Origin of the sequence: Kordia jejudonensis (genome assembly GCF_001005315.1) — a bacterium.
GTDB classification, from domain to species: domain Bacteria; phylum Bacteroidota; class Bacteroidia; order Flavobacteriales; family Flavobacteriaceae; genus Kordia; species Kordia jejudonensis.
In genome coordinates, this window is record NZ_LBMG01000009.1 from 1 (window position 1) to 57671 (window position 57671).

49 protein-coding genes are annotated in these 57671 nt (G+C 34.8%); 27 read left to right on the top strand and 22 right to left on the bottom strand.

The window, feature by feature from the left end:
- Nucleotides 1–78: 78 nt before the first annotated feature.
- Nucleotides 79–1962, bottom strand: a complete 1884-nt coding sequence (locus tag AA089_RS06435; protein ID WP_156168925.1) for a putative porin — start codon at nt 1960–1962, stop codon at nt 79–81.
- Nucleotides 1963–2261: 299 nt separating this feature from the next.
- Here AA089_RS06435 and AA089_RS06440 point away from each other — a divergent pair, with 299 nt between their 5' ends.
- The 4 genes from AA089_RS06440 to AA089_RS06455 all read left to right on the top strand — a co-directional run bounded on the left by AA089_RS06440 (nt 2262) and on the right by AA089_RS06455 (nt 5359).
- Complete coding sequence (locus AA089_RS06440) at nt 2262–2858, top strand: ribonuclease HII (protein WP_046756115.1); 597 nt, start codon at nt 2262–2264, stop codon at nt 2856–2858.
- Nucleotides 2859–2936: 78 nt separating this feature from the next.
- Nucleotides 2937–3326, top strand: a complete 390-nt coding sequence (locus tag AA089_RS06445) for a hypothetical protein (RefSeq protein WP_046756116.1) — start codon at nt 2937–2939, stop codon at nt 3324–3326.
- A gap of 70 nt (nt 3327–3396) precedes the next feature.
- A complete protein-coding gene (locus AA089_RS06450) occupies nt 3397–3777 on the top strand; it encodes a hypothetical protein (protein ID WP_046756117.1) in 381 nt (126 codons plus the stop codon).
- Nucleotides 3778–3832: 55 nt separating this feature from the next.
- The gene (locus AA089_RS06455) at nt 3833–5359 is read left to right on the top strand and encodes a prolyl oligopeptidase family serine peptidase (RefSeq protein WP_053002240.1); all 1527 of its coding nucleotides are present in this window, start codon (nt 3833–3835) and stop codon (nt 5357–5359) included.
- A 65-nt stretch (nt 5360–5424) separates the two neighbouring features.
- Here the strand turns inward: AA089_RS06455 and AA089_RS06460 are convergent, their stop codons facing one another.
- Nucleotides 5425–5625 carry a hypothetical protein gene (locus AA089_RS06460; protein WP_046756118.1) on the bottom strand — a complete coding sequence of 67 codons (201 nt, stop codon included), beginning with the start codon at nt 5623–5625 and terminating at the stop codon, nt 5425–5427.
- A 212-nt stretch (nt 5626–5837) separates the two neighbouring features.
- Here AA089_RS06460 and AA089_RS06465 point away from each other — a divergent pair, with 212 nt between their 5' ends.
- Nucleotides 5838–8288 (top strand): hypothetical protein, encoded by a 2451-nt coding sequence (locus AA089_RS06465; RefSeq protein WP_046756119.1) that lies wholly within the window; start codon nt 5838–5840, stop codon nt 8286–8288.
- A gap of 89 nt (nt 8289–8377) precedes the next feature.
- Here the strand turns inward: AA089_RS06465 and AA089_RS06470 are convergent, their stop codons facing one another.
- The 7 genes from AA089_RS06470 to AA089_RS24200 form a co-directional block, all read right to left on the bottom strand.
- The gene (locus AA089_RS06470) at nt 8378–8851 is read right to left on the bottom strand and encodes a hypothetical protein (protein ID WP_046756120.1); all 474 of its coding nucleotides are present in this window, start codon (nt 8849–8851) and stop codon (nt 8378–8380) included.
- Between the two features lie 11 nt (nt 8852–8862).
- The gene (locus AA089_RS06475) at nt 8863–9348 is read right to left on the bottom strand and encodes a hypothetical protein (protein ID WP_046756121.1); all 486 of its coding nucleotides are present in this window, start codon (nt 9346–9348) and stop codon (nt 8863–8865) included.
- Between the two features lie 30 nt (nt 9349–9378).
- Nucleotides 9379–9777, bottom strand: a complete 399-nt coding sequence (locus AA089_RS06480) for a hypothetical protein (RefSeq protein WP_046756122.1) — start codon at nt 9775–9777, stop codon at nt 9379–9381.
- 44 nt (nt 9778–9821) lie between these two features.
- Nucleotides 9822–10178 (bottom strand): hypothetical protein, encoded by a 357-nt coding sequence (locus AA089_RS06485; protein ID WP_162200416.1) that lies wholly within the window; start codon nt 10176–10178, stop codon nt 9822–9824.
- Nucleotides 10179–10310: 132 nt separating this feature from the next.
- Entirely contained in the window at nt 10311–10784 is a 474-nt protein-coding gene (locus tag AA089_RS06490; protein ID WP_046756124.1) for a hypothetical protein, read from the bottom strand.
- Nucleotides 10785–10786: 2 nt separating this feature from the next.
- A complete protein-coding gene (gene lipB, locus AA089_RS06495; RefSeq protein ID WP_046756238.1) occupies nt 10787–11494 on the bottom strand; it encodes a lipoyl(octanoyl) transferase LipB in 708 nt (235 codons plus the stop codon).
- Between the two features lie 137 nt (nt 11495–11631).
- A complete protein-coding gene (locus AA089_RS24200; RefSeq protein WP_082113219.1) occupies nt 11632–11790 on the bottom strand; it encodes a YqaE/Pmp3 family membrane protein in 159 nt (52 codons plus the stop codon).
- A gap of 172 nt (nt 11791–11962) precedes the next feature.
- On the opposite strand from AA089_RS24200, the gene lysS reads away from it, so the two are divergent.
- Together lysS and AA089_RS06510 are read left to right on the top strand one after the other, a co-directional pair.
- Nucleotides 11963–13648, top strand: coding sequence for a lysine--tRNA ligase (gene lysS, locus AA089_RS06505; RefSeq protein WP_046756125.1), 1686 nt, complete (start codon nt 11963–11965; stop codon nt 13646–13648).
- 488 nt (nt 13649–14136) lie between these two features.
- Nucleotides 14137–15204, top strand: a complete 1068-nt coding sequence (locus tag AA089_RS06510) for a hypothetical protein (RefSeq protein ID WP_046756126.1) — start codon at nt 14137–14139, stop codon at nt 15202–15204.
- A 10-nt stretch (nt 15205–15214) separates the two neighbouring features.
- Here the strand turns inward: AA089_RS06510 and AA089_RS06515 are convergent, their stop codons facing one another.
- A complete protein-coding gene (locus tag AA089_RS06515) occupies nt 15215–16717 on the bottom strand; it encodes a tetratricopeptide repeat protein (RefSeq protein WP_046756127.1) in 1503 nt (500 codons plus the stop codon).
- A 181-nt stretch (nt 16718–16898) separates the two neighbouring features.
- Here AA089_RS06515 and yiaA point away from each other — a divergent pair, with 181 nt between their 5' ends.
- The 12 genes from yiaA (at nt 16899) to AA089_RS06575 (ending at nt 29442) form a co-directional block, all read left to right on the top strand.
- Nucleotides 16899–17372: an inner membrane protein YiaA gene (gene yiaA / locus AA089_RS06520; RefSeq protein WP_046756128.1), complete on the top strand. Its 474-nt coding sequence runs from the start codon at nt 16899–16901 to the stop codon at nt 17370–17372.
- 75 nt (nt 17373–17447) lie between these two features.
- Entirely contained in the window at nt 17448–17714 is a 267-nt protein-coding gene (locus AA089_RS06525; RefSeq protein WP_046756129.1) for a hypothetical protein, read from the top strand.
- Between the two features lie 24 nt (nt 17715–17738).
- The gene (locus AA089_RS23570) at nt 17739–19028 is read left to right on the top strand and encodes a DUF2157 domain-containing protein (protein ID WP_053002241.1); all 1290 of its coding nucleotides are present in this window, start codon (nt 17739–17741) and stop codon (nt 19026–19028) included.
- Complete coding sequence (locus tag AA089_RS06535) at nt 19025–19579, top strand: GDYXXLXY domain-containing protein (protein ID WP_046756130.1); 555 nt, start codon at nt 19025–19027, stop codon at nt 19577–19579. Before AA089_RS23570 ends, AA089_RS06535 begins: the two co-directional genes overlap by 4 nt.
- A gap of 336 nt (nt 19580–19915) precedes the next feature.
- Nucleotides 19916–23896: a hypothetical protein gene (locus AA089_RS23575; protein ID WP_053002243.1), complete on the top strand. Its 3981-nt coding sequence runs from the start codon at nt 19916–19918 to the stop codon at nt 23894–23896.
- Nucleotides 23896–24285, top strand: a complete 390-nt coding sequence (locus AA089_RS06545; protein WP_046756131.1) for a hypothetical protein — start codon at nt 23896–23898, stop codon at nt 24283–24285. The genes AA089_RS23575 and AA089_RS06545 overlap by 1 nt, the downstream gene beginning before the upstream one ends.
- Complete coding sequence (locus AA089_RS06550; protein WP_046756132.1) at nt 24278–27106, top strand: hypothetical protein; 2829 nt, start codon at nt 24278–24280, stop codon at nt 27104–27106. The genes AA089_RS06545 and AA089_RS06550 overlap by 8 nt, the downstream gene beginning before the upstream one ends.
- Nucleotides 27107–27118: 12 nt before the next feature.
- Nucleotides 27119–27553 carry a hypothetical protein gene (locus AA089_RS06555; protein WP_046756133.1) on the top strand — a complete coding sequence of 145 codons (435 nt, stop codon included), beginning with the start codon at nt 27119–27121 and terminating at the stop codon, nt 27551–27553.
- A gap of 80 nt (nt 27554–27633) precedes the next feature.
- On the top strand, nt 27634–28197 hold the full coding sequence (locus tag AA089_RS06560) for an REP-associated tyrosine transposase (protein WP_046756134.1): 564 nt from the start codon (nt 27634–27636) through the stop codon (nt 28195–28197).
- A gap of 22 nt (nt 28198–28219) precedes the next feature.
- Nucleotides 28220–28411, top strand: a complete 192-nt coding sequence (locus AA089_RS06565) for a hypothetical protein (protein ID WP_046756135.1) — start codon at nt 28220–28222, stop codon at nt 28409–28411.
- Nucleotides 28412–28525: 114 nt separating this feature from the next.
- Complete coding sequence (locus AA089_RS06570) at nt 28526–28999, top strand: hypothetical protein (RefSeq protein WP_046756136.1); 474 nt, start codon at nt 28526–28528, stop codon at nt 28997–28999.
- A 104-nt stretch (nt 29000–29103) separates the two neighbouring features.
- Complete coding sequence (locus tag AA089_RS06575; RefSeq protein ID WP_156168927.1) at nt 29104–29442, top strand: hypothetical protein; 339 nt, start codon at nt 29104–29106, stop codon at nt 29440–29442.
- Between the two features lie 69 nt (nt 29443–29511).
- On the opposite strand, the gene hemL is transcribed toward AA089_RS06575, so the two are convergent.
- The 4 genes from hemL to AA089_RS23580 form a co-directional block, all read right to left on the bottom strand.
- Nucleotides 29512–30795: a glutamate-1-semialdehyde 2,1-aminomutase gene (gene hemL / locus AA089_RS06580; protein ID WP_046756138.1), complete on the bottom strand. Its 1284-nt coding sequence runs from the start codon at nt 30793–30795 to the stop codon at nt 29512–29514.
- Between the two features lie 23 nt (nt 30796–30818).
- Nucleotides 30819–31658 carry a glucosaminidase domain-containing protein gene (locus AA089_RS06585; protein ID WP_046756139.1) on the bottom strand — a complete coding sequence of 280 codons (840 nt, stop codon included), beginning with the start codon at nt 31656–31658 and terminating at the stop codon, nt 30819–30821.
- Between the two features lie 4 nt (nt 31659–31662).
- Nucleotides 31663–32574, bottom strand: a complete 912-nt coding sequence (locus tag AA089_RS06590) for a 1-aminocyclopropane-1-carboxylate deaminase/D-cysteine desulfhydrase (RefSeq protein ID WP_046756140.1) — start codon at nt 32572–32574, stop codon at nt 31663–31665.
- A 127-nt stretch (nt 32575–32701) separates the two neighbouring features.
- Nucleotides 32702–36124, bottom strand: a complete 3423-nt coding sequence (locus AA089_RS23580) for a VIT domain-containing protein (RefSeq protein ID WP_162200417.1) — start codon at nt 36122–36124, stop codon at nt 32702–32704.
- 612 nt (nt 36125–36736) lie between these two features.
- Here AA089_RS23580 and AA089_RS06600 point away from each other — a divergent pair.
- The 6 genes from AA089_RS06600 to AA089_RS06625 all read left to right on the top strand — a co-directional run bounded on the left by AA089_RS06600 (nt 36737) and on the right by AA089_RS06625 (nt 42702).
- Nucleotides 36737–37720, top strand: coding sequence for a mechanosensitive ion channel family protein (locus AA089_RS06600; protein WP_046756141.1), 984 nt, complete (start codon nt 36737–36739; stop codon nt 37718–37720).
- A 373-nt stretch (nt 37721–38093) separates the two neighbouring features.
- Entirely contained in the window at nt 38094–38246 is a 153-nt protein-coding gene (locus AA089_RS25150) for a DUF5522 domain-containing protein (RefSeq protein WP_162200418.1), read from the top strand.
- 138 nt (nt 38247–38384) lie between these two features.
- On the top strand, nt 38385–40373 hold the full coding sequence (locus AA089_RS06610; RefSeq protein ID WP_046756143.1) for a urocanate hydratase: 1989 nt from the start codon (nt 38385–38387) through the stop codon (nt 40371–40373).
- Between the two features lie 44 nt (nt 40374–40417).
- On the top strand, nt 40418–40981 hold the full coding sequence (locus AA089_RS06615) for a DUF4136 domain-containing protein (protein WP_046756144.1): 564 nt from the start codon (nt 40418–40420) through the stop codon (nt 40979–40981).
- A gap of 286 nt (nt 40982–41267) precedes the next feature.
- Nucleotides 41268–42092 carry a toxin-antitoxin system YwqK family antitoxin gene (locus tag AA089_RS06620; RefSeq protein WP_046756145.1) on the top strand — a complete coding sequence of 275 codons (825 nt, stop codon included), beginning with the start codon at nt 41268–41270 and terminating at the stop codon, nt 42090–42092.
- A gap of 301 nt (nt 42093–42393) precedes the next feature.
- Nucleotides 42394–42702: a hypothetical protein gene (locus tag AA089_RS06625; RefSeq protein WP_046756146.1), complete on the top strand. Its 309-nt coding sequence runs from the start codon at nt 42394–42396 to the stop codon at nt 42700–42702.
- A gap of 193 nt (nt 42703–42895) precedes the next feature.
- Here AA089_RS06625 and AA089_RS06630 read toward each other — a convergent pair whose 3' ends face one another.
- From AA089_RS06630 to AA089_RS06640, 3 genes are all read right to left on the bottom strand, one after another.
- A complete protein-coding gene (locus AA089_RS06630) occupies nt 42896–44968 on the bottom strand; it encodes an alpha-ketoacid dehydrogenase subunit alpha/beta (protein ID WP_046756147.1) in 2073 nt (690 codons plus the stop codon).
- 451 nt (nt 44969–45419) lie between these two features.
- Nucleotides 45420–46484 carry a branched-chain amino acid aminotransferase gene (locus AA089_RS06635; RefSeq protein ID WP_046756148.1) on the bottom strand — a complete coding sequence of 355 codons (1065 nt, stop codon included), beginning with the start codon at nt 46482–46484 and terminating at the stop codon, nt 45420–45422.
- 172 nt (nt 46485–46656) lie between these two features.
- Nucleotides 46657–47955, bottom strand: a complete 1299-nt coding sequence (locus AA089_RS06640; protein ID WP_046756243.1) for a dihydrolipoamide acetyltransferase family protein — start codon at nt 47953–47955, stop codon at nt 46657–46659.
- 197 nt (nt 47956–48152) lie between these two features.
- On the opposite strand from AA089_RS06640, the gene AA089_RS06645 reads away from it, so the two are divergent.
- Both AA089_RS06645 and AA089_RS06650 read left to right on the top strand, forming a co-directional pair.
- A complete protein-coding gene (locus AA089_RS06645) occupies nt 48153–48620 on the top strand; it encodes an Lrp/AsnC family transcriptional regulator (protein ID WP_046756149.1) in 468 nt (155 codons plus the stop codon).
- A gap of 542 nt (nt 48621–49162) precedes the next feature.
- Nucleotides 49163–51412, top strand: a complete 2250-nt coding sequence (locus tag AA089_RS06650) for a TrkA-related ion transporter (protein ID WP_156168928.1) — start codon at nt 49163–49165, stop codon at nt 51410–51412.
- Nucleotides 51413–51414: 2 nt separating this feature from the next.
- Here AA089_RS06650 and AA089_RS06655 read toward each other — a convergent pair whose 3' ends face one another.
- The 5 genes from AA089_RS06655 to pcaF all read right to left on the bottom strand — a co-directional run bounded on the left by AA089_RS06655 (nt 51415) and on the right by pcaF (nt 57657).
- Entirely contained in the window at nt 51415–52011 is a 597-nt protein-coding gene (locus AA089_RS06655) for an acyltransferase (protein WP_046756151.1), read from the bottom strand.
- A gap of 168 nt (nt 52012–52179) precedes the next feature.
- Nucleotides 52180–52932 carry an enoyl-CoA hydratase/isomerase family protein gene (locus AA089_RS06660; RefSeq protein ID WP_046756152.1) on the bottom strand — a complete coding sequence of 251 codons (753 nt, stop codon included), beginning with the start codon at nt 52930–52932 and terminating at the stop codon, nt 52180–52182.
- A 210-nt stretch (nt 52933–53142) separates the two neighbouring features.
- The gene (locus AA089_RS06665; RefSeq protein WP_046756153.1) at nt 53143–53433 is read right to left on the bottom strand and encodes a GIY-YIG nuclease family protein; all 291 of its coding nucleotides are present in this window, start codon (nt 53431–53433) and stop codon (nt 53143–53145) included.
- A 149-nt stretch (nt 53434–53582) separates the two neighbouring features.
- Nucleotides 53583–56075: a phenylacetic acid degradation bifunctional protein PaaZ gene (gene paaZ / locus AA089_RS06670; RefSeq protein WP_046756154.1), complete on the bottom strand. Its 2493-nt coding sequence runs from the start codon at nt 56073–56075 to the stop codon at nt 53583–53585.
- A 370-nt stretch (nt 56076–56445) separates the two neighbouring features.
- Nucleotides 56446–57657, bottom strand: a complete 1212-nt coding sequence (gene pcaF, locus AA089_RS06675) for a 3-oxoadipyl-CoA thiolase (protein WP_046756155.1) — start codon at nt 57655–57657, stop codon at nt 56446–56448.
- Nucleotides 57658–57671 lie beyond the last annotated feature (14 nt).

A 57671-nucleotide genomic window follows, 5' to 3' on the forward strand; every position in this document is an offset into this window, starting at 1 on the left:
ACGAAAGGAAAGATGGGAACCCCATTATTATTAAACTGATATTTTACAGAAATTACAATGTTAGAAACGTTTCCTATATTATGAAAAGAAGTTCCAAACGAGACCGAAACGTACTACGAAATCGCGATATGGATAGTTTGGCGCTGAGAAAAAGTCGTAACCTGTGAGCGAAGAGTTTAGATGTTCTGCTTTTAGATAGATACGTGTGCGCCTTACTTTGGCGTTGATGAATACGTCAATTCGAGGGAAGTTTCCAATTTTTTGCTGGTTTTGACTGAAGAATTCTCCAATTAAAGGATTGTATCCATCTGCATTGTATTCCGTAAAGTAACTGAATGTAACTCCTGTTTGAATGAATAAGGCTTTTTTGAACCAATTGTCTGTGTAATATAGCGTGTTTCGCGTTACCAGTTCGGGTACATTGAATATGTCTCCCGTTTGAGTTACGTTTTGATACATTATGGTATTGTTGAGCGCAAATTTACCATAACGGAATTCTTTTCCGACTTTTACTTTTAGATATGTTATGGCATCAGGCGATTGCAAAGGCGTTATTTGCTGGCTTGCGTCTAACCCAGAAAAGTATGCGTAATTGTCCATGGATGTAAAACTTACATCAGCATTTACCCATTTTTTCGATTTGAAGCTAAAGTTTAGACTTTGTGTACGTTCTTTTTCAAAATCGGTACGCCAGTTATAGTCTATGTAATCGCTTTGATTGATAATGAAGTTAAAGTTTGGCGCTTTTGAGTTGATCACTATGGAAGCTTCCGCACTGGCATCTTCATTAAATTTGTATTTCGCTTGTCCTTTAAAGTAGTTTCCTCCTAGTTCGCCTGATAGATTTGCTAGTAAGTCTGCTCGAAGATCAATTCCTGCTATGGTATGTCGCCATTCCCCTCCAACAGCAACTACATCGCCTTCTATTTTATTGGGAAGCACATTATTATTTGTGGTATTGAATAGTATGGAGTTAAAAAAGTAGTTGTATTTTGTATGATTGGCTTTGAATTTGACATCACCAAAGGTTTTGGTGGTGTAACTTACGCTTCCTTGATTGAATAGTTTTCGAAGTTGCGACCTGTCTCGTATTCCTGTCGTTATGAAACTATCGCCTAAGAAATCATTTTGCGCTAATTGGTCAAAGATGTAATATTTTGTTTCGTAATTAAAGGTGTGTCCTATTCTTAGGTTTGAATCGCGTAGTGAGTCTTTTTGCTTGAATATTTTGTAATCGTGTTCTATATAGTATCGTTTTCCTACGAGGATGTTTTGTGCATTTTGTGAAAATTGCACCGAAAGTCGTGATCGATCTGTAAATTCTTCTACTCCATTTTGAAAATCAGCCAGTCCAGTTTCCGTTAAACCACCATTTTCATTATTCAACACATCTTGCGAGTAAAAATGAGCACGCAGCGCATACCGATCATTTTTTGTGCGGTAATTTGTCGTAAATCTGAAGTTTCCTGTACTACTTAAGATGTTTTGATATTTTCCAAGCGACCGCATTCCTTTGTAGGAAATGGACAGATTCATACGTTTGGAGGTATTCATTGTAATGAACGCATCAATTAATTGTCCTTGCTCCATTGCCGTTTTGAAAAATAACTCGGTTGTTGGTGTTGGCACATTAAAGTAGCGCACATCTTCTACTTCTTCGTAGTTAAAATGTTTTGCGCGCATTCCGATACTTGGAAACGCGGAAGGTATATCGAACGAATAGCCTAAACGATTGTACGTTTGTCCTAAGTTTGAAAACGGCAGCAATTCAAATTCGTCTTTGCGTAAGTAATTGTACTTGTATTCTTTTTCAATGGTTAGTGTAGTATCAACAACTGTTGTGTCGCGTTGGTGCGAAATGATTTTGTACAGATTGATATCATAGTCTTTTCCTTTAGTTGTTTTGTCTTTTTGAGAAGATCGATCAACATTATTAATATCGCCTTCGCCTTGTTGGCTCATTTTCTCTTTTTTCCCTTGTACAGGCTCTAACTTGGTCTGCGCATGTATTGAAAAAACAGAAATACATAGAAATATAACGAAAAGAATATGCTTCACTTGTTTTGCTTTTTAACGTGTAAATGATTTATATACATCTATCTTTTACAGGTATTGTTGACAAAAGTATACTTTTTGAACGAAATAAAAAGCCTAGAATTGTTATTGAAATCATAAATTGTGATTTTTAGCCACAACTGTTCCTGTTTTCTATTTTGATTTGAATCGTAGATAGAATAGTTTTGTTTGATACGAATGTACTTATGTTAGCACTACAATTACTTGAAGGATTAGAAGCTGGAACCGACGAAGCTGGTCGCGGATGTCTTGCAGGACCTGTCACGGCTGCGGCTGTGATTTTGCCAGCGAATTTTAAAAATGAAATTCTTACCGATTCGAAGCAGTTGAGCGAGAAGAAACGTGAAATCCTTCGTCCCGTGATTGAATTGGAAGCGACAGCTTTTGGTGTTGCGCATATTTTTCCAACTGAAATTGATACAATTAATATTTTGAATGCTTCAATTTTAGGAATGCACAAAGCGTTGGATCAACTTTCCGCAATTCCTATACATATTATAGTAGACGGAAATAAATTTAAACCGTATAAAGATATTCCGCATCAAACGGTTATTAAAGGAGATGGAAAGTATATGAATATTGCCGCCGCTTCTATATTAGCAAAAACGTACAGAGATGCGTATATGGAAAAAATTCATGAAGAGTTTCCGATGTATAATTGGAAAAAAAATAAAGGTTATCCAACAGTAGAACATCGCGAAGCTATTAAGAAATATGGCACTACAAAGTATCATCGTATGTCGTTTCGTTTACTTCCAGAGCAATATACCCTAGATTTATAATGAATTTTCGTTTTTTTTATTTGTGAACGCAACCTTTTTATACTTGCGGCATCTTTTTAATAATTAAAACCGATTATTATGAAATTTAAGCTGCTTCTTGTAATTGTATGTACCGCATTATTTTTTTCATGCAGTTCGGATGATGATACTACTACTGCTACCACAGTGAATGAACATCCAATTGCAGGAGTTTGGAAAATGGTTACAGTTTCGTGCTTTTGCGCACCGCCAAATTTTCAAGCAGATCATATTTGGAATTTTGATCTTGCCCTCAATGAACTTACTGTAGAAAACGAGCAAGACGAATATTTGCAAATTTTTGAAAATGGTAGTTATGATTTTGTATTGAACACAGAAACAATTATATTACAAGACCTTGAATATGATTATTACTTTCAAGAAAATCGATTGTTTATTGGACACAATGCGGATGCAGATGGTCCTTTGATGATTTTTGAAAGAGAATAACAAAGTCATTTTTTACAACTGTAACTTTTTCGTGTGCATGACGTCTTGTTAGTACTTAAAACCGATTATTATGAAGTTAAAACTGTTTCTTATAATTGTATCCATCGCACTATTTTCTTCTTGTTCTAGTGATGACAATACTACCAATGTTGCACAACATCCAATCGCTGGCGTTTGGAAAATGGTTAATGTTACCTGCGAATGTGCACCGCCAAATTTTCAAGCAGACCATATTTGGGATTTCGATCTTATTCAAAATAAATTAACCGTTACCAACGAACAGGATGAAATTTTACAAGTATTTGAAACTGGTGTATATGATTTTGTATTGAATACAGAAACTATCATATTAAAAGATCTTCCGTATGAATACTTTTTTGAGAATGGTCAATTATTTATTGGTTATCTATATCATAGTGACGGACCTTTGATGTCTTTTGAAAGACAATAGTAAATAAACTGTAACATTTTTTAAAACGCATACTCTTTTATGGTAAATACCAACCATGAAAGCATTTTTTGCAGTTTTTATCAGTATCTTTTTTTCCATTTCAGCATTTGGACAGGTTTTCCCAAAAGATTTCAAACTACAACATGGCAGCTATACTGTAGGTTTTCAACAGTATCAAAAAGTAGATTCTACAAGAACGTATAATAAGGTATTGCAATGGACTCGCAAAAGTATTCCACGTCCAATTCCTATTAGCATTTGGTATCCGTCACAAGAAACATCTTCAGCAAAAACAACAATTCTCTCCTATTTAGAGATTTTTAAAGCAGAACGTGAATGGGAACATTTGCCAAATGAATATTTGTTAAACTGGTTTCCGTATCCTGTTAATAATGAGCATAACAATGCTATTTTAAACAATACAACAAAGGCTTTTAAAAATAGTACGGTGGCAAATGGAATATTTCCTGTTGTAATTTATGCGCCAAGTTATGAAGCATCGTCAATTGAAAATTTTGTATTGTGCGAATATTTGGCAAGTCACGGGTATGTTGTCATTTCAAGTCCAAGTCGTGGTGCCGAAACTAAATATTTTACAGGCGGAACGGCAAAAGATGCAGAAGCACAAGCGCGCGATATTGAGTTTTTACTAAAAGAAGTACTATCGCTTTCGTATGCAGATACTGAAAAGATTGCTACTATGGGATTTAGTTTTGGCGGATTGTCTAATGTGTTAGCACAAATGCGAAACGGTTATATAAAAGCAATTGTAAGTTTGGATGGAAGCATTCGTTATAATTATAAAACACTAAAAAAGTCTGCTTTTCACGATCTTACAAACGTGAATGTTCCCTTTATTCATATGGCGCAAAAAGATATTCCAGAAGCTGTTTTAAAGGCTGATAAGATTGATCCGAAATTGAATTATGAGTTTGAATTTTATGATAGTTTGACATATAGTGACGCGTATAAATTAAAATTTCACGATTTAACACATTCAAATTTTAGTTCGTTTGGGATTTTATTTTATCCAAGAGACAAACGACAAGACAAAAGTGACGCGAAGATTCTGGCTTCATACAAATTAGTTTCAACCTACACCTTGCATTTTTTGAACGCGCATTTAAAAAATGATCAAACTTCAGTACGTTTTTTAGAAAATACTCCTGAAGAAAACGGAATTTCCTCTAATTTACTATCAAAAACTTCCAAAAAAGCACTTTCAAAACCGTTTACGATTCATGATTTTAATGATGTAGCTGCACAACAACAGTATCTAAACTTGGAAGATATTTACCAAAAATTAGTACAAAAACATCCTACTTTTGAACTTCCTGAGTGGAAACTTAATAAATTAGGATTGCAACTCGGTTTTAATCCAATAACTTCACAACAAGGAATTCGACTCTTTCAGTTTGCTACTTACTTATATCCAAAATCTGGGAATTTATACGATAGTTTAGCAGAAGTGTATTTATATGCAAAAGACACAAAGAATGCAATTCTCAACTTTGAAAAATCTTTAGCGTTAGATCCTCAAAATCAAAACGCAATTAATCGGTTGCGACAATTAAGAAAATAAGTAGTTGACATAAAAAAAGCGCTTCCATATTACATGAAAGCGCTTTTCAGCATGTAGCTAAACTTTTATCCGTTACGGAAACAACCAGCACTTCCGTGACAAATTACAGGAAGTGTAAATGGCGCACAGCCTATTGTTGCAGGAATGGTAACTCCACCAGAAGGTTGACAAGCGCCACCACTGATTCCTCCAACAATAGCATCAGCTCCTAATCCAGAAACTGTATGCTTACTCAATTTCAACTTTTTTAATTTTGCTTTTTTCATAATATAAAATTTTGATGTTATACTAGTATGGGTGTATTTCAAGAATTCATTACCCAAAAAAATTAAAATTTATAATTAGCATGTATTTGATTGTTAATAACAACTGTAATTCTATCCGTGCGACAATAAATTACAATCGTATAAGTTTTATATTTTTGTACTATTCATCAACAAAGGGCAATACATCACTGCTATTTTTAAATACATTTTACATGAAAAGAATTCTGCTGTTAATTCTTAGCATTTTTATCATTGGTTGTACAACCGAAGAAACGCCAAAGGAATACGCATTATTAAAGTTTGCGCCGCAAAATGCAGCTGCCATTTTACAGATTAATGATTTTGAAGGTTTTAAAAGTGAGCTAAAAAACAATCAATTGTTACAATCATTTAAGAAGCCGAAGTTCAAACAAGATTTTAATTCTTTTGTTGACTATTTGCAGTACATCAATCCAAATTCAAAATCGTTATTGTGTTTTAATGAATTGGGAAAAGATAGTTTTGAATATACATTTATTACCAAATCGCATCCAGATTTGATTGTGTTAGATTCGCTTCAAAAAGCAACTACAAAGAGCATTACGTACAATAATACATCCATTATAGAAACGACTATTGGCAAAAACGTGAATTATTCATTTTACACCGATAGTGTTTTTGTCAACTCATCTTCAAAGTTGTTGATTGAAAATTGTATCCGATCGCACAAAAAAGCAATCATTTCTGAACCATTACAAGCCGTATACGCTACTATTGACGAAAGTAAATCGGCAACTTTATTGGCAACTCCAAAAGATTTTTCGCCTTTACTTCAAAAATTGTTTCCAAATGCTGACACCAATGTCGTTGCAAATTTTGGAGAACAAATGGCGCTCGATATTGATATTTTACAAGATGAAATCAGCTTTACAGGAATCATTACCGAAAACGATTCGCTGTCACATACATTGAGTTCGTTAAAAAATACATCGCCACGCGAACATAAAATGGCAAAAGTGATTCCGCCATTTTTTTCACATTTTACCACCATTGCATTTGATTCGTATAAGAGCTTTCATCCAGAAACTCAAAATTCTATGCTAGATGCTTTGGAAGAAGTTTGCTCGTTTTCGTTTAACGGACGTTCATTTACGGGACTGCGTTTTATTTCTTCCAGCAATGAAGCGGCTACACAGTTAAAAAACAATCGTGTTCAGAGTCAAGCTAGGTATAATGCAATTCGAGAAAATGAAGATGCTACACTTTTTCAAGGAGATTTTACACCTTTTATAGAAACTTTTGACAATCAGTTTTTTATTATTCTTGATGAATATATTGTTTTTACAAGCGCCGATGGTTTGAAAGATTTGTATATTCTATCTGCTTTGTATAGCGATGAACAAACGCTTGCTTTTCAAAAAAACTATCAAGAAACCATGGAAAACTTGAGCGACGAATCGTCTGTAGTATCATTTATAAATACGAAAACATTTAAGAGTACTTTCGCGGAAAGCACAAAAAAAGCATATCAAAAAGAAATAAAATGTATCAATGTAGATGATTATCCATTTGCCGCATTACAGTTTACCAATGAAAAAGGAAGCAATTATGCACATGTACATGGATTGTTGAAACGAAATACTGCGAAACCAACAGAAAATACGGTTTCACAGATTTTGAATATTGTATTAGATACTCCTGTTGCTACTGATCCGCAATTTGTGAAAAATCATATTACCAAACGCAGAGAAATTGTGGTGCAAGATGAAGCGAATATGCTGTATTTGATTTCTACGCAGGGAAAAGTTTTATGGAAAAAACAATTGGATGGAAAAATTTTAGGCGCTATTTCTCAAGTCGATTTGTATAAAAATGGCCGTTTACAATTGGCAATTACGACGCCGCAAACTTTCTATATTTTGGATAGAAAAGGAAACGCTGTAAAACCGTATCCGACGAAAGCCAACGAAACATACACGCAACCTGTTGCTATTTTTGATTACGATTCGTCTAAAAATTACCGTTTTGTATTTACAGAAGGAAATAAAGTTGTCATGCGCGACAAAGCAGGCAAAAAGGTTTCAGGCTTCAAATTTTCTGGTTCGGAAAACGATTTTATCAATCCGCCACAGCATTTTAGAGTCTTGACCAAAGATTATATTACATTTCAAGAAAGCAATGGGAAACTTCATATTTTATCACGAACTGGATCGCCAAGAATTACGGTAAAAGAAAATATTCAGTTTTCGGATAATGAAATATACATTCACAACAACTTGTTTACAACTTCTGATCGCAATGGAAATTTGATTCAGATTGATAGCAAAGGACAAATTGACAAAACGAAATTGCCTGTTGAAGCAACTCACGATGTAACCATGACAAGTAAAACACTGGTGAGTTTCTTTGAGAATAAATTACGTATAAAAGACAAAACGGTAGAACTCGATTTTGGTTCGTATAGTAAACCTGAAATCTTTTTCATTCGAAATAAAATTTACGTTGCCATTACAGATATTGACGCGCAAAAAGTGTATTTGTTTGACAGCAATGCGAAGTCAATTCCAGGTTTTCCAGCTTATGGAAGTTCGGCTATTGATTTAGAAAACTTTGATAAAGATCCAAAACTGGAGTTTGTAACCAAAGGCGAAGAAAATACCGTGTTAGTGTATAAGTTGAATTAGGTATTGTTTTTTTTGGGTGTTAGGTGTTGGGTTTTTAGGTTTTGGCAAAAAAATCTTTGTACTCACTACTTAATTCTAAATTCTCAAAACTAAAAATCCCCAATAGTTTCTATACTTTCTTTCGCTTTATATGTGCTTAGAAGTTTTTTTATCTGTTTTTGTGTAATGACCACTTCAAGGATGGTTAACACTCCAAACAAAGCTATTACTATAATAAGTATGATATCTCGAACTAATAATTCCTCAGAGGAACTTAATTTTCCTAAAGTCGCCAAAACAGCAAATAAAAAATAATATATACCACAAATAATGCTAGAAACAGATAAAAAAGTAGCTAATTTTCCCGTTGTCTTGGGAGATTTGGATTTTCTGTAATAATGAAAACTTTTTATATGATATAGAAAGGATAATAAACTTACGACAATTCCTATACCTGCAAACAATATAAAGAAAAGAATAAAATAATATTCTTCTGAAACTTGAAAAATGCTAAAGAAGCCTATCAACATCATTAGGATTAAAATGGTCAGAAGACTCATTAATATGATTTTATAAATACGCATGCTATCTAATTTTAAAAAGTTGTATTCCCAATAGTTTCAATATCGTCTTTGGCTTCATGTTCTTTTTGAAGCATTGCAATTCGTTTTTTCAAAAGTGAAAGTTCTAAAAAACTCAACAAGCCAATTCCCGTAAACGAGATGATAAATAATACTTGTTTGTAATCAAAATAATATACCGTCTTAGATAAAACACTGAACAAACCTGTACCGCCAGCACAGAGCATAAGTCCTGCGAAACAAATTCCGCCTATCCATAAAATTTTAGGAAACTTTTTAGTGAGATGTACATTTTCTTTTCGTCTGTAATACTGGAAACTCATGAGTTGATACACAATATTTGCCGTTGACGTGAATAATACTAAACTCAAATACAAATAGACTACAAATGGAACATACGCATCTGTTTGTCCAATGATTTTATAAAAAATTAGGTATAAAACATATCCTATGAGGAAAAAAGAAACCAAAATGAATAGTATTTTTAAAACACGTACCATGTATTATTGTGCGTAAGACTTTAAATGTAATTATTTTTCAGCTCCTAAAATAGTGCTTTTCTCAACTCGTTGTATTCGATTATACAGATATATAATTTCAAAAACGCCTAAAAGTCCAAAAAGAAAACTGGCAAGATCAATAGACAAGTCTACAATGGAACCATAATAATCCATCATTTTACCAAATAAAGAGAGAGTCGTTTTATACACGATAAAAAAATTGAATCCTAGTGCAGCCAGGCTCAATAATAGTAAAAATTGTTTTGCGAAACCATTTAAAATTTTCTCATTATAATACGTGTAACTTTTATAGTGATATAGCATGCTAAGTGCCGTCAAAACCCATAAAATATATAAGTGTCCTGGAATTTCCTCATTTGAAGTACATATAAAAAAGTTAATTCCTAGTGTAGCTACAAAAAGTAACATTGTGAAGACTATAAGTATATTTTTTACAAGTTGCATATGTTCAATTACTCGTGTAGACCTTTAATATCATTGATTCCTTCTTTAACGCCGCGTTTAGCTTTTAATTGCTTGATCCGTTTTTTCATAAAGGAAATTTCTACCAAACCAATTAAAGAAGGAATAAGTGATATAGCTATAAACAAGAAATCGTTGTCTTGTAAATTTCCATTCAAATATCGACTCCAATTATTATACACACCTTGTGCAAATACAAATAATAAAATACCATAAAAGCTAATGGCGCCAATCCAAAGGAATTTTGACAGTTTTTTGTCTAAACGTTGTTTGTTTTCTCGTCTGTAAAAGCGGAAACTTTTAATATGATATATGATAGTAATGACGGATGATGTAATTAAAAACACAATGTAAGCTATGACAAATTGTTCATTTTTATTCGAAGTAGCTGATCCTTCATACACCACAAGCAGTACAGTGCATATGATTAATAAAGAATAGAAGATCAATATAATTTTCAGAAAGCGCATAGCATACAATTATTCGTCTGTGACACCAATATCGTCAATTTCTTCCTGACGTTCACGACGATTTTTGTAAATCGTGACAAACACATTGAGTTTATAGGTTTCAATAAGTGTCAAAATTCCAAAAATCAACAATCCAAGACCAATATAAACTCCGTATTGAGTCAGTTGTGAATTCCCTGATTTGATGGCTGGTAAAATCATTCCGCCGCCTAATAAAAGCATAATTACACCAAACGAAATATGCAATGCCCAGTATTTCTTAGATAATTCTGTAATGGTTTTATCAAAAATCTTTAACGGATAATAAGCTGCTGTTTTGAGATGAAAATAAATGCTAAAAGCACTCGTACACGCTAAAAAGAAAAACGCAGAAGAAGCTCCTTGAAAACTTCCAGTATCTGAATACATAATAAAACTAAATATAGCTAGCAGTATTGTGATGATAACTGTAAAAACAAGCAATGCAATTTTTACAAACTTCATAATTAGGATTGCATTTTTAATTCTGCGTCAAATAATGCCTGAAAATGATGCAATAGTTTCGCCTTCACTTCATTTTCATCTACATGTGCTTTTCCAAGTTCTACATGTAAAGAAGTGACGGCTTTTCCACGAATTCCACATGGAATAATATTATCAAAATACCCTAAATCAGCATTTACATTTAACGCGTATCCGTGCATGGTTACCCAACGACTTGCGCGAACGCCCATGGCACAAATTTTACGTGCAAACGGAGTACCAACGTCTAACCAAACACCTGTTTCGCCTTTGCTCCTTTCAGCTTTCAAGCCATATTCCGCCAAGGTTAGAATAATCATTTCTTCTAATAAACGTAAGTATTTATGAATATCAGTAAAAAAGTTTTCCAAATCTAAAATAGGATACCCAACAATTTGTCCAGGACCGTGATATGTAATATCGCCACCACGATTAATTTTGTAAAATGTAGCACCTTTTGCGGTAAGTTGCGCTTCATCTAACAATAAATTAGAAACATCGCCACTTTTCCCTAATGTATATACATGCGGATGTTCAACAAATAAAAAATGATTTGACGTTTCTAAGTTTGCAGCTTCACGTCTATTTTTAATTTTTGTATCTAAAATCTCCTTGAATAATTCTTCTTGAAAATCCCAAGTTTCCTTATAATCTTTCGTCCCTAAATCCTGTATCTGTATTGTTTTGTTCAAAGCGTGTCTATTTTCACTGCAAAAATACGACATTCTCAAAAAAGGAGATTCGTTTTCGCAAAACTATTTGAAATGCATAAAAAAAGCTGTTTGAAATATGTTTCAAACAGCTTTTTTCGTTTATCGTTTATACAATGCTATCGATTTGGATTATTATTAATAACCAATGCTGCAATGGTTCCAGGAACCCAACCGCATAGCCACAAAAGAAAGACAATTACTATTGACCCGCAACCTTTATCTAATACTGACAAAGGCGGAAATATAATTGCCAGTAAGACTCTCCATATACTCATAATATTTTTTAATTTGATGATTGATGATGGTTATATGACTTCAAAACTTCAAAAATGTTACAGTTTATAAACTGTAGAAACTCATGTTAGTTCAAATATTTCCAAATCAATACATTGGTATACTAATGAAATGTATTTATCTTTGCCAACTTAAAATTTACACAAAAATACTATGCAATTATCAGAACAAGAAATCGTTCGTAGAGAAAAACTTTCAAAGTTGCGCGAACTTGGCATTAACCCGTATCCTGCAAATCTTTATCCTGTAAATCATACTTCGAAACAGATAAAGGAATCATTTGCTGAAGGTAAACAGGTAATCATTGCTGGTAGATTGATGTCGCGTCGTATTCAAGGTTCAGCTTCATTTGCTGAGTTACAAGATGCTGACGGAAAGATTCAAGTGTATTTTAACAGAGACGAAATTTGTCCAGGAGACGACAAATCGCACTACAATGATGTCTACAAGAAATTACTAGATATTGGCGATTTTATCGGAATTGAAGGCGAATTGTTTACGACGAAAGTTGGTGAAAAAACTGTAATGGTAAAAAACTTTACCTTATTAAGTAAAGCCTTAAAACCATTGCCGCTTCCAAAAGAAAAAGATGGCGTTGTGTATGACAAATTTGATGATCCTGAACAACGATATCGTCAGCGTTATGCTGATTTAGTGGTAAATCCGGAAGTAAAAGAAGTGTTTGTAAAGCGTACAAAACTGTTCAACGCTATGCGTAATTTCTTCAATGAAGCTGGCTATTTTGAAGTGGAAACTCCAATTTTGCAACCAATTCCCGGTGGTGCGGCGGCGCGTCCGTTTGTCACACATCACAACTCATTGAATATTCCATTATACATGCGAATTGCCAATGAATTGTATTTAAAAAGATTGATTGTCGGCGGATTTGATGGTGTTTACGAATTTTCTAAAAATTTCCGTAACGAAGGAATGGATCGTACACATAATCCTGAATTTACAGCCATGGAAATCTATGTAGCCTACAAAGATTACAACTGGATGATGGAATTTACAGAATCGTTATTAGAACACTGTGCCATTGCCGTAAACGGAACAACAACTGCAACGTTTGGCGAGCACAAAATTGATTTTAAAGCGCCGTACAAACGTGTGACAATGACACAATCTATTATTGACTTTACAGGATTTGATATTACAGGAAAATCGGAAGAAGAGTTGCGTGAAGCTGCTAAAGGTATGGGAGTTGACGTAGATGAAACGATGGGAAAAGGAAAGTTGATTGATGAGATTTTCGGCGAAAAATGTGAAGGAAATTATATTGAACCAACCTTCATAACCGATTATCCAAAAGAGATGAGTCCGTTGTGTAAAGAACATCGCGAAAATCCTGAATTAACGGAGCGTTTTGAATTAATGGTTTGTGGAAAAGAAATTGCAAATGCCTATTCAGAGTTAAACGATCCTATTGATCAACGTGAACGTTTTGAAGCTCAATTAAAACTTTCTGAAAAAGGAGATGATGAAGCAATGTTTATTGACAACGACTTTATTCGTGCATTGGAATACGGAATGCCGCCAACTTCTGGTTTAGGTATTGGAATGGATCGTTTGATTATGTATTTAACAAACAATCCATCAATTCAGGAAGTATTGTTTTTCCCGCAAATGCGTCCAGAGAAAAAACAAGTGCCTTTAACTGATGAAGCGAAAGCTGTATTTGAAATTTTAAAGAAAGCTGAAAAGTTACCGTTAGCCGATTTAAAAGCACAAGCAGGTTTATCAAATAAAAAATGGGATAAGTCTGTAAAAGAATTGACAAAAAACAACTTGGCTAAAGTGGAGAAAAATGATGATGGACTTTTTATTGAAGTCGTTTAAACTTTTCTATCAACCATACAAATAATACCATATAACTTGTTTAAACGAGTTCATATTCAAAAAGGAGGAATTGAGCATTCAATTCCGCCTTTTGTCATTTACATTCCTTGAATTGCGACTACAACTCTTTTGTTTCACATTTCGGATTTGATACTTTTATTCCATTATTAAAACAAACTTTATTTATTATGAAAAAAAGAATTTTAAACAATTTAACACTTAACAAAAAGTCAATTTCTAATCTAAGCAGCAAATATTTAGTTGTTGGCGGCGGAAAGAAAGTGTCTCTTATTATTAAATGTCCAATTGGACCATCAGACGACACGTTAGATCGCGATTGCCCATCATTTTGGTGTTAATAAAAAGTATGTAAGTTAATCTTATCAGATTTTAAAGCTTGGGAAAACTATTTCTCAGGCTTTTTTTGTGTTCAATAGATGTGTGCACGCTAGATTTTATATCTTTAACATAAATTAAATAACCAAAAAGTGAAGCGTTCCCGAGATTCCAGATATGATAAAAAGCGTTCGCGCGATAAGAAAGACGATAGGCGAAAGTTAAAATTTAGTACAAAAAGTACTGAAAAGTCAGAGAAAGACGAACGTTCACGAACTAGCAATAAAGACGAAAGAAGACCACGAGTTCCTGAAAAAAGAACGCCAAAACCTGAAACTAGCACTGTTCCAACTACTAAAGTTGCTACAAATTCTACAACGTCAAGTCCAGAAAATACAGCAACAATTCCAGAACGTACTGTGGATTATGAAGTATTTTCAAAAACCGATTCAACGTATACAAAACGCACAACACATCGGAAAAAGAAAGGCGGTTTTCCTAAAATAGTATTGCCACTTGCCGTAGTTGGTATCCTTTTTCTTTTCAGAATTCTTATAAATATTGGCGATTCTAGTGATGATCAATTTTCCAATGATCCGCCTGTAACTTACGAACCATCGTATGAAAATACGAGAGTTGTAACGACACCTCCGACCAAAAAACGTAAAAAAATTAATGTTGCGGCATTTATTACTGGAGAAGAAGATCGTTTAAAAGAAATTACACAACTTAGTGAAGATTCTATTGTAAACATTATTCCTAATGTGGAAGTGCGCTTATTTAAAGGTTTTCATATGTACGAAACAAAAGATTTCTCAGACACTCCAATTGTAGCTTCGTATTCTAAATATCACTTTTTTTATGATGTGCAGCCAAAAGTAGAAGACCAAACATTGTCTGAACAATGGAGCATATTTCGCGAAAAGTTAGCAGAACGTTCGTATAATGGATATTTTATGTATGATTATCCAAAAAAATATAAATCTGATGATTTTCTAATTGAAGAAACTGAGTTTTCTATTTCGTTAAAAGGCAATGTAATTTATGGTGTTGCCACATTGATTGAATATAAAAATAAACGCTATTTCTTTCAATTTATCTCGAAAGAACGTGATGATAAAGATCCAAATTATGCGTATTTACGAAAGTATTTAAATTATTATTTAAAAATAAATGCGTTGTATGAATCACTTGATACCGTTGATGATTTGAAAAGCTAAAACACGCTAACTAACTCGCTTTTACCAACGCTAACGTGGTTTGATATAAATCGGTTTTGTTCATTTTGGCTTTGAGCCAAGCGTAAAAACTCATCACAAATATATCAGTTTGTTCAGGCGAAGTCCACTCAAAAGAAGCTTCTACCGTTGACAAAAATTCATCTGAAGTTACATTTTCAGGCGCTTGATAATAGCTTTTTACAAATTTTAAAAAGGTAATCACACGCTGTTCTCCTGATTTTTTTAAGAACGGATAATACTTCCGTTGAAAACTCGTAAAACGTGAATCGACATAGGAAATATTCCCCAATTCGATGTGCAATAACAACTCAATGAGGTTTTTCTTTACAACCCATTCAATACCTGCTTTTTCTTCATACCATTTGTCTGTATGGTAAAATCTAGAAAATATTTGTTGTGCTTTTTTAAATTCTCCTTGTTGAAAATAAAATACAATCAAACTTAAATGTACATCTAACATCACTTCTAAGTCAAACTTTTTTACTTGCAGGATACTTTCTAGAATTGAAATGGCTTCTGTGGCATTCCCTGAATAGTTATGACTTAGTGCTACCAAACATTTATACGACAACAAAGCATCTTTGTAATGTTTCCGTTTTTGACGTTCCATTGCTTGATACATAAGCTCTAAATATTCTAAACTTTCGGCAAATGCTTTCTTCCTAAAAAAGATATTCGCAATAATGTATAATACTTTTATGTGATAGAATAAATGCTTATCCGTTTGTTTCAGTCGACTGGAAATGTCTTTGTAATTCTCTAGTAAAAATGGTGTAATTGTAGAAAAATCTTTGGTTACCGAAGCTGCCGAGCTAATCATTTGTGCCAATTGGTATAACGATTTGTAGGTCAATCCGATTTCTTGCGATATTCCAAAACGTGCATAGGTTTCTTGAATTAGTTGTTGAAACGAAATTACTTCGCCTTGATACACAACTTTTTGCACACTTTCTTTGATGACTGCGTACGCCATGTTAAGTTTTTCTTCTTGTAAAAAATCCTGTTGGTTTGCCGTAAACTTCTCAATCAACGTTTCTAGCGGCGGCGCAAATGAAGTTGTGTGTGCATATTGTATTTGTGTATGATAGACTTCATTTAGCAATGAAAAATGCAGAATGTCACGTGCTTTCTTTTCTGCTTTGTGCAATACTTTAAAAGCAGTTTTGTATTGTTTTTGCAATAATAAGTTCCGCGCTACCAACACACGTTTGGTAATATCGAGTTCGTCGGAAACTTCATGTGTGAGACTTTGTGTTGCCATAAAATCGAGCAGCGAACTCCACAAACGCTTTCGCAAAGCATGATAGGCACTTTTATTATCGGTTCCATATAATTTTTTAGGAATTTCCTTAGCGGGACAATTGGCGAGTAACAACTTGAACAATTGTACATTTTTCGTGTCGTGACGCTTGTTTTTATAGGTAAGATATTTTACAAATTCCTGTTGTTCTTCTTTCGAAAACTTAGAAATCATGATATCAATTGCAATCATTATATCGTCGGTTTTAAACTATTTAAATTACTTATTATCAATTATTTAAATATATTTTTATCATATAAATATAGTCTTTTTTATTGAAAAATTGAATTTTGTAGCTAAAAATCCCACCGCATATTTGTCCTGTAATTAACAAACAAAAATTAAATCAAGTAACATTTAAAATTATAGTAGTATGGAAAATCAAAAATTTTTAAACTTAGGAGAAAAAACAAAGAAACCTTTAGAAACTAAGAAAGAAGAGAAAAACCCTTTTAAGCCAACGCCAGCGTTTATTTCGGCATCATGGGCGGCTTTATTAATTGGAATGGTTGCCTATTGCGTTGGATTGTGGAATGCAGGCATGGAATTGAATGAAAAAGGATATTACTTCACTATTTTATTATTCGGATTGTTCTCCGTGGTTTCGGTACAGAAAGCCGTAAGAGATAGAATGGAAGGAATTCCCGTAACAGATATTTATTATGGAATAAGTTGGTTTACCACCTTGGCTTCTATCCTATTATTAGTTGTCGGATTGTGGAATGCCGAATTGGAATTGAGTGAAAAAGGATTTTACGGAATGTCATTCGCATTGAGCTTATTTGCGTCCGTAGCCGTGCAGAAAAACACCAGAGATTTACAAGCATTAAAAAATCAAGAAGCTTAAATGTTGGTTGATTACCTGAACCTCGTAACGATATGAATATCGATTGTTGCGAGGTTTATTTTTAATATATCTAAAATGAAGAAGCATTTAAAATCAGTTATTTTAGTATTTAGTGGTCTTCTAACTTTTATATTGAGCCTTTTCGTTCCTGTTGGCGGCGGTGGCGTAAGTCTAATTTTAGCACTATCGATTCCTTTTTTTATTGTTGTAGGAATTATTTTCGGAGTTATTTATCATGTTTTTATTCGAAAAATGAAGAACATCTATCTTAAAAATAGTATCTTTTTTGCAATGCTATTTTTAATAATCATCTTAACCTTTTTATGGTATCCTTATCAATAGAAAAATACTCAAAAAACAAAACTTATGAGTTCAAAAATCAAACAAGCACTTCCCGAATTGGTCGAAAACGGCATCATTACGGAAGAAATTGCTCAAAATATAAAAGCCTTTTACCAAAAAGATGAAGCGTCTGGCACCAGCCGATTGTTTACTGTTTTTGGAATTTTAGGTGCTACACTTATCGGATTAGGAATTATCCTAATTATGGCGCACAATTGGGATAACTTTTCACGCCTCACAAAAGTCTTTTTCGCTTTTCTACCTATGCTAATTGGACAAGTTGGTTTAGGTTTTAGCATTTATAAAAATAAAAGCAATACTTGGAAAGAAACTGCAACTGTGTTTCTGTTTTTCAGTGTTGGCGCGTGTATTTCTTTAATAAGTCAAATTTATAATATTCCTGGAAATTTAGAATCGTTTTTACTCGCTTGGATTGTATTGTGTCTTCCGTTGTTATACGTAACTAAGTCTAAATCGGCGATCATTTTACACTTAATATTTATGACCTATTACGCGTTTGAAGCGGGTTATCGTTTTTACGGACATACTACTACAATTCCGCACACGTACTTTTTATTGCTGTTGTTCCCTTTGTTCAACTATTTTAAAATGATGCGCCAAAATGTAAAATCGCCAACTTTGTATATTCTCCATTGGTTATTTCCGCTGAGTCTCATCATTTCATTGCCTGTTTGTATTGATGCGAGCGAAGGTGTCGGATTTTTAATGTACATACTCGTATTTGGAATACTATATAATATTGGACAACTTTCATACTTTAAAAATAACTCATTACTTCAAAACGGATATCGCTTTTTAGGTTCGCTAGGAACAGTGATTGTATTGCTTATTTTGAGTTTTCGCTATATCTGGAAGCATGAATTTAATGATGTACACTTTTACTCTTTAGAATTTTTCTGTGCTGTAGTTTTGTTCTGTATTGCCTGTATTACTTTGTACACAAGTATAAAATCGAAGCAAGAAAAAGGTGTGAATTTGTTTCAATATGTATTCCTGATATTTACTATAATTTTTATGCTTGGACTCTTTGATGATGTAATGCCAACTGTGTTAATAAACATTCTACTATTTATTTTAGGAGTCATGGCAATTAAAATTGGTGCAGATTCATTCAGTTTCGGAATTCTCAATTACGGAATGCTCATCATTACGGTGTTAATTGCCTGTCGATTTTTTGACACGAACATGTCATTTGCCATCCGAGGATTATTATTTGTAGCTATCGGTGCAGGATTTTTTACTGCGAATTACATCATGCTTAAAAAACAAAAATCTAAACAACTAAAACAATGAAAAAAACATATATATACGCACTTTTTGGTTTAATGGTATTGGCTCAAATTGTAGCTTCTGCCCAAATCGTTTACAAATACGAACGCACCATTGCTTCTGATAATATATACAAATTTAAAACAGCGCCGATAGATCCAAATGATCCGTTTAGAGGAAAATACATTACGTTAGATTATCAAATTGACGCCTTTAAAACCGATGATGAAAGTTGGGATCGTCATGAAATTGGCTATGCTTATTTTTCAAAAGATGAAAATGGATATGCGGTATTAGAAACGCTTGAAAAAAACAGAATATCTGACAGTAATTTTGATTACATACAAGTAAAAATCAAGAATCATTATGATGGTCATATTCATTTCGATTTACCTTTCAATCGGTATTATATGGAAGAATCAAAAGCCTACGACGCGGAAGTTCTATCGAGAGAATTGAATCGTAATGGAAAAGAAGATTCCATCTACGCGGTTGTGCATATTAAAAACGGCACACATGTATTAACAGATATTATAGTAAACAGAATTTCCATGAAAGATGCAGTAGAGAAGTAACTTCGTTTTCGAATAAAAATATCAAAACACCATTCTATCTTCTAATTTGATGGTGTTTTTTTATGTGCATTTCTCAAAAACTACGCTATCAATAATTTCCCTACGTATTGTGAAAGCTAAAAATTATGATAATTTTTAGTTAAAAAGCAACGCTTACAAAAAATAGTCGACGCTTACAAAAACTATACTACATCTCTTATAAGTATTAACTACTTTCGAGAAGACTATTTACCCCTATCCAACCAAATTACATCCTTTTTTAATAGTTCAATAACGTATTGAACAGGCACTACGTATGCCAAAATTTAACGTATAACAATTATTATTTATTATTTTATGAAAGATCAAATTTCACAAACCCTATTTCGCTTTACGAGCTTAAGAAGCCCAGATTTAAGCAAAGAAAAAAACAAAGAATTACGATTCATTTTCCCTTCTGAGGCAGCAAAAAATGACGATTTCTATGATAGCATGGAAAACCGACCTCCTGAAGTTTCCAAATGGCAACAATTGCAAAATATTGCTAAGGATTTTAATGCATTTACGAAAGAAGAAATCAAAAGTATTGATTCAAAATTATTTGAATTTTCTGAATGGTTAGCACAAAACAGAACCACGGCTTCTATAGATGAGATTGAAGAAAAAACTATAGGAGTTACTTCTATTGTAGAAGATGGAACGCTATGGAACAACTTATTTTATCAGTTTGTTACCGAAGCAGATTTTTATGCGAAAGAAGCGGTAATTCACTTATTAAAAGCCAATCATGTCATTGCCAATTTCCCGCGAGGAGAAGAATTAGACATCGAAGAAAAAAAGAACTTGGTACACACACTCATCTATGCAAAAGTGATTTTACCAAAAGAATTATTCGACTTTTCTGAAGATGGTACTACAGACGCAAAAGCAACTAAAGAAACGACAACGTATAAAACAGTTTCATTACCAAAAAAATTACTCGTGAGTATTGCAAGTCAAGAGTTACAAAATTTAGAAAAAGTAGCTACTGAAATTGATACGTTGCATAGTGCATATCAAACAGCGTATAAAGCCGCTTATGAAGTTGCAAAAACAAATCATAGTAAAAGTGTAAAAGCTGTCTTGGACGAATATGAAGCAGCTGTACAAACCGCAAAAGACGATTGGTGTACGGTAAGAGGCGATAAAGTTTATGATGCATCAAACCTAAATCCTTGTGATCAGCCTGCGCATGTAAAGTATCCTGACATTGCTGAATTTTCTTTTACGTTTAGAGACGAAATTGATGCAGAGCAAGCAACAACACTATTCTCACCGTTGGCATACGAAACATTGTCGTTTTTGAAACCTGTTGATACGATTAAAACATTTGCAGAAGCAAAAAAATTAATAACTAAAGAAGCAGAAACACTTACCGTGCATTTGTACGAGAATACAAACTTTTATACAAAATCCGTAAGTGTACACGGAACGATTCTTCCAGTAACGAATGATGAAAATGATCCTACACGAATTACCGCTGCTTTTTGTTCTAAAAGACGTAAAAACAAAGAAACAAATTTGGCGTATTGGCGTTTTTTTGCAGACATTACCAATCCTTCAGAAGCCGCATTATTCGCAGTACAATCTGTCAGTGCAGAAGTTTTTGATATTTCAGATAACTTATTGCATAGCAGTACTTCATACACTATTCTTGAAAGCACTTTGAACTCTGTAAAGATTGGTTTATTAAGTGATGTACTTACCATTCCAACAGCGCAGCATGTAAATCTTCGATTAAAAGCAACAGTAACCTTATTAGATGGAACGGTGCTTTCACACGATCAAATTTTACGACCAAACACATGTAATTTAGGCAGTATTGCTATCAATGACGAAACGGGAACTTCTGACAATCAAAATTTTATTCCTTCTGGTTATGGAATGCGTCAACTTGGAATTGCCGATTACAGAAAAGTTGAGCAAAGTGTACATTGCTATACCGAAGGCGAAGTATCGCATATTGAAAATGTAATGGCGCGTGAATACAAAGAGAAATCTACACGTAGATTGCGTTCGTCTGAAAATACCGTGTCTACAACTTCTGAAACTGAAAAAGAGCGATTGACAGATACGACTACGACAGATCGTTTTGAAATGCAACATGAAATAGCACAAGTTGTATCAGAATCACAAGATTTTTCAGCGTTTGTAAACTCAAATGTTGGAAAGCGAACACAAAATGGATTCTATTTTAATGTAAATGCTGGTGCCAATTTTGCCACACATACATCAAGTGAAGATAGTATTAATCAGGCAATGACGGAAGCGCAAGAAATTACGTCAAGAGCAATGGATCGTGTGGTACAACGTGTCAAAGAAGAGCGAATTAGCAAAATTATTGAAGAGTTTGAAGAAAATAATTCACACGGTTTTGATAACAGAAAAGGAGACAAACACATCGTTGGTGTATACCGATGGATTGATAAGGTATATAAAAATCAAATCTACAATTACGGGAGACGTTTAATGTATGAATTTGCCATTCCGCAACCTTCAAAATTGCATCGTTTGGCATTGAATGCAATCACAGAAGATGACGATAGCGAAACTATGATACTTAAAGAACCTTTAGATCCTAGAAAAGTAGTCATCAACAACGAAACAATTAGTGATGCATCTAAAATTACGGTGGAAAACTATAAAGTTTTAGCAGCACAATACAATGCAGAAGTGAATCAGCCGCCTGTAGAAGAAATGTTTATTGGAAAAGCATTCTCATACAAAGCTAATGATGCGTTAACTGATGCACATGAAAGTTATGGTGAACATACCGATCTAGATATTCCTGAGGGTTATTATACAGTAAGCGCGAAAGCAGAATGGGTTGATAGTGAAGATTCAGGAGAAGGAAGAACACATATTATTGTTGGTGGTGTGAAAATGCCTCAAAACTCTACAAGACCACTTTCTAAATTTGTGACAAGTATTCCCGTCTCTTTTTCGTCTTTAACACACCTTTCTGGAAACTCTAATGTTAGTATCCAATTAAAAAGGCTGGATGAAACCATAGAAACTTGGCAATTAGAAACCTTCAATGCAATTGTGACTGCATATGAAGATAAACTTGCTGCATATAGATCTCAAAAGGTAGATGAAGACAGTAAAATTGATGAAATGAAAGGGTCAAATCCTTTATTTTATCGACAAATTGAGCAAACTGTATTGCGTAAAAACTGTTTATCCTATTTAATAGATCAAGCTCCAACGGCAACAAATACCTTTGGTAAAAAAATGTATACAGGCGATGTATTAGACACATACAATGTAACGGTAACTAAATCTCTAGATGATTATACTTCGTTTGCAAAATTTATGGAGCAAGCATTTGAATGGGATATTATGTCGTACAACTTTTATCCTTTTTATTGGGGAAATCGTAACGAATGGAACAAGCTGTACAACTTTGAAAACAACGATCCACTATTTAGAAGCTTCATGCAAGCCGGATTGGCAAGAGTTGTACTTACGGTTCGTCCAGGATTTGAAAAAGCCGTACTACATTACATGAGTACAGGAAGTATTTGGAATGGTGGAGAATTGCCTGTTTTAGACGATCCATTATATCGTTCTATTGTAGATGAACTAGACAAACCACTTGGCGTAAAAGAAGGAAAAGCTTGGAAAACACGCGTACCTACTTCTTTGACCATTTTACAAGCAGACAGTTTGGGTCTAAAAGTAGAAAAAGCATTGCCTTGCGAATGTGATGATATTGAAGATTTTATTGAATCTGATCAAACAGAGTGTAGTAGCAATATTTTAAATGATACTACTATATTCAATGATTTACAAGTTGGCGATACAACTGCGGCTGAAAGAAAAATTCAACTTTCATTTTTAAGAAACTTTGGTACAGAAATGCAAACTGTATTTGACTTAGATAACGAAGAACTATTTCCAATTTCGTTTACATGTATGGATCAAGAAATTGTAATTCAACGTGATGCTGCTTGGAATCCTGAAGACAGTGCTGGTGTAGTATATCAAGAATTAGCAAATAAAATATCGTTAATTTCTGGTGTTGAAGCACATCATGTATTTGACACTGTCGGAAATCCTACTGGTTTGCAGTTCAAAATTGATTATGGGCGTATTTCGACATTTACATTTGAAAAACCAAATATTGAAGGTGGCGCAAACGATCCTGCACATGATGTATTAAAAGTGAATATCAGTTCAGAAGGTGTTATTGTAAGTTCGCCTACAAAATACATGCAACGTGTACAAGACAGATATGCAACATCACTTACAGATGGAGAAATTGACGTATTACTTCCATTGGCAAGATTCCAATAATGAGTACCGTACAATTAGCAATGATATGGCAGCCTGAAAAAGTGCTGCCATACATTCTCCATGAACTCAAACGAACTGTGGAGAAGATCTCGCCTGTACATAAAATCTATTTGTATGGAAGCAGAGCCAAAACACCAATCACAGATTGGAACACGTTAGACGGAAAAGATTGGGACATCATCATGGTATGCAACTTCCCAATTATCAATACTCATATTTGGACAACAGCCAGAAACTATCATGTTGATTTAAGTATCATTAGCAAACAACAAGCCGATGAGCTTTTAAAACATAATAAATATTTGGTGGAATTGTTTCCGAGTGATGAATTTATCAGACACTTTAACAATCATGAAAATGATTCTTTAAAAACAGAAAATTATGATTAATACAGAACCATTAATAGGTAGTATTGAGCCATTAATTAAATACCTGCAAATACATCGTCGTTTAGAAGAAGATCAGACTAAAGACACTAAAAGATTGGTTGATGTAATCGATCAAAAATTTGACTATAATAATACTTATGTAGCTATAGATGATCAGAATTATGATCCCAACAGTCCTTTTGTGAATACTAAAATAGAAGTTGAAAAAGCTTCACTAACAGACTTAGGTGTTTTTCAACCTTTAGACCTTAGAATTGAATATAAAAACACGGATCTTTTAGCTATTGAAGTCGTTGACTCGTTAGACAAACCTACTAGTATCAAATACTATTTTCAACGAATATTCCCATCTGCTTCTGGAGATTTAGTACTGTACAAAAGTTTTTCCAACTTTGATTGGGTTCCTTTAGATGACAGTAATTTTACGTTCATTTCATTGGCTGGAGATCCAGAAAGATATTTGTATGATGATGAAAGAAATAGAATTATTTACAATAGTACCTTAAAAACAGCTTTTGCATATAGTGACGTTTTTATATATGATCCGAAAGATGTAGGAATAACAAGCGGAAGATATATTTTAAAATATATAAACCATTTTGGAAAACAAACTATAGTTACCCACAGAGACTTTCATCCAGAAGAATATAAACACAAAAGAATTCCTAAAACGTATACAAATAGAAATATTAATGTTGAAATTAATGACATCGCAGAAAGTGTATACTTATTTCCGACAATAAAAAAAAGTGCAAGTACAATCATTGTAGAGTATAAATATATATTAGAAAAATTCTCAAGATTTGATGTGAAATTTCAAAAAGCTGCTATCACTCTAGAATTCAAATATTTTGGAACCTTTCTATATTTTATCAATCGTACTATTTTTTATGATAATAGTTTTGAAAATTTAGAAAGTAAACGGTATTTAGACCTATATGATTACATGAATCAAGTGCTAAGAGTAGTATCTCCAAATGCAAATGTGCCAAATGATAATAATGGGATACGTCAACTATTCATTGACCAATACTTAAAATGTGTGAGTGAAGAGCTTAAATTTTATAAAAAGAAATTAGATAAAATATTAGAAATATTTTATTACACTCCTACTGTTTTCATAAAACATATCCAATTAGAAACCCTATGGGCCATTCTTGACAAGTCTTTGAAAGGGCGAATAACTAATTTTGGATTAGATAAAGAAGATATTACTTTAAAGCTACTTGTGGCAATCTATGAAAAAGTTAAAAACCCAAGATTATTTTTGGATGAACTTCTGATTCGTAGAGATCATAACAATATATCTTATTTCTACAATTTATTTGGCAAAATGCATACAAGTAACTTTGACAGGTATGTATATTTCATTTGGGGTGTATGGAAACAAACTGTATATAAAGATATTACTGAAAAGAATCCGAAAATCTCAAGTTTATGCGAACCGTATCTAAATTACAAATCAGATCAAACTATAGGTTTCCACCATGATAATGCAGACATAACATATTTATCAAATACTGATCAGGTACAAATAGATATTATTTACAAAGTCACTAAACGAGTAAAAGTAAAAATAGATAAAAACACGGAGGCTACAATTCCTTTCTCCACATCCAAAAAAGAAAGCTTATTGTATGATCCATTTGCGCCTATTTATATTTTTAAAGAAGATAATCCCAATTTCATTTTCAAAGATAGTGAAGAAAATAAAAATTCTTATTTTGCAGCATTGCCAGCTTTTGTAATGCTAGCTAGAGAAGAGAGAGCCTTTTGGAGTAATATCATTACTGCTGGTGAGTTTGCTATAGATATTTTAACTACTGCTACAGGGTTTTTAAACATTGCCAAAGCAGGTCGCTTATATAAAATTTTAAATGCAGGTCATAAACTCATCGGGCGTACAAAACAAGCTACGCAATTTATAGCAGGTACAAAAAGGATTGCTGGGTACATTGAAATTACTTCTGGAATAGGAAACGGTCTTATTAAGTTATTAGGTTATAAGGACACAGAACTTGGTAGAACTATTGCAAAGTATCTTTTTTTCCTAGAAATGTTAAGTTTAACAGGAGAATTGAGTGCTGCATTACATGCTTCTTTATCAAAAACAGCTAAAGAAATTGTAACACATCCTGAATTTCCTAACATAAAAAAGCAAGCAGAGGAAATTATTAAAAAAGCTGATAATACTGGAGCTACTAAGAAGAGCAAAGAGATTGTAGAAGCTGAGGAGACTTTGGAAGCAACCAGACATTTAGAGGAAGCTTCAGGAAAGTTTAAAATAGATAATTTTATAGCTAAAAATGCGAAAAGAAATATTGGAAAAATCAGAAAAAGTGATATTGTTCGGGAGTTGAATAAAACAGAATCCGGAAAGGAAGTTGCACAGGCATTAAAAAATAATGAAATTAAACTGTTTAAATTAGATGAAGATGCCTTTAGAACCGAAATAAAAAAAATATCCAAACCTGGAGAAGATATTAGTGATGTAACTGCTGGGCAGAATGGTGATGAGATCTATTTACTAAACGATGCACCAGTAAGCAGAGCTTTTGGTGAAATTGTCCATGAAGGTAAACATGCTTTTGATGAACTAGCTGGTTTATTTGATGATATTGAATTATTAAGAGAACAAACCAAACTAATAGAACATGACGGAATTTCTATGGAATGGTATGTAAATAAAATGACTGATGGTCAGGTCATAGAATTGAGAGCAAGAATAGCAGAACGTGAGTTTCAAATAGAAGCAAAACAAACGCTAGACTTTAATTCAGTTCCTGATATGGCAAGTTTTATATTTAAAAATTATCAATAATATTAAAAAATTATGAATCAAATTATAGAAAAATTATTAAAAGAAATAATGTCATTTGCCAATACGCGAAAAGTAAAAGACACAGACATTTATATCAAAAAGGCACAAGAAAAAATGGGAAGTAAAACGTTTTATGTAAGGTCCCATAAATTACTTCGTTGGATTGACCCAAAGGGACACTTTCCATTTACTAATAAAAAAAAATATGAAATTTTTGATAGAGAAGTCATGGAACAAGAAGATTTTGAACAAGTTTATAGTGAATATATAATGTTATTTGAATATGTTCCTGAATTAAGTGAAATTTTTGAATTAAAAGAAGAACACGTAGAGTTTAGCGTTTCTCTCAGCAAAAATGACATTCAAGATATTTATCAGTTTGTAAAAGATACGTATATTATTGATCCAAGACGAACATCATTGTACCGTAAACCAGATACTAATTAATCTTATTTCTCATGCTAGCGCGAGCCCTCGCTACCGCACGATTATATCGTGTGGTAATACTAAATTAAACTAAAAAAAATATGAGCCGAAATTATAAATTCCATAATCCAAAAGGATTATATTTTGTAAGCTTTGCAGTTGTGTATTGGTTAGATATCTTTACAAGAAATGAATATAAAAATATAATTGTAGATAGCTTGCATTATTGTCAAAAAGAAAAAGGTATGGAGCTTATGGCGTGGTGCATTATGACAAATCATGTGCATTTAGTTTTTAGAAGTATTGGAAAAAGAGAGCCGCAGTTGCTTTTGGGCGATTTTAAACGATTCACAAGTAAAACCATTGTAAAAGCTATTCAAAATAACCCTAAAGAAAGTAGAAGAGAATTTTTATTAGACAAATTTAAAGAAGCTGCTGCTAAATCATCTAATGTGAATCAATATCAATTTTGGAGACATGACAACAAACCTATTGAATTATGGAGTAATAAAGTAATTCATGAGAAAATAAACTATATACACTATAATCCTGTAAAGGCTGGCTTAGTTTTTAGACCTGAAGATTATATATATAGTAGCGCTATTGATTATGCTGACGAAAAAGGTTTATTAGAAAATATTGTGGTATTTCAAAATTTAGGTTAGAATAATACCACACGATATAATCGTGCGGCAGCTTTGGGGTGCGGCAGCTTTGGGTTATTTGTTGTTTTTTTATAATTTTTATAAAAATTTAAAACAGTTCTACGATTATGGTTATCCTTTATATCTTACACCTGCAACAAAAGAAGATATTAAAAAACATTGGGGAAACTTTAAGGCTGGAGATCCATATGAGCCTATTTTTCCACAGCAATAATTTTTAAAAGAAAAACAAAAGCTATCTTGTTAAACAAATCACAAAATCAGTTTTTAATTAAACCTTCCAAACTGTTTGTAGTCCTAGAAGCAAATAATTTATAAAACTAGAAACATGAAAAACATTGTATATGCACTAGCAATCATTTTTACACTAAATGTAGCTGCACAAGAAGGAACAGATCAAAGAGATCGCCATGAGCGAAAAGAAATGCGAAAAGAAAAAGGGCAAAAGTTTATGAAAGACTTGACTCCTGAACAAATAGCTGAATTGCAAACGAAAAAGTTGACTTTAGCATTAGATTTATCCGAAAATCAACAGCAACAAGTATTAGCGTTAGCTACAGAAAATGCAAAAATGAGACAACAAAAAATGGAAGCGCGCAAAGCGGCAAAAGAGAAAAATGTGAAGCCTACTGACGAAGAAAAGTATGCTATGATGAATGAACGACTCGATGCAAAAATTGCTTACAAGCAAAAAATGAAGCAAATTCTTTCTGAAGAACAATATGAAAGATGGGAGAAAATGCAGGCGCGTAAAGGCAAAGGAAAGCGAGGAAAGCGACAAAAAGAGAACCGAAGAAAATAATGCCCACTAAAGAAGAGAAGTTAAAAAGCTTCTCTTTTTTGTTATTTGTCCACAATTTTAGTATTATTGAGTTATTATTTAGCTAACATCAACCAACAACAGTTATGAAGAAATATATTACTCTATTCACATTTATATGTGTATTGTTTTTAGGAGTTCACACCGCAACTGCGCAAGAAAATGCAGAGGTAAGAGCAAAAAACAGAACAATAAAGCTAGAAAAGACTCTAGAACTTAGTTCACAACAAGTAAAACAAGTATATCAAATTTTCTTAGATTTAGAACGTGAAAACAGCTCTTCAGATTTAGAAGCACTAAGTTCCGCAAGAAAAAAAATTAGCGATGTTTTACAACCAAAACAACGAGAAGAATTTCTTAGATCTTTTAGAAATGAAAGAATGAGACAAGAAAAAGTAACTGAAGCAAACAGAAACAGACAATAACAAACAGTATCTTATACTAAAAAACTCGGCTAATTGCCGAGTTTTTTTATGATCTATAGTTTCTAAATACTATAATTCCTTTGCAACTTCTTTTACAGCAGCAATCGTTGTGTCTAAATCGTCATACGATAATGCATCTGACAAAAACCAAGTTTCAAACGCTGATGGAGCAATATAAATTCCACGATTTAACAATCCGTGGAAAAACTTCTTAAACGAATCATTATTTCCTTTTGCTGACGATTCGAAATCAATAACAGCATCATCACAAAAATGTACCGAAATCATAGATCCAATTCGATTGATTTGATGTGTAACACCAGCTTCCGTTAAAACTTTTGCAATTCCTTGATGTAAATAGGCCGTTTTTTCTTGTAGACTTTTAAAAACGTCTCCTTGATTCAATTCCTGCAACATTGCTAATCCTGCAGCCATTGCTAGTGGATTTCCACTTAATGTTCCAGCCTGATATACAGGACCAAGCGGCGCTAAATGTTCCATAATTTCCTTTCGTGCTGCAAATGCTCCCACAGGCAATCCGCCACCAATTACTTTGCCAAAACAAACAATATCAGCATTGACTCCAAGTAATTCTTGCACGCCACCTTTTGCTAAGCGGAATCCTGTCATAACCTCATCAAAAACCAACAAGATATTGTGCGCATCACATAAGGTGCGTAATCCTTCTAAAAACCCTTCTACTGGCGGAATACAACCCATATTTCCAGCTACAGGTTCAATAATGATACACGCAATTTCGCCTTCATTTTGTGCAATAATTTGTTTTACATTTTCCAAATCGTTGTAACGCGCCAACAAGGTATCTTTTGCCGTTCCTCGTGTCACTCCAGGACTGTTAGGACTTCCAAAAGTAACGGCGCCACTTCCAGCCTGAATCAGAAAGGCATCACTATGTCCATGATAACAACCTGCAAATTTGATCATTTTATCTTTTCCTGTATATCCTCGCGCCAAGCGAACAGCACTCATACACGCTTCAGTTCCACTATTCACGAAACGAATCATATCGATATTTGGTACCATAGAAACCGCCAATTCTGCAATTTTCGTTTCAATTTCGGTTGGCATTCCAAAGGAAGTTCCCTTTTTTGCCTTTTCTACAACGGCATCAATCACAGGTTTGTGTGCATGCCCCAAAATCATTGGTCCCCACGAATTGATATATTCTATATATTTTTTATCATCTTCATCAATAATGTAAGCTCCTTTGGCTTCTTTGACAAAAATTGGTGTGCCGCCTACGGCTTTGAACGCACGAACAGGTGAGTTTACGCCGCCCGGAATCACTTTTTGTGCTTCTGCAAACAGTGCGCTGCTACGTTTATATTCCATTCTATTGTATGTTTTTTTATTGACTAAAAGTCTTTTGGAAGTGGTTTTACAAATAATACTTGACCTACAAAAATGTCATTATCTTCAAGTCCATTTAAAGATTTTAATTTGTCTACAGATAATTTATGTTTTCGAGCAATACTGTACAATGTATCGCCTTTTGTAACCGTGTAACGATCATTATGCGTCGTAACTTTCTTTGCATCTTCAGGTTTTTTCCCTAAAACTTCTGCATCATATTTGTACAATTCGTAACGCTCTATTAAAGCGATTAATTTTTTAGGATATTTTCGATCGGTGGCATATCCAGCTTTTTTCAAGCCTTTTGCCCAGCCTTTGTAATCGTCTTTTGGCAGTTTGAATAAGGATGCATAACGCGATCTTCCCGTTAAGAATAAGGAATGATCTGTGAATGAATATGCTGGATTTGCATATTTTCGGAAACATTCTTGATCTTCATCATCATCATGATATACACGTTGCCCTTTCCAACCTCTGTGACATTTAATTCCAAAATGATTGTTAGATCGCATGGTCAACTCGCCTTTTCCAGAACCCGATTCTAAAATTCCTTGTGCTAAAGTAATACTTGCAGGAATTCCGTGACGTTCCATTTCTTTTTTGGCAACTTCACTATAGGTTTCAATGTACATTTCCGTCGTGCTTTTGGTAGCTGTTTTTGGAGTTTTCACCTCAACTTTCGGAGTTGTTTTTACAACTTCTACAGGTTCGGCTTTAGGTGTCGTTTTTACAACACGTGTTGTTTTTTTTGGCTGCTTTTTCGAGGTTGCCACACGGTTTTGTGTTCCACAACTTGATAATATCAATACTCCTAAAAGTGTATATATAATGTGTTTTTTCATATGATTATATGATCGTTTGTTGTCCTTTTCTTTGTAGTTTTTGGTTCATACCTTCAATTCCTTGCAATCCGCCTGTATGAATTGCTAAAATACGGTTTTGTTTGGCAAAATGCCCATTTTTGATTAAATCTATGATTCCGAAAAGCATTTTTCCTGTATAGATTGGATCTAAAGGAATGTTGGTGCGTTTGTTGAAATCGTTTATAAATTGAATCAATTCTTCAGTAACTTTTCCATAGCCGCCAAAATGATATGTATTGATTAATTCCCAGTTATTTACAGTGGTAAATTGTTGAATTTCGGCTTGTAAAAAATTTCCTTTCAACGCTGGAAAACCTACTATTTTTTGATGTGAAAAAGCACCTTTACTTATTCCTGCAATGGTTCCACCAGTTCCAACAGCACAGCAAATGGTATCAAAATCTTTTTCGGTTTCCGTAATGATTTCTGCACAACCTTTAACCGCCAACATATTGGTTCCACCTTCTGGTATTGTATAGAAACGTCCAAATTCGTGTCTTAATTGTGCTAAGAATTCAGAAGTTGTTTTTTCGCGATAGTGTTCTCGGGTAATAAACTTTAAGTGCATTCCGTTTTCCGCTGCAAATTTTAAGGTAGCGTTTGTATTTAGTTTAGCTCTTAATTCGTCTCCTCTAATGATTCCAATAGTTTGAAAACCGTACATTTTTCCTGCTGCCGCAACTGCCGCAATATGATTGGAAAATGCGCCTCCAAAGGTTAATAGTGTAGTGTGTTTTTCTTTGTGGGCTTCCGCCAGATTGTACTTAAGCTTTCTAAATTTATTTCCAGAAACAAACGGATGAATTAAGTCTTCACGCTTGATAAACAAACGTACATCTGTGTCAAAATTAAGTGTGACTTCTTGAATTGGTATGTGTTGTGTTTCAAACTCCATTGCGTTTGCAAAAATACTGCAAAACCATGAATTCTCATTTGCTTTTCAAACATAAAAAATCACTCAAAACACTATTTTTAAATACTGCCTTGCGTGATTTGAATACACTGATTCTTGTATATGTGAATTACAGAGATTTTTTAAAGAACAAACTCCCAACTTCAAACGCACCTTGCGTATCCGATAATCTAACAATAGACACTTCTTTTTGTTCGTCTTTTGTTCCGTAATTTCTATACAGTGTGACTTTTAAAATTGTTGGACCTGATATTTTCTGAACCCTATTAGCAAAATGATTTACATATACTTCATATTTTCCATCAATGGCATTTTTTAATAAAAATTCTTCTGGACCGTAACCTTGTGTCAAATCATCTGACATACGTCCGCCAATTGCCGTTTTTGGATGACTGTAAAACGCTTTTTCTCCATTTGGATCAATTACCCATAAATCGATATCAGTATCATTATGATTCCAATCAATTGTGATACGAACATCTACAGGCATTGGTACAAATTGACGTTTCTCTTCTGAAGTCAAACTGAGTTTATTCCCATACATGGAAACCAATCGGGTAAGCTCTATAAATACAATCTGTTCTATTCCAGAAAATCGTTGTTCTTCATCCTTTTCAATTAATTGTCCATCATACAATGTATAAAGCATATCATAACTTTTCTGGAATTCGCCAACATGTTCGTACGCCAATGCTAAATCACGATACGATTGTGGTTCTTCTGGGCGTATTTCTAATACCTTTTCATAGGCTAGTACTGCCATATCATATTGTTTGAAGTATTCCAGTTTGTACGCCATTGCTTTTAACAATTCATAATTATTCAATTCAACTTCGATCAAGTTTGTAATTACCGTTGTGGCTATGTCAAATGCTTTTCGTTCGTGGAAAAAATCAGCAACATCTAAATAAAATGTTGGCATATTTGCGTACGATTCTCTGATTTCCAAATATTTTTTATAGGAAGCTTCAACCGTAGTTTCTTTTTCTAATTCTTTGATATATGGTTGATTGGCGTCCCAAGGCTTCATTTCTATTGTATTGGCTATTTTTTCTTCTAATGCTTCAATAGCTGCTTTGTTTTCTACAATACCATTTTTGGTTGTAATGATAATTACACCATTCGCACCGCTACTTCCATACAATGCAGTAGCTGATGTGCTTTTTAGCGTAGAAGCAGTTTGAATGTTTTCTGGAGCTATTTTGCTCAGATCATTTTCAGAAATTACTTGTCCATCTACCACATATAATGGATTGCTTTTTTGACTTATTGAATTGCGTCCTCTAAGCACTATTGTACTGTCAAGATTTCCTGAACTACTTGAAATATTAAGTCCAGCCGCTTGTCCTTGTAGTATTTGATTTATAGAAGCATTTGGCACTTGCTCCATCGATTCTGCTTGTATTACTGAAACTGCTGAAGTAACGTTACTACGTTTCTCTGCTCTATACGCAACAACCGCCACTTCTTGCAAATTTTCTCCAAGTTTCATCTCTACATTGAGCTGACTATCTGTTGCTCTGATGGTATGTTCTAAAGGCAAATAACTTATATAACTAAACGCAATGACTTCTCCTGTACGCATTCCAATACTATAATTTCCGTCAAAATCAGTAGTTACACCTGTTGACGTTCCCCTGACAGCTACGGTAGCACCTGGTATTGGCCTTCCAGATTCGTCTGTTACTGTTCCAGAAATAGTGCGCAATGCATTGGTAGTCGTTGAAGCATTATTCCTTATTGGTGTAGTGGTAGTTGTATTCGTTGTTTGTATTACTTTTGGAGTTGGTGCTTTTGCAACAACTTGTTCAGCTTCATACCATTTTAGAAGACCATTGTACTGATTTCGTAAAGCACTTTTTCGACTAGCAATTCGAGTTTTTCGTTGTTCCTTCGCTCTTTGTGCACTTGCCAAACGTTGTTTGTATTGGGGCATTAATTCTTTTGGCGGTTCTATTTCGTAACGCACATAATCTTCAATACGATCTAAAATTAGCATGGATGTATATTCTGTGATTAAATCATATTGTTTTGCTAATGAAACAATTAGTTGTTTGTTTTTTTCTTTAGCACGATTTAGGTCGATCAGCTTTTGCTTTGCCCACAAACGCTTTACAACTTTTGTTCCTTCCGTTTTTGTGATCTTTACAGGAATTTTCTCAGTGACTTTTCCGCCATACCCAAACAGTAATTCAATAGTCGTTGGTTCTGTAAATTGTCCTGTAATGGCAAAATCATGATACACATTGGTTCGTTGTTTTGGATACACATCGTATACTTTTTCGCTATGATGCACACCTAAAAACTGAAAAGGTTCTTCTTTTAACATTTTTGCTGCTTCAGATACAGCCAAACGTGTGAGATTTATATAGCTTCCGCCAGATTGTGTAGCAATATCAATCAAACTTTGATGATTGGAAGAAACCAATGAATTAATGGTATATACAGGCACTTCCTTGTCATATAAAAATGTTCCCAAATTCGCCAAACCATCAGAAAACAGTAATACTTCATCTGTTCTTATGTTTGCGTCTTTGAAGACATCTAACTTTGTTCCGCCATCGTATTGTATCTTTTTTATGTCCGCTATCAATGTGTTTATGTTACCTCTTCTTACTACTATTTCGTGTTTCTTTTGAACCTTATTATTGAAAACAACTAAAGTTACTTTTGCTTTGCGGAGATAGTTGAAATAGTTTGTCAACAATGCAAGTTCATCTTCCAAATTTTTGTAGCGCATGGAATAGGAAGCATCCCATAAAATAATGATTCTTTTTGGCTTTTTCTTTAACCGTGAAGTTGGTGCCAAAGCTTTGTAATATTGAAAATAACCATTAAAAGTAGATAGACTTGCCTGATTTGTCTTGTTTGGAATCTGCACTACAATTGGTTTGCTTGGTTTGTGTGCCTTTTTTGCAATCTTAGCAACGAATACATCATTGTTTTTCTTGAAATAGAAATCGTTGTAATTCGCTTTACTCACTATCGGTTTTTCTGCATTAAAAACAGAAATTTCTACTGAAAAATTCGCTAGTTTCTCTTCTATTCCTAAAGGTAACTCGTAGGTTTGCATGCCGTTTAGCGTACGCAATTCTTGTTCAAACTTGATCACAATATGCTTGTGCGCTTTTGCCAATATTGGATACACACGTGCTTTGTAATTGTTCCCTTCTGTTTTTTCTAACAATCCAGGATCTATGCGTCGACGTACGGTGGTTTCATAGGCAACTCTAGCCAATTCTTTTTCTACAATGACAGCCTCACGCAACTTTCCATTGACATCCATGGCAAATCCTGAAACAACTTGTCCTTCTCCCAAAGGAAATACCAACTCGCCTTCCAAAGTTCTATTCAATCCATTGTAAAATTTCATGTCATAGGTTGTTACCGCAAGGTTTCCAACAATATCAACGTTTACTTTTAAGTCTGTTAATTGTAATTGTTTTTCATCTGAAATCGTGACTTTTGGAATTTGTTGTGCAGATACAGTCAAGCAAAATAGACAAAAGAAAATAGTTAGAGATCGTTTCATAATGGACATGTTTTTAATTTCTTCCATACAAAACTGATTATTTCACATGTATTATAAAAGGAGGAATGAGCAAGCACATCGTTTCAATGAGTCAAGTTATCCTATCTTTAATAACTTACGTCTGTTCGATATAAGTCATTCAATTCATATTTGTGATTGAGCTAAGAAACTCCTTACTAAATAACACATCTTCAGTATTTTATTTTCGTTTTCTTTGCTTTCCCAAAGAATACTGAATCAAGTTCAGCACAGGCATCAACAAAAGAAAGGGAACTTTTCCAGAGGTATTTTTAGTTTTTCTTTCTAAAAAAACTAAAACCGCATGAATTTTCCTAATTTTTTTAGTTCACAATCTTTTTATTTTAAATCAAGGAGTTCATGAATCTTCGATTTCCAAGGTTTCAAAAATTTTTAACGGAAAATCCCTGCTACACTGCGGAAAAGAAAAGTATCGAACTAAATTTTTACGTCGAACTCAGGATAACTAGAATTTTCATCGAATACGTTTAAGAATGATTTGATAGAGTTAATGAAAATATGCTATTTCCGCTAATTTTACTTTATTAACTCTTAAACAATAACGCAGGTAATGTGTTTAAAAATTAAAATTTTATGTTAACAAAACTACTCATACTTCAAGAAACGGTAAAAGACAAAAAAGGAGAATTGGATGTGAATCCACAATCTATTATTGAAAAATTAGATACATGGTTGGACGGATTTATCAAAGCAATTCCGAACATACTTATCGGATTGGTCATTTTTGTAGCAATGCTATATGTAGGAAGATGGCTTGGAAAACTAGTCAAACGCTTATTAGCTAACAGAGGACGAAAAAACTTTGGAGATTTACTCGGCGCCTTTACAAGATATCTTGTGATCATTTTCGGAATTGCGATTGCGTTGACTATTATGGCGCCTAATTTGAGCCCAGCAGATTTAATTGCAAGTTTAGGTGTTTCATCGGTTGCTATAGGTTTTGCGTTCCAAGATATTTTACAAAACTGGTTGGCAGGAATTCTTATTTTACTTAGACAACCTTTTGAACTTGGCGATCAAATTGTCGTGAATGGGTATGAAGGAACTGTTGAAAAAATCAAAACACGTGCAACCATAATTATTACGTATGATGGAAAACGTGTGGTCATTCCAAATAATACCGTTTATAATAATTCAGTAGTTGTTAATACGGCGCATAAATTTATTCGGTCGCAATATGATATTGGGGTTGGATATGATGAAAACTACATGGAAGCCATGAAAATACTAAAAGAAACCATTGAAAATATTGAAGGTGTTACGTCCGAAAAACCTGTGGAAACACTCGTGTGGGATCAGGCTGATAGTTGGTTGACCATTCGTGTGAGATGGTGGACAAAAAGTGACAGAGCAAGTGTCGTACAAATTTGGTCAAAAGTACTTTTAGCTACGCAAGAAGCTATGGATGAAGCAGGAATAGATCTTCCATTCCCAACGCAAGTAGAAATTCAGAATGCACACGATTTAGCAGAAGCAAGAGAAGACCTAGCACAACACATAACGACAACTTCGAAAAAAGCTCAAGAGCAACAACAAAAAAATAACGAAGAAGAATAACGTTATACATACCGAAGAAACTGGAAAAAGCGCCGTTTTTTTAAATACTGAAAATTTTCTTCGTTTTGATATGCCTCACGCTCAAAACTTAGATTTCTATAGGCTACATATCGGTTTCGGTAATAACAAAGTTTTACCAACCATTCTAGGAAGTAAAATATATAAAAAGGAAGAATGAGCATTTCTAATTGCTGTCGCAGATGGATACGTTCATGATGAATTAAAACCGTATTCCTTTTATCTTTTTCATCACGTAAAAAGATAAAAGGAAATAATGTAATTCCCCGAAAACCGCTAGGAACTAGATATTTTGACACAAAAACCATAACAATAGGCATTCAAAATTCACGCCAATTTAAGTACCTTTGTAGAAATGAAAAAATTAATTCCCATTGAAGAAGGCGATTTTTACCTTTCGCCCGAAGGCTACAAGGTCTTTACAGAGCAATTTCACTTAAAAAGAGGCTATTGCTGTGAAAGTGGTTGTCGTCATTGTCCGTACGGATTCAATAAGAAAAGAAAATAAACAGTCATGGATTGTATCTCAATGAACTATAAAAAAACTACTGCACAATTTCATCGTGTAGATATTCGCTATCCCTAGTTATTGTTGAGAAATTTATTTTTTTAACCGTATGAATAACTACACAATCAAAATTTAAAAATGACAGTACAAGAACATATTTTACAAGGAATACCAGCTACCTTACCAGATCCAAAACCATACGATTCTAACATCAATCACGCGCCAAAGCGAAAAGAAATCTTATCTGCTGAAGAAAAAAAGTTAGCCTTGCGAAATGCATTGCGCTACTTTGATAAAAAACACCACGAAGTGTTAGTACCAGAATTTAAGAACGAACTCGAAACCTATGGAAGAATTTATATGTATCGTTTTCGTCCCGATTATAAAATGTATGCACGTCCAATAGACGAATATCCAGGAAAAACGAATCAGGCAAAAGCAATTATGTTGATGATTCAAAACAACTTGGATTATGCAGTTGCACAACATCCACATGAATTAATCACTTACGGAGGAAATGGTGGCGTGTTCCAAAACTGGGCACAATATTTATTAGTCATGAAATATTTGGCGGAAATGAACGAAGAACAAACGTTGGTTATGTATTCAGGCCATCCGCTTGGTTTATTTCCTTCACACAAAGATGCACCAAGAGTTGTAGTCACCAATGGAATGATGATTCCAAACTACTCACAACCCGATGATTGGGAAAAATTCAACGCATTGGGCGTTACACAATACGGACAAATGACCGCAGGAAGTTATATGTACATTGGTCCGCAAGGAATTGTACACGGAACAACAATTACGGTTTTGAATGGTGGACGAAAAATTTCGAAAAATGGCGAAGGTTTAGCTGGAAAACTATTCCTAACAGCTGGATTGGGCGGTATGAGTGGCGCACAACCAAAAGCTGGAAACATTGCGGGTTGTATCACAGTATGTGCAGAAGTAAATCCGAAAGCAACAGAAACACGTCATTCACAAGGTTGGGTTGATGAAGTCATATATGATTTGGACGAATTGGTAAGCAGAGTCAATTCCGCCAAAGCGAACAAAGAAATTGTGTCCATCGCCTATCAAGGAAATATTGTAGACGTTTGGGAAAAATTTGATGAAACCGATGTATATGTCGATTTGGGAAGCGATCAAACTTCCTTACACAATCCGTGGGCTGGTGGCTATTATCCAATTGGATTATCGTATGAAGAAGCGAATGAAATGATGGCGAATGATCCTGAATTATTCAAAGAAAAAATACAAGAAACCCTACGTAGACATGCAGCTGCGGTAAATAAACATACTGAAAAAGGAACCTACTTTTTCGATTATGGAAATGCGTTCTTATTGGAAGCTTCGCGTGCTGGCGCAGCTATTATGGCGGAAAATGGTATTGATTTTAAATATCCAAGTTATGTACAAGACATTATGGGACCGATGTGTTTCGATTATGGTTTTGGACCATTCCGTTGGGTTTGCGCATCTGGTAAACCTGAAGACTTAGCGAAAACCGATCAAATTGCTTGTGAAGTATTAGAAGAAATCATGAAAGTTTCTCCAGCCGAAATTCAACAACAAATGGCGGATAATATTCAATGGATAAAAGGCGCACAAGAAAACAAATTAGTGGTCGGTTCGCAAGCACGTATTTTATATGCAGATTCGGAAGGACGTATGAAAATTGCACAAGCGTTTAACGAAGCAATTGAACGTGGCGATATTGGACCTGTAATTTTAGGACGTGATCATCATGATGTTTCTGGAACAGATTCTCCATATAGAGAAACTTCTAATATCTACGACGGTTCCAAATTCACTGCAGATATGGCGATCCACAACGTAATTGGCGACAGTTTTAGAGGCGCAACTTGGGTTTCCATTCACAATGGTGGTGGCGTTGGTTGGGGCGAAGTTATCAATGGTGGATTCGGCATGGTTCTTGATGGTTCTAAGGAAGCATCAAGACGTTTACATTCGATGTTATTTTGGGATGTAAACAACGGAATTGCAAGACGAAGTTGGGCGAGAAATGAAGAAGCTATTTTTGCAATAAAACGCGCTATGGAAGTAGAGCCAAACTTAAAAGTAACACTTCCAAATATAGTTGATGATGCTTTATTAGAGTAAGCTATGAAAAAGAAAAAATATATTAATCCAAAAAAAGCAGTGATATGAAAACAATTAAATTACTATTTCCGGTAGTCGCGTTACTACTTGTGACCTCTTGTATATCTGTTAGAGTAGCATCTGATTATGATGAGCAAGCTGATTTTAATTCATACAAAACATTTGCATTTTATAAAACTGGAATCGATCAAGCAGAGATTTCTGATTTAGATAAAAAAAGAATTCTTCGCTCTATTGAGAAAGAAATGTTAGCAAGAGGTTTTGTGAAGTCCGACAATCCAGACCTTTTGGTAAATATTATGACAAAAGCGAATAAGCGTGTCAATGTTAACAACAACGCTTGGGGCTGGGGAGGCTTTGGCGCTTGGGGTTGGGGCGGCTGGAATCCATGGATGTGGGGCGGCGGACCAATGATGAATACCGTAACCACACGTATTGAAGGCGTTTTATATATTGACTTGATTGATACTAAACAAAAAGAATTAGTATGGCAAGGAAAAGGTACAGGAACGTTATTACGCAGTAAAATGTCTAAAAAACAAGAACGAATTGAGGAATTTGTTGCTGAAATAATGAAAGAATATCCACCAACAGCAGAAGCCAACTAACAAGATTCACATATGAAAAAATGAAACCTCGAAGGTGAAACTTCGAGGTTTTTTTATGTATACAGGTCATTTTTTAATAATGTTATGTAAAGTGTGTTTTTCGATCACAACTATCTACAATCAATTATAACAATAGTATAGTATAGCTTCTCGACTGCGCTCGAAGTTGTAAAGAATTAATTTTTACTTATTATAAGAAAAATAGAAGCAGTAAGTTTTATACTTTTATTAGAACTTGTTTTTATGACATTTTCATATCTTTACTTTTATAAAATTTATTGCTCACATGCTTCAAAAAGTACTTTTTACATTCGCTATTTTCTTCGTGCTTACCAATCTTTCGATCGCGCAAAGTGACTTCTTCGTTAAACTTGATAATAAAAATCGTGTGCGAGAAGCAGGCACATTGGCAAACGCCGAAAAAGAAGGACTCTGGCTTTCATTTAAACGCAATGGAAAGCATAAAAAGAGATACTACGTCAATGGAAAGAAGCAACGACTTTCAAAAGTTTCCATAGAAAAACGATATGATATTGAAAAGAACGAAAATAGTTTTGGACTCTTAACCAATGGCAAGAAAGAAGGTATTTGGTTTACGTTTAATGAAAATGACTTAATTTCGAGTATTGCACATTATAAAGCAGGAATTTTAGAAGGCAAGTATTACCGTTTTCATGCTGATGGCGAAGTACTTGGATTGGATATGTATGTAAATGGTAAAAAACACGGAATCTGTAAAGAATTTCATAGTGGCGGCGCGTTGCATTACAGCACAGAATATGTTCATGGCAAGATTAGAGATGGCGAAAATGTATACTATCATCCAAATGGAAACATAAAGTTTTTAGACTATTATAAAGATGGTTTGAAGTTTGGGAAAAGCACTTCCTATTACAAATCTGGCGCAATAGAAATCGAAGGTACTTACAGAGATAAAGGCTTAGCAGAAGGTCCATGGAAAGAGTATTATGAGAATGGAAAACTCAAAGAAAAATACTACTATAAACACGGCCTTTTTCACGGAGAATACACAATTTATGATCAAGCAGGAAATATTACAGCTCAATATATATATAAAAATGATAAACTCATTAAAACGATTGTTGAGTAATGATCATCTTAAATGAAATCCACAAAAAACTTATATATCTTACAATTGGTTTTTTAAATAAACTCATATCAAAAACAACTTTTCTCTATTGACTTTCCATCTAACTGAGTTTTGTCATTTGAGCATACTAGCAAAAATTATCCTAATTCATATACCATCTTTTTCTTTACATTTACTGTCTAATTTCTTAAACTTTTAAAAGTTAGCTCAAAAAACACCCAAACCGTAATGTAATTACAGAATTCCCTTTTTTGATAGGGAACGATTTTTAGTATATTCATGAAAACTAAAATAAGTACTCATGAAAAAAAAGAATTTAAAACTTGGAAAGCTTTCCTTTAAAAAGTCAAATGTTGCTTCCTTGATTCAAAGAGATCTAATTATGGGAGGTTCAGGAGTTGGACCAGGCTGTAACTCTGATATCGAATGTACTCAGACTTGTCCGCAGGATACTTGTACTTCTGCTCCACAACCAGATCCAGATCCTCAATCTAATCTACCATGCCATACACAAGGATTTACTTGTGGACCAGTTTGTAACATAACTGAAGATTGCGGTTCAAGCCCAGGAGCTTTTTTATGTGTTAATGAAACTTTTAACAGATTGTAATATATCTTTTAAAATATTTATCAAAAAAGGCTGTCTTATTATTTTAAAGACAGCCTTTCTCAATTGTTGTGAATATCATTTTAAGTGAAAACTTACTACTTTTTTTCATGATGAAGTTTCATAAGATTTTTAGAAATTTCAAATTCAACACCTTAATTCATTGTGACATTGATACCTCATTACATTTAAATAATTAATATTCCATTAACTCCTTAATTTTCGCTTTTACTTTTTCCGTAGATGGAATCATCGTTTGCTCCAAGGTACTATTTAATGGAATGGCGGGCATGTTTTCCGAACCGATAATCATAACGGGCGCATCTAAGTATTTGAAACATTTTTCCTGAATCATTCCACACAAAGCTCTTGCAAACGAATTGTTTACAGGCTCTTCCGTAACGACTAAACATTTTCCTGTCTTTTTTACAGACGCAATAATGGTGTCTTCATCTAATGGAAAAAGTGTTCGTAAATCTATGATTTCAATGTGTTCGCGTTGTCCTTCTGAAGCATTCATTGCCCAATGTGTTCCCATTCCGTAGGTAATGACCGTCATGGTTTCTTTTTCCTCTTGCTTCCAAATTTCTTGTAATACGTTTGCTTTTCCAAATGGCAACATATAATCTTCCGATGGCTCAATTGAAGTTGCGCCTTTTGTTCCTGGCACTTTTGACCAATACAATCCTTTGTGTTCTAAAATCACAACCGGATTTGGATCGTGATAAGCAGCTTTCATCAAACCTTTTAAATCAGCTCCGTTACTTGGATACGCGATTTTGATTCCTCTAATATTTGTTAATACAGATTCTACTGAAGATGAATGATATGGGCCACCACTTCCGTATGCACCAATTGGTACACGAAGAATCATAGAAACTGGCCATTTTCCGTTGGATAAGTAACACGAACGACTTACTTCCGTAAATAACTGATTGAGTCCTGGCCAAATATAATCTGCAAACTGAACTTCTACAATTGGCTTCAATCCTACTGCGCTCATTCCTACTGTTGAACCTACAATAAAGGCTTCCTGAATTGGCGTATTGAAAACTCGATCGTCTCCAAATTTTTGCGCTAAGGTTGCCGCTTCACGGAAAACACCGCCTAAACGTCCACCAACATCTTGTCCGTATAATAAACATTCTTTGTGTTCACGCATGAGTTCTTCTACGGCAAATAATGCACAATCGACCATGACGACTTTTTCTTCACGTTCCGGACTTCGCTCGCCTACTTCTGAAGTGACTGGCGTTGGTGCAAAATCATGTGTAAATAAGTCTGCTGGTGTTGGATCTTCTGCTAGTAAGGCTTCTTCAAAATCTGCTTTTACTTGGGCAATTGCGTCGTTTTCTATTTTCTTTACCGCTTCCGCAGAAAAACCATTGTCGAGTAATTGTTGCTTAATTACTGGATATGGATCACGCGAACGTGCTTCCTCCAAATCGTCACGATACCATTCCATTCGCACGCCAGATGTATGATGATTTAGTAATGGCACTTTTGCATGTACTAAGATTGGACGACGTTCTTCACGAATGGTTTTGATTACTTTTTCAAGCGTTTCATAACTTTCAATGAAGTTAGCGCCATCAATAGAAACCGCTTCTAATCCGATGAAACCTTCTGCATATTCTGCGGCATTTTGCGCTCTGGTTTCTGCGGCATTTGCCGAAATGTCCCAACCGTTATCTTGTACTAAGTATAATATTGGCAATTGTTTTAAAGCTGCCATTTGAAACGCTTCTGCAATTTCTCCTTCTGTTACGGAAGCATCTCCTAAAGAACATACCGTGATTGGATTTAAATCACGCGTTTCCTCAAATGGAGAATCTTTAGCTGCTTGGTCTACAATGCCTTGCATTTCTTTGTATTTCATTCCCATAGCGACACCAGTTGCGGGAATGGTTTGCATTCCTGTTGCTGAGGATTGATGTGGAATTTTTGGCTTGTCTGCTACTCGTAAACTTGGATGCGAATAGTAGGTACGTCCACCAGAAAAAGGATCGTCTTTTTTTGCTAAGAGTTGCAACATTAAATCATACGGACGCATTCCGATAGAAAGCAACATCGCATCATCACGGTAATATGGAAACGCATAATCTTGTGGCAACAATTGCATTCCTACGGCACATTGAATCGCTTCATGTCCACGTGAAGTAGCATGTACATATTTGGAAACTTGTTTAAAGTTGTCTTCGTATAATGTTGCCATTGCTTTGGCAGTGCAGAGCAATGAGAATCCTTTTTGTAGTGTTTCTTTGTTCATATTATTCTTTAGTAGTGAGATGTTAGTAGTGAGAATTAAGTGGTTATATTTTTTTGTCATTCCGCACTTGATGCGGAATCCACTTTTTCTCAGTTCTTAATACTTGTATCTCATTTCTTTTTATACTTGTTACTTCTTAATTGATACTAAATCAAGTTCAGCACAGTCGAAGTGACGCTTTGTTATACTCAAGTTTATGTGATACCGAGTCTAGCTCGGCATGACGATTTTTGTTTTAATTTGCCTCAATACTCAATTCTAGCATCTCATATCTCTTTTTCCACGTTAGCGATTGAGGCTTTGTTGGAGCTCTTTTACAAAGTGGATTCCTGCCTACGCAGGAATGACAGTTTGTAAAAAGCGACTGCCGAAATGTAATTCACGAGTTCCTTAATCGAAAATCATAAAGCACACGAGTAAAGCGCGACCCTTGGGTAACGCCCAACTCATGTTAATCTACAACCGAAACCATCCAGTAGTGTTTGTCTTCTAATTTTCCTGCGCGGAGTCCGTTGATCGTGTCCATAACGAGTTGTCCTACAGGACTTTCATCTGACACGTGAATTTCTTCGTCTTTGTGTCCGATAGCTTGAATCATGGCAATTCCAACTGCCGTTCCAGTTCCAAAAGCCTCTTCGAGCGTTCCGTTTGCCGCAGCTTCTTTGATTTCCGAAAGCTTTATGGCACGTTGTTCTACTTCGTAACCATTGTCTTCCAAGATGGTAATGACACTTTTGCGCGTGATTCCGTCCAAAATGGCGCCGTCTAAACTTGGCGTGATGAATTTTCCATTGATTTTAAAGAAGATATTCATCGTTCCTACTTCTTGAATGTATTCAAATTCGTGTGCATCTAACCATAATACTTGGTCGAATCCTTTTGATTTTGCAATTTCTGTTGGACGAATGGCTGCTGCGTAGTTTCCTGCGGCTTTAGCTTCTCCTGTTCCACCTTCAGCGGCACGAATGTATGTTGTTTCTGCGTATAGTTTGATGCGTTTTGTAAAGAATGGTCCTGCTGGCGATGCAATGATGATGAAGTGATAGCTTGTTGCGGCGCGCATTCCGATAAACGGTTCGGTTGCGTACATAAATGGTCGCAAGTATAAGGCGCTTCCCTCTTGTGGTGGAATCCAACCGCGTTCCATGTTTACTATTTTTTTGAGTCCTTCTACGAATAAATCTTCTGGAAATTCTGGCATTCCCATACGACGCGCACTAAAGTTTAAGCGTTTTGCGTTTTCTTCTGGACGAAATAGTAATGGTTCTCCTGCTCCATTTACCGTTGCTTTCATGCCTTCAAAAATGGCTTGTCCATAGTGTAACGCCATTGCTGCGGGATGTGTTGGAATCATTCCAAGTGGCTGAATTTTTGGTGTTTGCCATTTTCCATCTTCATACGAACAAATAAACATATGATCTGTAAAAGTTCGTCCTAACGGAATATTATCAAAATCGAGTTTAGAAACGTTTGATGTGGCTGCTTTTGTGATTTCTATAGTTTGCGTATGTGTCATTTGTTGTATGTTTTTTGGGTCTTGGGTCTTGTCTTGGGTTTTGGGTTTTAGGTTTTAGGTTTTAGGTTTTAAAGAAACCTTTTATATTTAAAATTCAACATTTAGTATATGTTTATTCGTTGATTTGTTTTGTGCTCAGTTTCAAGTTCAAGTTCGAGTTCGAGTCCAATTTCTATATTTTACGGTTTGGATCAAATTCTTCCAGATAATCTCCAACTTTTCTTAGGAATGATCCGCCGAGATAACCGTCGACAACTCTGTGATCAAACGATAATGAGAGATACATCATACTACGAATCGCGATTTCATCTCCTTTTTCCGTTGTGATGACTTCGGGACGTTTTTTGATGATTCCCAACGCAAGAATGGCCACTTCTGGTTGGTTTATAATCGGCGTTCCCATCAAACTTCCAAAAGTTCCTACATTGGATATGGTGAAAGTGCTTCCTTGAATTTCCTCAGGTTTGAGTTTGTTTTCGCGAGACGCATTTGCCAAATGGTTGACTTCTGCTGCCAATCCTTTCAAGTTTTTTTCGTCTGCATTTTTTACCACAGGAACAATAAGATTTCCACTTGGTAATGCGGTTGCCATTCCGATGTTGATATCTTTTCGCTCTATGATTTTCTTTCCATCTTCTGAAACCGAAGCGTTGATGCCTGGAAAATCAATGACTGCTTTTGCCACAGCTTCTACAAATAATGGTGTAAAGGTAAGTCGCTCTCCATATTTTTCTTGAAATGGAATTTTGTTTGCGTTTCGCCAATTCACCATATTTGTCACGTCAATTTCAATGTACGCGGTTACATGCGGCGATGTGTGTTTGGAATACACCATGTGATCGGCAATCATTTTACGCATGCGATCCATTTCGACTATAGTGTCATATCCTTCTACGTATTTGATCGGCGGTGGATTGTAACTGCTTTTGGCAACTTTTGGCTGTGCTAGTGGGCGACTTGCCAATGGATATTGTCTGTTTTTCAAGTAATTGAACACATCGCTTTTACGAATGCGTCCGTCGGCTCCTGTACCTGGAATGCTTTGCACTTCCTCAATGGTCATGTTTTCCTTTTTTGCAATACTTACAATTAACGGAGATAGGAATGCATCTGGGTTTCGAACGTACTCTGATTGCTGAATATTTGCCGTTGAAGTTTTTTCTGTTGGTTCGTTTGAAACTACTTTTTTCACTTCATCATTCACTGTTTCTTGTTCAATATTCGATATTTCAGAAGCATCAATCAATGCAATGATTTCTCCAATAGGAACTACATCATTTGGTTGAAAGCGAATTTCAGTAATTACACCTGTACATGGCGAAGGCACTTCTGAATCTACTTTATCGGTAGCGACTTCTAAAATGGTTTCTTCAATTTCAATGGTATCTCCAACATTCTTCATCCAACTAATAATAGTGGCTTCTGAAATACTTTCTCCCATTTTGGGCATTTTCAATGGTATGATAGGCATGAGCGTATTTTTTTTCTTTTTGTCTAGCTTTAACACAAAACCGAACAAAAATACTGTTTTTCTCACTATTAAAAATAAATACACTACAATAGGTTTTTATTAATAGTGTTTTTTTCTTTATTTTTATTTTTTTATTATATTTTTTTCTTTTACAGAATGCCTGACACGGTTTTTTTATAATTTTTATCCAAATAGTTATGAAGTTAGATCATATTGATTTGAAGATTTTAAAGTTGTTGCAACAGAATAGCAATCGTACAACCAAAAGTTTAGCTGAGGAATTGCAGATGTCGACCACGCCTGTTTTTGAACGGATTAAGAAGCTTGAAAAGGAAGGTTATATTGACAATTATGTAGCATTATTAAACGCTAAAAAGTTAGGCTTGAAGCAAACCGTTTTTATTGGAATTACGCTTCAAGGTCATACGCGCAGTTATTTGGAAAAGTTTGTGAAACAGATTAATGATTTTCCAGAAGTTGTGGAATGTCATCGAGTGACAGGAAATTTTGATTATTTGCTAAAACTTGTGGTGGAAGATGTAGAAGCCTATGAAAAGTTTATTATTACGAAATTGACCTTACTTCCATATTTGGGAAGTGTGCAGAGTTATATTGCCTTGTCGAAAGGAAAACAAACACATGAGTTGAATTTGGAAGGTTTGTAAATTGGTTGCTTGCAACTCGACTGCGCTCGATGTGACGGTTGCTGGTTAAAAGTATTCTTTTCTAATTTAAAATTCAACATGTAGCATTCAACATTTTAACTTCATTATTCATTATTCATTATTTGTTATTCGAAAATACTTTTACATTTAGCATCTATAATTTAGTATGTTTTTTGTCACGAATTCACGAATGATGTTCTATGGCTTTGGGTTTTGGGTCTTGGGTCTTGGTAAATTTTGTTACCATCATTCAAAGTGAAACTTAGACTATTAAACTTATACACTTCCTTAATTGTTTAGTTGTTTTTTTGTGGAGTTGTTTCGTTGGAATTTCTTGATGTTTTTATAATTCTGAATTCAAAATTATGTTTGTGACTAATAAAATAATTTTGGTAGTGGAAGCGAATAATTTTTAGGATTGCGGGAAACCGTAAAACAATATGTGAATTTTAAAATATTTTTGGAACAAACGTTTCATATTGTTTATCATCTCAAATTTAAAAACTTCTACAAGACTTCTTTTTGCACTGCTTTTTCTAGCTGTGGCAAATTGTTTTTCACAAAACAATACGGCTTCAAAACAATTTCTGATTTCGTCAGGTATTGAAGACGGAAATTATAACAAAACTGGCGCCTTTTTAAGAGATATCTTAGATAGTTTGTATACAGATTACGATTTTAAAAATATTGTCAGTAGCGGATCATTGGAAAATGTAAAACTATTAGATGAGCGCTTTTGTGATTTTGCAATTTCACAACGAGATGTTTTTCTAGAAAGTCTATACGACGAAACTAATAGCATTAAAAACATTGAACTTATCCTGCCACTTTTTCAGGAGAATTTACTTTTATATACGAATCAAGATATTTCAAATAGTACCTCTTTTAATGAGTTTTCTAAAAAAGTAACAAGAATTGGCGTTACAGGAAAAAGTAATTATTCGTATAAGATTTTTGAAAAAATTTGCAGACTTACCAATGTGAGTTCGAGCAAGTTTGAAGTTGTAGAAGGGAATTACAACCAACTTACAGAAGCGATAAAAAATGATGAAATAGATTTGATTGTTTCTTTTTCGCTACCAATCGCTTTATTAGAAGTAGAAAAATCTATACAAAAAGCTGGATTTTCAAAACCTGAAGTGACGTTGATTACAAGTAAAGTTACAAATGTTTTTCCTTCTCCTTCAACTAAAGACAAAGTACTTTACACCTTTGGAAGCTGGACATTTTTGATAGGACTCAATACTAGCATTGAAAGTATTAATGAAGAATATACGGTTGGGATTTCTGAAAAACTCATACGTAGTATTTCACAGAGTAAAAATAAAGAAGCGGACAAGATTTTAGAAAGTATTGCATTTTTTAAAAATCAGGAAAATCATAAAATATTGTATGGTATTCCGATGACAGATTCACTTGCGAGTCATGTTGATTATGATGCTTTTAATTATATCTATTTAATATTTACCAGCATTCCCATAGTATTATTGTTGATTGTATTGTTCGTTTTTAGAAAAGAGATTGCGAAGGTAAACTACAGAATCGTTTGGATTCGATATAAAAGTATTTTCATAGGAATTATCACAATAATTGGACTTTATTTTTTGAGTGTAGAAGTTCTATTGATGTCTGAAGAAGCTTTTTATGATGATTTAAGTATTAAAAGTAAAATACTGAATCTTACCAAACAAGATTTACATTTCTGGATTATTATAACCAATCTTACTGGAAACAATAATAATATTTTCCCTCTGTCGTATTTAGGGCAAATAATGCTTCCTTTTTCATCCTATATTTTAATCATTGGACCGTTGATTTTAGCATTCTGGGAATATGTAAATTATAAACTTATTAAAAAAAGAATTAAAGGCGATATGAAATATAATGTCAGTGACCACATTGTAGTTGTTGGTTGGAAAGAAAACACTATTGAGTTTCTAAAAGAGTTAATTGATGCAAGCAAAAATTATAAATATCAAGAAAAGAAAATTATTTGTATCGCAGATAAACCTGAAGATTTAATTGAGCAATCAAAAGAATTAAGAGATCTTGAAGCTAGTAGAAAAATTAGTTTTGTTGCTGGAGATGCTAGAGAGGAAGAAACGTTAAAGAAAGCTTGTCTGCATAAAGCAAATACTGTGGTTATTTTATCCGAAGGTTCTTCATCTGTGCATGATGAAAAAACATTATTAAGATCATTGGCAATTTCAAGATATTGTAGAAAGATGAACCTAGAAAGGCAAGGTACGCAACTGAATCAATCTGAAACTAAGTTTGAGTTGCAAGAAGCTAATAAATATGAAGATTCAATCTATATTATTGCCGAAATAAATAATACTAAATACACCAACGATCTTAAGAATTCTGATGTCAATGAAATTGTAAATAGCAGTGAGTATAGCAAAAATATCCTAATGCAAAGTATGCTGAATCATGGTGTTTCCAAAGTGTTAGACGAAGTACTTACCTATAATTCGGATAATGAGTTTTATACAATTGACCTAACAGAGAAGCGTTTTGAAAATTTGATTGATAAGACTTTTGATGAGTTAATTCCTATTCTGAGAACTAAAGGAATATTACTTATTGCAATCAGAGTTGTATATCAAGATACAAACGGAAACGAAATTATTGATGAAGCACGTTTACAAAAACTGTTGGAAAAAGATCATTTAACGAAACAAATTATTGTAAATCCAACTGATGAAATAGAGAAAAACAGACCTGTAGACAATGACGATCAGCTCATTGTATTCTGTACGAGTGCAAAGGTTTTAGAAAATTATAAATAATACTACTTTTCCATAAAATCACGCAAGGTATCATAAAACGCTTCCTGTGTCGGACGATTTTTTGGAACTTCACGTAAGGGTTCAACTTCACGTAAGGTTTCATGACAATCTTTTGGGAGTTGTTGATAGAGTTGTGTTCCTTTGGTTTTCCAAGCAATCATTTCATCACTGACTTCCTTGATGATTTTTGCAGGATTTCCCACAACCAAACTACGACTTGGAATAATCGTTTTTGCTTTTACAAACGCCATCGCTCCGATGATACTTTCGTCTCCGATTTCGGCATCATCCATAATAACGGTATTCATTCCGACCAAAACATTTTTACCAATATTGGCTCCGTGAATAATCGCTCCATGTCCAATATGTGCGCTTTCTTTCAATACAATCGATTTTCCTGGAAACATATGAACGGTACAGTTTTCCTGTACATTTACGCCATCTTCCAAGATAATTTCGCCCCAATCGCCACGAATTGCCGCGCCGGGTCCGATGTAACAATCTTTTCCAATAATTACATTTCCTGTCACAGCCGCTAACGGATGCACAAAACTGCTTTCGTGTACGACTGGTATGTGTCCTTTGAATTCGTAGATCATATTTATTTCCCGTGAAAGCGGGAATCTTTTTTAATTAGTATTGAGATTTTAGTATTGAGTATTGAGATATCATAATGTAAAGAAAAGGATTTCACATCGAGTGCAGAATGACTAATTAATATTGAGCAGTAAGAAACTTAATTCTCACTTCTCAATTCTAATATCTAGTTAAGCAAACCGTTTTAAGGTTTCTTTCGTAAACTCACTCAACACCAAACGCCCTGAAATTGCAGCACGTTCTGCCAATAAATTGTCCCAATCTTCTGTGCCTTTCCAAAATGCTTTTTTCATTTCTGCCATCGCTTCTGGATTGTAGGTGCATAAATGATTAGCAAATGCCGTCACCGCTTCGTCTAGTTCTTCGTTGGTTTCGTAGACTTTCATATATAAGCCTTTGCTTCTCGCCCATTCGGCATCGTAGAAACTGTTTGCATCGATGGCAATTTGCGACATGCCGCTTAAACCTAGTTTACGCTCTACGGCTGGTCCAACTACAAACGGTCCGATTCCCACATTCAATTCACTTAGTTTGATAGAAGCAAATTTGGAAGCCATGCAATAATCTACTGCAGACGCCAATCCGACACCACCGCCAACGGTTTTTCCCTGTACTCGTCCGATGATAAATTTTGGACATTTCCGCATGGCGTTGATCACATTGGCAAATCCTGAAAAGAAGATTCTTCCCGTTTCTGCATCGTTGATATTGATCAATTCTTTGAAACTTGCACCTGCGCAAAATGTTCTATCACGTCCACTTTTTAGAACAATCACTTTGATTTCGTCATTTGTTCCTGCATCTGTAATAATTTGGGCTAGTTTGGCTAATATATCTCCTGGCAACGAGTTGTGTGCTGGATGAAAAAATTCGATGGTAGCTACACCGTTTTGTATGTCTTGTTTTACGTATGGATCACTCATGGTTAAATGTAAAATTATAAATTGCTATCAGTTCGAGTGGCGAATCTGTGATTCGTTGTATCGAGAACTACTTTTGAAATTCTTAGTATTTCTCGATACATTTTTTATTTCCGCTTCGCTCCATAAAAAACACTCGAAATGATGTTATTATTTTTCTCTCTACTCAATTCTAATATGTCAATACTATCGAAAATCTGGGAATCTTGGTTTTTAGTTTACTTTATTTATTAAATCCTCCCAATTGGGATTTTCCTTTTCAATCAGTTCAACTTTCCAATCACGATTCCATTTTTTCATTCGTTTCTCTCTTAAAAGTGCTTCTTCTTTATTTTTGTGATTTTCAAAATACACTAACCTATTCAGATTGTATCTTGCCGAAAACGTAGTTGGATGCACTTTGTTTTTATGTTGCCTAATTCTTCTCTTTAAATCTTTTGTAATTCCAATATACAATACACCTTTTGGCTTGTTTGTGATGATGTATACTGAATATGTTTCCAATTTTGTGAGAATGTTTTTTTATTATTTACTACTTTAAGTAGTTTTTCGTTTCTTTCTAGACTCCCGATTTCTCGGGAATACTTTTCCTAATTTAATATTTTCTTGACGTTGTTAGACTCCCGATTTCTCGGGAGCTTTGAACAATTCGGCTATAATAAGCCGAATTGTTCAAAATGATGGTTAAAATGCTTCATATTCATCAAACTCCATTCAAATTTATCTAAATGTCCGAAGACTGCATTTTTAGTGGTTGCTTCTGGATGTTCTTTAAAGTACAATTCAAAGACATCGTAAGCTTCCAATAATTTGGTTTTGGCTTCCGCCAGATTTTCGTAACGTGATTCCGCTATTAGCTTTTCTAATAGTTTTGGCGCGTCGTAGTTTCTTGGCATTTTATCGTGCGTATATAAACTGTCTTGCACTTTTTCTAGATACTTTTCTGGAGTTTCAATTTCAAAATCTTGGATTTCCCCAGAAGCTACGCGCAACGTATATTCCAAATGTTCTACCATTTGTTGTGGCGTCATGCTTCCCCAAAGAGGTGTTGTATCTTCTGTAAGTTTACTTAAACAGTTTTGAATACTGGTTTTATTGATGGTTGCAAACGGATTTTTCTTTTGAACCATTGTTAAAATTGTCGCAATCGCCACCAATTCATCTTCTTGATCAAATACCTCAACAAACCATTTTACGATGCCGCTTGGTAATTCTTTTCCTCTTGAATCACGATCTACTTTTTCTTTACACGTCAAGCGTACATACACTGTATCATTGTGATATATTGGACGTAAGAAACGACATTCTTCTAATCCATAATTTGCCGCGACTGGACCTTTGTTTGGATAGACAAATAATCCTGCTGCCGCAGAAATGATAAAGTAACCGTGCGCTGTTCGTTTTTCAAAAATACTTCCGTCAAGCGAAGTGATATCGGTATGTGCGTAAAAATGATCCCACGTTAAGTTTCCAAAATTAATGATATCGGTATCTGTAATGGTACGTTTGTGTGTTTTTAACGACATTCCTGCTTCGATATCTTCCCAATGATAGGCAAATGGATGTTTTGGCGTTTCTTTGTATTCGGCATTTGCTTGATAGATTCCCGTAACTTCTGTGAGCGTTGTTGGAGAACCTTGAATGGCACAACGTTGCATGTAATGTTTGATGCCTCGCATTCCACCCATTTCTTCGCCTCCACCAGCACGTCCTGGACCTCCGTGCACCAATAATGGTAATGGTGAACCGTGACCTGTACTTTGTTTTGCCATATCGCGATTTCCAACTAAGATACGTCCGTGATGTGATGCTGCTCCAACTACATATTCTTTGGCTTTTGTATCGTCATTTGTGAAGATGGAAGATACTAAAGATCCTTTTCCCATTTGCGCCAATTCAATAGCTTCGTCCATATTTTTGTAAGGCATGATCGTACTTACAGGACCAAATGCTTCAATTTCGTGAACGTTAGTATTTTTGAACGGATTGTTTTCTCTAAGTAAGATTGGACTCAGAAATGATCCTTTTTCGCCATCTGCGCCAACTGCTTCGATTGAGTCTAAGCTTCCGTACACCATTTCGGCAGTTTGTGCCAATTTGGAAACTTGATCTTTTACCGTTTGTACTTGTGTTTTGTTGATTAAAGCGCCCATACGAACTTCCTTCAGTCTTGGATCTCCAATCGTGACTTTACTTAGTTGTTTTCCAAGTGCGATTTGCACATCTTCTACTAAGTTTTCTGGAACGATTATTCTTCGGATTGCGGTACATTTTTGACCTGTTTTTACGGTCATTTCTTTTCGAACTTCTTTGACGAATAAATCAAATTCTGGCGTTCCTGGCACAGCATCTTCTCCTAAGACTGAACAGTTTAGGGAATCCGCCTCCATGGTGAAAGGCACTGCTTCTTGTGTGAGTCTTGGATGAGCTTTTAGGATACGTCCAGTGTGTGCAGAACCTGTAAAGGTTACTACATCTTGTGATTCAACCGTATCTAAGATCGATTTTGTCATTCCACTTAGTAATTGCAATGCTCCTTCTGGTAAGATTCCAGAATCGACAATGACTCTTACAACTGCTTCTGTGAGATATGCGGTTTGTGGTGCTGGCAATACGACTGCTGCCATTCCTGCCATCCAGTTGACAGCACACTTTTCTAACATTCCCCACACAGGGAAGTTGAACGCGTTGATATGTACAGCTACTCCACGTTTTGGCACCAGAATATGATGCGCCATGAATCGTCCACCTCGCGAAAGATCGATTGGATCGCCTTCTACATGAAAGGGTTGATTTGGAAAGAGTTTACGAAGTGAAGCATTTGCGAATAGGTTTCCGAATCCGCCTTCAATGTCTATCCAGCTGTCAATACGCGTTGCACCTGTTTTGTAACTGATGTCGTAGAATTGTTCTTTTCGTTTGTTGAGATATAAAGCTAGTTTTTTGAGCATGTTTCCGCGCTCTTGAAAGGTCATTTTTCGAAGTTTTTCGCCTCCTTTGGTTCTTCCGTATTGCAATGCTGCTGGAATATCGAGTCCTTCCGTAGTTGCAAATCCGATGGTTTCTCCTGTTACGGCATCAAACATGGGCGAACCGTCTCCAGTTCCTTGTGTCCATTGTCCGTTTATGTAGCTTTGTAGTATCATTTTTGGTTGTTCGTTGTTTGTTCTTTGTTTTTCGTCAATTTGTCGATTTGTTTGGGTTTTGGGTCTTAACTCTTGGGTTTTGGGTTTTGGGTTTTGGGTTTTGGGTTTTGGGTTTTGGGTTTTGGGTTTTGGGTTTTAAAAATATCTTTTTTTACATTTTCAATTCAATAATTTGTTACAAATTGCTCTTTAAAATTTCTCAATACTCATAACTCAATACTAATACCTTGAAATTTTTTGAGTTTTCTATTTTTGTTTAGATTCTTGATTTCTCAGGAGTCTTGGCGTTAGCGATTGAGGTTTTGTTGAAGCTCCTCGCAGAGAACGACTACCGAAAGCGCGACCCTTGGGTAACGCCCAAATTTATTTGTTAATTGTTTGTATTTTCAATGATCGCCGCATAGCCTTGTCCGACACCAATACACATGGTAATGAGTGCGTAACGCTTGCCCGTTTCCTGCAATTGTAACGCCGCAGAATAGGCAATACGCGCTCCCGTAACGCCGAGTGGATGACCGATAGCAATGGCACCTCCATTTGGATTGATTCTTTCGTCATCGTCTGCCAATCCCCATTCGCGAATACAGGCTAAACTTTGTGCCGCAAAGGCTTCGTTGAGCTCGATAATGTCCATATCATCCATGGTTAATCCTGCTTTTTCGAGCGCTTTGTTGGACGCATTTACAGGACCAATTCCCATGATACGCGGTTCTACACCGACAACTGCCGAACTTACGATGCGCGCCATTGGTTTGAGATTGTATTTTTTGACAGCCGCTTCGGAAGCTATTATGGTAGCCGCCGCGCCGTCATTTAGACCTGATGCGTTTCCTGCTGTGACACTTCCACCTTCTTTTTTGAATGCTGCTCTTAGTTTGGCTAAGATTTCTGGCGTTGTCGTTGGTTTTATGAATTCATCTTGATTGAAGATGATTGGATCTTTTTTACGTTGTGGAATTTCGACCGCTACGATTTCTTTGGCTAAACGTCCAGAGTTTTGTGCTGCTGTTGCTTTCATTTGACTTCTGTAGGCAAATGCATCTTGATCTTCGCGAGAGATGTTGTATTTTTCTACTAGATTTTCTGCAGTAACGCCCATTCCGTCTGTTCCATATGCCGCGTGCATTTTTGGGTTGATGAATCGCCATCCGAAACTGGTATCATACATTTTTGCATCCGTACCGAAAGCACTTGATGGTTTTGCAATAGCGTACGGTCCGCGTGTCATGTTTTCAACTCCGCCAGCAATGAATAGATCGCCGTCGCCAGCCTTGATAGCACGATTGGCGTGAATGATGGCTGATAATCCTGAACTACAGAGTCTGTTGACCGTTTCGCCAGGTACCGTGTATGGTAACCCTGCCAATAATGACGACATGCGTGCTACGTTACGATTGTCTTCTCCTGCTTGATTGGCGCAACCAATGATGACATCGTCATACGCATCTTTTGGAATGTTTGGATTTCGTTCCGTAACTTCTTTGATAACTATAGCGCCTAAATCGTCAACACGTGTAGTAGCTAATGATCCTTTGAATTTTCCTATGGGAGTTCGAACTCCGTCTATGATGTATGCTTCCATTTTGAAATGTAAAA

Excerpts from the sequence above, each read along its gene's own strand:
- AA089_RS06610 (WP_046756143.1), top strand. The coding sequence starts at position 38,385 with ATGACAGTACAAGAACATATTTTACAAGGAATACCAGCTACCTTACCA.
- AA089_RS06490 (WP_046756124.1), bottom strand. The coding sequence starts at position 10,784 with ATGAAGTTTGTAAAAATTGCATTGCTTGTTTTTACAGTTATCATCACA.
- AA089_RS06625 (WP_046756146.1), top strand. The coding sequence starts at position 42,394 with ATGAAAAAAAAGAATTTAAAACTTGGAAAGCTTTCCTTTAAAAAGTCA.
- AA089_RS06660 (WP_046756152.1), bottom strand. The coding sequence starts at position 52,932 with ATGAGTGATCCATACGTAAAACAAGACATACAAAACGGTGTAGCTACC.
- AA089_RS06645 (WP_046756149.1), top strand. The coding sequence starts at position 48,153 with ATGAAGTTAGATCATATTGATTTGAAGATTTTAAAGTTGTTGCAACAG.
- AA089_RS06450 (WP_046756117.1), top strand. The coding sequence starts at position 3,397 with ATGAAGTTAAAACTGTTTCTTATAATTGTATCCATCGCACTATTTTCT.
- AA089_RS06465 (WP_046756119.1), top strand. The coding sequence starts at position 5,838 with ATGAAAAGAATTCTGCTGTTAATTCTTAGCATTTTTATCATTGGTTGT.
- AA089_RS06635 (WP_046756148.1), bottom strand. The coding sequence starts at position 46,484 with ATGACACATACGCAAACTATAGAAATCACAAAAGCAGCCACATCAAAC.
- AA089_RS06585 (WP_046756139.1), bottom strand. The coding sequence starts at position 31,658 with ATGAAAAAACACATTATATATACACTTTTAGGAGTATTGATATTATCA.
- AA089_RS06550 (WP_046756132.1), top strand. The coding sequence starts at position 24,278 with ATGATTAATACAGAACCATTAATAGGTAGTATTGAGCCATTAATTAAA.
- AA089_RS25150 (WP_162200418.1), top strand. The coding sequence starts at position 38,094 with ATGAAAAAATTAATTCCCATTGAAGAAGGCGATTTTTACCTTTCGCCC.
- AA089_RS06475 (WP_046756121.1), bottom strand. The coding sequence starts at position 9,348 with ATGGTACGTGTTTTAAAAATACTATTCATTTTGGTTTCTTTTTTCCTC.
- AA089_RS06590 (WP_046756140.1), bottom strand. The coding sequence starts at position 32,574 with ATGGAGTTTGAAACACAACACATACCAATTCAAGAAGTCACACTTAAT.
- AA089_RS06445 (WP_046756116.1), top strand. The coding sequence starts at position 2,937 with ATGAAATTTAAGCTGCTTCTTGTAATTGTATGTACCGCATTATTTTTT.
- AA089_RS06535 (WP_046756130.1), top strand. The coding sequence starts at position 19,025 with ATGAAAAAAACATATATATACGCACTTTTTGGTTTAATGGTATTGGCT.
- pcaF (WP_046756155.1), bottom strand. The coding sequence starts at position 57,657 with ATGGAAGCATACATCATAGACGGAGTTCGAACTCCCATAGGAAAATTC.
- yiaA (WP_046756128.1), top strand. The coding sequence starts at position 16,899 with ATGGAAAATCAAAAATTTTTAAACTTAGGAGAAAAAACAAAGAAACCT.
- AA089_RS06470 (WP_046756120.1), bottom strand. The coding sequence starts at position 8,851 with ATGCGTATTTATAAAATCATATTAATGAGTCTTCTGACCATTTTAATC.
- hemL (WP_046756138.1), bottom strand. The coding sequence starts at position 30,795 with ATGGAATATAAACGTAGCAGCGCACTGTTTGCAGAAGCACAAAAAGTG.
- AA089_RS23570 (WP_053002241.1), top strand. The coding sequence starts at position 17,739 with ATGAGTTCAAAAATCAAACAAGCACTTCCCGAATTGGTCGAAAACGGC.
- AA089_RS06440 (WP_046756115.1), top strand. The coding sequence starts at position 2,262 with ATGTTAGCACTACAATTACTTGAAGGATTAGAAGCTGGAACCGACGAA.
- AA089_RS06455 (WP_053002240.1), top strand. The coding sequence starts at position 3,833 with ATGAAAGCATTTTTTGCAGTTTTTATCAGTATCTTTTTTTCCATTTCA.
- AA089_RS06525 (WP_046756129.1), top strand. The coding sequence starts at position 17,448 with ATGAAGAAGCATTTAAAATCAGTTATTTTAGTATTTAGTGGTCTTCTA.
- AA089_RS23575 (WP_053002243.1), top strand. The coding sequence starts at position 19,916 with ATGAAAGATCAAATTTCACAAACCCTATTTCGCTTTACGAGCTTAAGA.
- AA089_RS06575 (WP_156168927.1), top strand. The coding sequence starts at position 29,104 with ATGAAGAAATATATTACTCTATTCACATTTATATGTGTATTGTTTTTA.
- AA089_RS06570 (WP_046756136.1), top strand. The coding sequence starts at position 28,526 with ATGAAAAACATTGTATATGCACTAGCAATCATTTTTACACTAAATGTA.
- AA089_RS06460 (WP_046756118.1), bottom strand. The coding sequence starts at position 5,625 with ATGAAAAAAGCAAAATTAAAAAAGTTGAAATTGAGTAAGCATACAGTT.
- AA089_RS06600 (WP_046756141.1), top strand. The coding sequence starts at position 36,737 with ATGTTAACAAAACTACTCATACTTCAAGAAACGGTAAAAGACAAAAAA.
- AA089_RS06435 (WP_156168925.1), bottom strand. The coding sequence starts at position 1,962 with ATGAGCCAACAAGGCGAAGGCGATATTAATAATGTTGATCGATCTTCT.
- paaZ (WP_046756154.1), bottom strand. The coding sequence starts at position 56,075 with ATGATACTACAAAGCTACATAAACGGACAATGGACACAAGGAACTGGA.
- AA089_RS06615 (WP_046756144.1), top strand. The coding sequence starts at position 40,418 with ATGAAAACAATTAAATTACTATTTCCGGTAGTCGCGTTACTACTTGTG.
- lysS (WP_046756125.1), top strand. The coding sequence starts at position 11,963 with ATGCAATTATCAGAACAAGAAATCGTTCGTAGAGAAAAACTTTCAAAG.
- AA089_RS06560 (WP_046756134.1), top strand. The coding sequence starts at position 27,634 with ATGAGCCGAAATTATAAATTCCATAATCCAAAAGGATTATATTTTGTA.
- AA089_RS06620 (WP_046756145.1), top strand. The coding sequence starts at position 41,268 with ATGCTTCAAAAAGTACTTTTTACATTCGCTATTTTCTTCGTGCTTACC.
- AA089_RS06515 (WP_046756127.1), bottom strand. The coding sequence starts at position 16,717 with ATGATTGCAATTGATATCATGATTTCTAAGTTTTCGAAAGAAGAACAA.
- AA089_RS06640 (WP_046756243.1), bottom strand. The coding sequence starts at position 47,955 with ATGCCTATCATACCATTGAAAATGCCCAAAATGGGAGAAAGTATTTCA.
- AA089_RS06480 (WP_046756122.1), bottom strand. The coding sequence starts at position 9,777 with ATGTTACTTTTTGTAGCTACACTAGGAATTAACTTTTTTATATGTACT.
- AA089_RS06630 (WP_046756147.1), bottom strand. The coding sequence starts at position 44,968 with ATGAACAAAGAAACACTACAAAAAGGATTCTCATTGCTCTGCACTGCC.
- AA089_RS06655 (WP_046756151.1), bottom strand. The coding sequence starts at position 52,011 with ATGATCTACGAATTCAAAGGACACATACCAGTCGTACACGAAAGCAGT.
- AA089_RS06545 (WP_046756131.1), top strand. The coding sequence starts at position 23,896 with ATGAGTACCGTACAATTAGCAATGATATGGCAGCCTGAAAAAGTGCTG.
- AA089_RS06555 (WP_046756133.1), top strand. The coding sequence starts at position 27,119 with ATGAATCAAATTATAGAAAAATTATTAAAAGAAATAATGTCATTTGCC.
- AA089_RS23580 (WP_162200417.1), bottom strand. The coding sequence starts at position 36,124 with ATGAAACGATCTCTAACTATTTTCTTTTGTCTATTTTGCTTGACTGTA.
- AA089_RS24200 (WP_082113219.1), bottom strand. The coding sequence starts at position 11,790 with ATGAGTATATGGAGAGTCTTACTGGCAATTATATTTCCGCCTTTGTCA.